The organism is Pseudarthrobacter sp. MDT1-40-2 (assembly GCF_059383595.1).
The window spans coordinates 1-57,671 of sequence record NZ_JBWZCL010000001.1 but is presented as its reverse complement, the minus strand read 5'-3'; the positions used below and the strand labels follow the sequence as shown (position 1 = coordinate 57,671).

The following is a 57,671-nucleotide window of genomic DNA, read 5'->3' as shown; positions in this document are numbered from 1 at the left end:
GAGGTCCGCGGCCTCGTTGCGCGGGGGACCACCATCAGCCCCGACGTGCTGCAGCAACTGGTTGCCCTGCTGAAGTCGCAGTCCACGCAGAACCCCGTGGACGTCCTGACACACGACATCCTTTCAAGCCGCGGCCGCACCATTCGGCCAAAAACTTTGAACCAGAAGAATTACGTGGATTCCATAGATGCCAACACCATCATTTTTGGCATCGGTCCGGCAGGTACGGGCAAGACCTACCTCGCCATGGCCAAAGCGGTGCAGGCGCTGCAGCAAAAGGAAGTCAGCCGTATTATCCTCACCCGGCCTGCAGTCGAGGCCGGCGAGCGGCTTGGCTTCCTGCCAGGTACCTTGAGCGACAAGATCGACCCCTATCTCCGGCCGCTCTACGACGCCCTGCACGACATGATTGATCCGGAATCCATCCCCCGGCTGATGGCCGCAGGCACCATTGAAGTCGCCCCGCTGGCCTATATGCGCGGCCGTACGCTCAATGACGCCTTTATCATCCTCGATGAAGCGCAGAACACCACCCCGGAGCAGATGAAGATGTTCCTTACCCGCCTTGGATTCGGTTCCAAGATGGTGGTAACGGGCGACATTACTCAGGTGGATCTTCCCACCGGTAGCCGGTCCGGGTTGCGGATCGTCCAGGAGATACTCACTGGCATTGACGACGTCAATTTCTCCATCCTTGATGCGGCCGACGTCGTACGCCACCGGCTGGTGGGCAACATCGTCAAGGCGTACAGCGACTGGGATGACGTCCAGGAGCAGAAGGCGGCACGGTCCAGGGAGACCGGAGGAGCCAAAGTATGAGCATCGAAGTCAACAACGAATCCGGGATTCCTGTCGACGAGAACCAGCTTGTGGCCCTGGCGCGCTACATCTTCGAACAGCTATACATCCACCCCCAGGCAGAGCTGTCCGTCCTGCTGGTGGACGAGACCGCCATGGAGAAGCTGCACCTGGAGCTCATGGACGAGCCGGGGCCCACCGACGTGCTGTCCGTCCCCATGGACGAGCTGACGCCTGGTGCTCCCGGGCGGCTGACGCCGCAAGGCATGCTGGGCGACATCGCCATCTGCCCGCAGGTAGCGGAAGACCAGGCGCGCAATGCGGGACACTCCACCCAGGATGAAATGCTGCTCCTGACGACACACGGCATCCTCCACCTGCTTGGCTACGACCATGCCGAGCCGGAGGAGAAGGTTGAAATGTTCGGCCTTCAGCGGGAACTGCTCGCCGGGTTTACGGGCAAGGAAGCGCCGGCAGAGACTACACAATGACCATTTTTTTCCTGGTCGTCATGGCGCTCGTTTTTCTTGGTGCCGCAGCAGTCCTTACCGCGGCAGAGGCGGCCTTCAACTTCCTGCCCCGCCATGATGCCGAGGCGTTCCTGACCAATGGCCGTGGCAAGGCTATGAAACGCATCCTGGCCCAGCCTGTCGCCCACATCCGGGCCCTGCGTTTCTGGCGGATCTGGTTTGAAATGGCCTCCGCTGTCGCAGTCGCGGTGTTGTTGCACAGCATCCTCCATAACGTCTGGCTCGCAGGCCTGGCAGCTACGGGCATCATGGCGCTCCTGGGCTTTGTGATTGTGGGAGTTTCGCCCCGCCAGATCGGCCGCCTGCACGCGGTGGGCGTGGCCCGTTTTACTGCCCCGCTGATCAGCTCGCTGACCATGGTCCTGGGCCCTGTGCCCGGTTGGCTGGTGAGCATTGGCAGTGCTGCCGCGCCGGGCGCACCAGGTGGAGATGAAGCTTTCTTCAGTGAGCAGGAGTTCCGTGAGCTGGTGGACCGGGCCACAGAATCGGACGTCATTGAGGACGACGAAGCGGAGATGATCCAGTCCGTGTTCGACTTCGGCGACACTCTCGTCAGGGCTGTCATGGTGCCGCGCACGGACATCGTGAGTATTGAGGCCGGCGCAGACCTGAAGGATGCAATGTCGCTTTTCCTTCGCTCGGGCTATTCGCGGATACCGGTCATCGGCGAAAACAACGATCACATCCTGGGGATCGTGTATCTCAAGGATGTGGCCGCCGTCCTTCACCACAGCGGTGCAGGGGACGCCATTCCGCCGGTCGAGGCGCTGGCCCGGGAGGTGCGCTACGTGCCGGAATCCAAGCCGGTGAGTGATCTCCTCAAGGAACTCCAGAAGGAATCAACGCACGTCGCCATTGTCATCGACGAGTACGGAGGCACAGCGGGACTGGTAACGCTGGAAGACCTCATCGAGGAAATCGTCGGCGAGATTGTTGACGAGTACGACACCGAGTCTGCCGAGGCCGTGGAACTCGAGGACGGTTCCTACCGGGTCAGCGCCCGCCTGGGCATCGATGACCTCGGTGAACTGTTCGACATCGAGCTTGAGGACGATGAAGTGGATACCGTTGGCGGGCTGCTCGCGAAGTCGCTGGGCCGCGTGCCAATCGTTGGCAGCTCCGTGGAGGTCGGCGGAATCTCCCTGCGGGCCGAGCGGCTGGAAGGCCGCCGTAACCGGGTCAGTCATATAATTGCAGCCCGGGTTCCCGAATCTTATGCCGAATCAACCGAGCACTTTCACAAGACAGCATTAACCCAGCAGGGAGTTCCACATGAGCAAGAAGAATAAGCCCACCGAGCCCGATGATTTCGGTGGCTACCGGGCGGGATTCGCCGTGCTCGTGGGACGCCCGAACGCCGGCAAGTCCACGCTGACCAACGCCTTGGTAGGCAGCAAGGTAGCCATCACCTCGGCCAAGCCGCAGACCACCCGGCACACCATCCGTGGCATCGTCCACCGTGAGGATGCCCAACTCATCCTGGTGGATACGCCGGGACTGCACCGTCCGCGGACATTGCTGGGAAAGCGCCTGAACGATCTCGTGGCGGATACCCTCTCCGAGGTGGATGCCATTGGGTTCTGCCTGCCGGCCAACGAGAAAATCGGGCCCGGCGACAAATACATCGCAGCCCAACTGGCGGCTGTCGGCAACAAACCGATAGTGGCAGTCGTGACCAAGGCAGACACCGTCGACAGGCAGGCGCTTACTGAGCAGTTGCTCGCCGTCGCCGGACTTGGCCGCGACGTCCTGGGCGAAGAGGGCTGGCGGGACATCGTGCCCGTTTCCGCTACCGATGGCTTCCAGGTCTCCACCGTTGCCGACATCCTGATCGGCCACATGCCGCCGTCTCCGCCGTTGTACCCGGACGGTGAATTGACTGATGAGCCTGAGGCCGTGATGGTGGCCGAACTCATCCGTGAGGCAGCACTGGAAGGCGTCCGGGATGAGCTTCCGCACTCTCTGGCCGTGGTGGTGGAGGAGATCCTCCCCAGGGAAGGCCGCACGGAGGACAACCCGCTCCTGGACGTCAGGGTGAACCTGTACGTTGAACGGCCGTCGCAGAAGGCGATCATCATCGGCAAGGGCGGCAGCCGCCTGCGCGAGGTAGGCACCAACGCCAGGAAGGGAATCGAAGCCTTGCTGGGGACCCGAATCTACCTTGATCTTCATGTCAAAGTGGCCAAGGACTGGCAGCGGGACCCGAAACAGCTGGTGAAGCTCGGCTTCTAGAAGGGGGCCGGCGCGGCCGGGCTTCCGGCATTCTCCCAGCCTTGAAGGCTAGGATAAGCCGAATTTGGTTCTGAAGAAAGGGACGTAAACGTGGGGCAAGGCCGCGCAACTGGCGATGACGGTGCTGACATACCGAAGGGCAGCGGACAGTTCTCCAAGCACACGGAAACAACCGCCGTCGGGGCTGCCAGGCATCTCGGGAAGAACCGGGAAATGCCCGGTTGGCTCAAAGTTGTTACTTGGGTGGCGTCCCTTGCCCTGCTGTCAGCTGTTGTGTTCGCCGGGTACTGGTTCATCCGGCTGCAGTCTAATCTCAACACAGCCCCGCTGAACGCTGGAGGTGCGGCAGCGGACAGTATCGATGAGGCCACCGACCGTATGCAGATCCTCATTCTCGGATCGGACACCCGGGACGGCGCCAACGCCCAATACGGCAGCGTTGAGGACTCAACAGGCTACGGCCAGTCCGACGTCATGATGATGATGGACATCTCGGCAGACAATTCCCGCGTCAGCGTCATCAGCTTTCCCCGGGATCTCCTGGTGAACATCCCCGAATGTACTGACCGCAAGACGGGGACTACCTATCCGGCGCGCACCGGGGCGATGATCAACGAGGCCATGGCCCAGGCAGGCATCGGCTGCGCGGTGGACACCGTGAACCAACTCACCGGCCTGGAAGTGGACCACTTCATGATGGCCGACTTCAATGCCGTCACGGAGCTTTCCAACGCGGTGGGCGGCGTCGAGGTCTGCGTCAGCGATCCTGTCTACGATCCGGATTCCAGGCTGCGGCTGCCGGCAGGAACGTCATCGGTCCAAGGCGAGATGGCACTCTCCTGGCTCCGCAGCCGCCATGCCTTTGAAGATGGCGGTGACTTGGGCCGGATCAAGGCCCAGCAGGCCTTCCTGTCGTCCCTGACCCGTAAGGTCAAGGACGACGGCACCTTGTCCGACCCGGCAAAAGTGTTAAACATTGCAGACGTTGTTACGCGGAATCTGACCCTGGACGAAGGCTTTGCTTCTCCGGCAGCCTTGGTCAAGGCCGGCAGCCGCCTCAAGGATATCGACATCAGTAAAGTCGCCTTCGTAGCCGTACCCACTGGCCCAAGTGTCTTGGATCCGAACCGCCTCGATCTGGCTCAGCCGGCGGCGTCGCAGCTGTTTGCAGCTCTGCGTGAGGACGTTGACCTGACCGATCCCACGGGTTCGGAGAGCCCGGCGCCTGCGCCCACCGGTGAACCCACGGCTGGTCCCACTGCAGCCGAGTCGATACCACCGGTCGAACAACCCTCCGAGGCCGTGTACGACAAGGCGCTGCAGCCTGTGTCAGTAGCCAACGGATCCGGGGCTCCCGCGCGATACCAGGAAATCTCCGCAGCGTTGATTACGGGAGGATTTACGCAGCTCACTGAAGCTGCCGCCGCCCCGGTGGAACAAACGGTGATTTATTACAGCGCCGAATTCGCTGATGTTGCAGCGGACGTAGGAGCCCTGTTCGGCATTCCGGACACCCAGCTCATCGCCTCCACCAGCGTCTACGGCGTACAGCTGTATGTTGGCACGGATTTTGCTGCCGGACCGCAGTACGGGGCCGTAGCCCTGCCACCCGACGTCGTTAACCAGACCGCCAGCGATGTGGTCTGCCAGCAGGTTAATCCCTTCCTCATCGACCGGGGCTGACCCCCGTCAATGAGGAAGGGCGGCAGCCGGCTACCAGATGCTGACCCGCTCTTCTAACGGCATCCACATGCCGTCGCCTTCCTTGACGTCGAACGCTTCGTGGAACGGGTCGAGGTTTTTAGCAATGGCGTTGGTGCGGAACTCATTGGGGGAGTGCGGGTCCGTGGCAAGCCGGCGGATGGCTTCCTCGGTCCGGATGACCTGGCGCCAGCCGGCCGCCCATGAAGCGAAGAACCTCTGCTGGCCGGTCAGCCCGTCCAGGACGTCCGGTTCCTTGCCCTGGAGACTGATGAGGTAGGCCTTGTAGGCGATGGTGAGGCCGCCGAGGTCACCAATGTTTTCCCCGAGCGTAAGTTTGCCGTTGACGTGATGGCCGGGCGCCGCGTAGGGGGACAGGGCATCGAACTGGGCAACCAGCCGGGCAGTCAGTTTCTCGAACGCCGCCCGGTCCTGCTCTGTCCACCAGTTGCGCAAGGCCCCGTCGCCGTCGAACTGGGAACCCTGATCGTCAAAGCCATGGCCGATCTCGTGCCCGATGACGGCTCCGATTCCGCCGTAATTGACGGCGTCGTCGGCGTCGGCGGTGAAGAATGGCGGCTGCAGGATGGCGGCCGGGAAGACGATCTCGTTAAGCATCGGGTGGTAGTAGGCGTTGACGGTCTGCGGCGTCATGAGCCACTTGTTCCGGTCCACCGGCTTGCCTACCTCGTCGAGGTGGCGGTCGACGTCGGCATTGTGGGCCCGCTCGACGTTCCCCAGCAGGTCGCCGGGATCGATGTCCACATCGGAATAGTCGATCCATTCGTCCGGGAAGCCAATCTTGGGGCGGAAGGCATCCAGTTTTCGCAGCGCCTCGGCTTTGGTTGCGTCGCCCATCCACGTCAGTCCGGTAATGCTCTCGCGGTAGGCCTCAATGAGGTTGTCCACCAGAGTTTGCATGCGGGCCTTGTGTGTTTCCGGGAAATGCCGTGCCACGTAGATTTGTCCCACGGCCTCACCGAGGGCGGCCTCCACGACGCCGACCCCGCGCTTCCAGCGGTCCTTGTTCCGGGGCGTGCCGCTCAGTGTGGTGCCGTAAAAGGCGAAGTTCTGTTGCACGAATGCCGCCGAAAGATAGGGTGCGGCAGAGCCGATGACCCGCATGGCGAACCACTCCTGCCAAGCCTGAAGGGGCTCGGACTGCAGCAGCGACGCTGCGCCGGAGAAGAAATCGGGAGTGCTGACCACGAGTTCCTGCCGCTTGTCCGGGCCGACGCCGGCGGCGCTGAACCAGGAATCCAGGGGCGGGAAGAGGCCGGCGGCGGCCTCGGCCGTCAGGAGGTTGTAGGTCTTTTGCGGATCGCGAAGCGTCACGTTATCCCAGTGATGTGAAGCCAGCTGCGTTTCCAGCGCGACGATGCGGGCAGCGGCGTCCTCCGGATCCGGGTGGTCGGCGAGCTTGAACATTGCCGCGATGTGCGCCCGGTAGGCAGAAACAACCTCGGCAAACTTCGCTTCCCGGTAATACGATTCGTCGGGCAGGCCCAGTCCGCCCTGCCCGATGTAGAGCAGCACCCGGTCGGGATTCCCGGCGTCGGGGGCGGGATAGAGGTGGAACAGCCCGGAAACGTCCGAACGGAACAGCCTGCCTGCCAGCGAGATGAGTTCACCAATATCGTTCGTTGCGAAGACATCGGCCAGTCGCTGGCTGATGGGAGCTATTCCCTTGGCTTCGATAGTGGCCTCATCCATGAAGCTGTTGTAGAGATCTCCGATTTTGCGCTCAATGCCGGTGGCTTCAGCCGCTTTAGCTGCAGCGTCAAGGATGATTTGCTTCACCGCCAGCTCGGCACCATCACGAAGTGCGGTAAAAGTGCCTTCCAGCGGGCGGTCATCCGGGATGTCAGTGCCTCTCAGCCAGGTCCCGTTTACATGCTGGTAGAGGTCGTCCTGGGGTCTGACGCCATAGTCGATGTTGGCGAGGTCGATTCCCGAAATGGGCACTGAAGCTCCTTGGAGGGACGGGCTGCGGCCGGATCCGGGCCGTGCAGCGTCTGAAGGGTGGACGTTGCGGTGAACCTGCCCCTTCATCTTACGCACGCATGCTACTCTCGAAATGTGCGCGCAGACCTGCTCCTTCTTAGCTGCCGCGGCGAGGCCTCAGAAGCTATCTAGCTCAGGCCCACCCTCGCTGCGGAGTTTGTGTTGCCCGGCCACCCTTTCAAAGTTGAACCAGAGAAAAGGCCACCCATAACCATGCGAAACGCACAAAAGCCCTCAGGAATGCCTGCCCACCGGTACCAGCCGTTCCAGGACCAGATCACTGTCGAACTGCCTGACCGCACCTGGCCGGACAAGCTCATCACCAAAGCCCCGCGCTGGTGCGCGGTGGATCTGCGCGACGGCAACCAGGCACTGATCGATCCCATGAGCCCGGCCCGCAAAATGAAAATGTTCGATTTGCTGGTGCGCATGGGCTACAAGGAGATTGAGGTCGGGTTCCCGTCCGCGTCCCAGACCGACTTCGACTTTGTCCGGCAGCTGATCGAGGGCAACCACATCCCCGACGACGTCACCATCCAGGTGCTGACGCAGGCCCGGGAGCATCTCATCGAGCGGACGTACGAGTCCCTGGTGGGTGCCAAGCAAGCCATCGTCCACCTCTACAACTCCACCTCGGTGCTGCAGCGCCGCGTGGTCTTCAACCAGGACGAGGACGGCATCCTCGACATCGCGCTGCAGGGCGCGCGCCTGTGCAAGAAGTATGAAGAGACACTGGTGGACACCCATATCACCTACGAGTACTCGCCGGAGTCCTTCACGGGCACCGAACTGGACTATGCGGTCAGGGTCTGCAATGCAGTAGCGGATGTCTTCGAAGCGTCTGCTGACCGGCAGGTCATCATCAACCTTCCCGCCACAGTGGAAATGGCCACGCCCAACGTCTACGCGGATTCCATCGAGTGGATGAGCCGCCACCTACACCCCCGGGAGGGCATCATCCTCTCGCTGCACCCGCACAACGACCGTGGAACCGGCGTGGCGGCAGCCGAACTTGGCTACCTGGCCGGCGCGGACCGCATCGAGGGCTGCCTGTTCGGCAACGGCGAACGCACCGGCAACGTCGACCTGGTTACCCTGGGCCTGAACATGTTCGTCCAGGGCATTGACCCCATGATTGATTTCTCCGACATCGATGACATCCGCCGAACGGTGGAATACTGCAACCAGCTGCCAGTCCCGGAACGTGCTCCTTATGGCGGGGACCTGGTGTTCACCGCCTTCTCCGGTTCGCACCAGGATGCCATCAAAAAGGGGTTTGAGGCGCTGGAGAAGGAGGCGGCGGCAGCAGGAAAGGACGTCGCCGACTTCACTTGGGCCGTACCGTACCTCCCCGTTGACCCCAAGGACCTGGGCCGGAGCTACGAGGCCGTGATCCGGGTGAATTCGCAGTCCGGCAAGGGCGGGGTGGCGTACCTGCTCAAAAACGAGCACAGCCTGGACCTGCCCCGCCGCGCGCAGATCGAGTTCTCCGGTGTGATCCAGAAGCGTACGGATACCGTTGGCGGCGAGGTCAGCGGTGCACAGCTGTGGCAGCACTTCCAGGATGAGTACCTGCCGTCCAGCGACCCGGATACCCAGTGGGGACGCTACTCGCTGGGAGCCATCAGCACCGAAACGGATGAGGACGGCGGCCTGACCCTGAGCACCAACCTGGGCGTGGATGGCGCGCAGGTCCGGCGCACCGGAAAGGGAACCGGCCCCATCGCCGCACTGCTGGACATCCTCGGCCAGGACGGCGTGGACGTCAGAGTCCTCGATTACAGCGAGCACGCACTGTCCGAAGGCGGCAACGCGTTGGCTGCGGCCTACGTTGAATGTGCCGTGGGGGAACGGGTTCTTTGGGGTGTGGGCATCGATGCCAACACCACCACGGCTTCGCTGAAGGCAGTAATCTCGGCAGTCAACCGCGCCGTCCGTGACGCCCAGTCCGGTTAGCCCCTGACATCTGCGGAAGTCGGGAACAGAAGACCGAATACAGCCGCAAGCATCAGCGTGCCGTCGGAGCCATCCGGCGGCACGCTGCCGTCGGGGCGGGCTTTGGTCCCTGAGAGTGGGAAGATTAAGCGTGGCCCAACAATCCTTCGCTTCCCGCGCCTACCGTGACGACGGCGTGGTGCTGCGTACCCATAAGCTGGGCGAAGCTGACCGGATCATTACACTGCTCACCAAGCACCACGGCCAGGTCCGGGCGGTAGCCAAAGGCGTGCGACGGACCAGCAGCCGGTTCGGCGCCCGGCTGGAACCGTTCATGGTGGTGGACCTCCAACTGGTTTCCGGCCGTTCCCTGGATATAGTGACGCAGGCCGAGGCAAAGGGCGCCTACGGCGGGCCCATCGCGGCCGATTACAGCCGGTACACAGTGGCCGCGGCCATGACGGAAACCGCGGAGAAACTGACAGACGTTGATGGTGAGGCCGGGACCGCGCAGTACAACCTGCTGGTGGGCGCATTGGCGACTTTGAGCCGCGGGGAACATACCCCCGGGCTGATTCTTGATTCCTACCTCCTCCGCGCTTTGGCGACCGGCGGCTGGGCACCCAGCTTCACCGACTGTGCACGGTGCGGGCTGCCCGGCCCGCACACCGCCTTTGCCGCGCCGCTGGGAGGAATGGTCTGCCACGACTGCCGCCCCCCGGGATCGCCCTCGCCGGCTCCGGAAACGGTCCGCCTGCTCGGTGCCCTGCTGACGGGGGACTGGGCGACGGCCGATTCTTCCGAGGCAATCAACCGAAGGGAATCGGCAGGTATTGTGGCCGCGTACCTGCAGTGGCACCTGGAACGGGTGCTCAAATCCCTCAAACATGTGGAGCGTAACTGAAAGTGGCGTTAGGAAAGAATAAAAACGTACGACGCCGGGACACGCCAGTGGTGGCTCCGTATCCGCATCCTTCCGGTACCGTCGCACCGGCCATCCCCGCAGAGTTCATTCCCCGGCACGTGGCCATCGTGATGGATGGCAACGGGCGTTGGGCGAACCAGCGCGGCCTGCCCCGCGTGGAAGGCCACAAGGCGGGGGAGCCGGCGCTGCTGGACGTCGTTGCCGGTGCTATTGAGCTCGGCATTGAGTACGTGACGGTCTACGCCTTTTCCACCGAAAACTGGCGCCGTTCCCCCGAAGAGGTCCGCTTCCTGATGGGATTTAACAAGGACGTGTTACGACGCCAGCGGAACCAGTTGGACGAATGGGGTGTCCGGGTCAGGTGGTCCGGACGCCGCCCCAAGCTTTGGGGATCCGTCATCAGGGAGCTTGAGGAAGCCGAGGAATACACGGCGGGCAACAGCACCTGCACGTTAACCATGTGTGTTAACTACGGCGGCCGGGCCGAAATAACCGATGCCGTAGCCGCCATCGCCGGAGAGGTGGCCGCGGGCCGGTTGAAGCCCGGGGCCATCAGCGAGCGCACCATCCAGAAGTACCTGGATGAGCCGGACCTGCCTGATGTTGACCTTTTCCTGCGGAGCAGCGGCGAGCAGCGCCTTTCAAACTTCATGCTGTGGCAGTCGGCCTATGCCGAGTTTGTCTTCATGGACGTTCTCTGGCCTGATGTTGACCGCCGGACACTTTGGGACGCCGTCGAGATTTACGCCCAGCGCGACCGCCGTTACGGCGGGGCGGTGGATGCTGCCGCACCAGGGGTGGAATAGGCACTGGGCCTAGTACGCCCGCAACCACCGGGCAACACGGTCGAAAGCATCAGCCCGCACTGCGGGTGCGGACAGGAAGACGTCGTGCAGGGCGCCTTCCACCCGTTCCAGGGTCACGGAGTCGCCCAGGTTTGCTGCCCGTAGGGCAATGGCATGGACATCCAGCACTGCATCGGTACGCAGCATCTGCTCGCTCCATACCATCCCGTTCCGGCTTGCCGCGGACAGGAGTACCAGCACAGGGACCGGAAGCCGCAGTCCGCGTGCCACCTGGGACTGCCCTGCGAGAACGGCCTTAAGCCAGGCCGCGCGGACCGGGAAAGCCTGCGGCGGCCGGTACCGCCGGTCCAGGGTCCACTCACCATCCGCATCTGAGCTGATGCTGCGCCAATAGAACTGGCGTTCCGGGAGCCGCAGCACGGCATCCGGGCGGAACCTGGCCATCGGGCCCACCATGGTGTTTACCACCCGACGTGTCCACGGTCCGCGGTGCATTTCCAGCCACGGGCTGTTCAGGACCAGCCGGTTCACCCGTCCCGGATTGCGTTGGACCCAAAGAACGGCTACCAGCCCGCCCAGCGAATGACCCATCAACGTCACGTCTGCTCCGGGTGCACCGCCAGTGACGATCTCCAATGCGGCGTCGATCTCGGCGTCGTAATCCCTCAGGTCTGCAACGAATCCCGGAGGAACGCCGTCCTGGAGGCTGCGCCCATGGTTGTGCATGTCGAGGGCATAGAAGTCCCGGCCGGACTCAGCCCAGAAGCCGGCCATGTCTGTATTGAAGAAGTAGTCGCTCCAGCCATGGAGGAAAAGCACTGCTTGACGGCCTGAGCTCCCCGCGGTTCCGGCACTACCGCCGGAAGGACTTGTTGCGGGGGTTTCCGGCACGTAACGGATCAGGGTTGCTGTCCTGGTGACGCCGTCCGGACCGGTAGCACTGAGAGGGCGTGCTTCAAAACCGGTACCGAGGATGTCCTCTGTCCACTCCATGGCACCAGCCTAGCCATTTGGTTTGTGACCCCAGAGGCGGAAAACTTGAGCCATGCGCATTTATCCCACCTTCTTCCGGCTTGCCTTCTCCTGGATGGACGCCGAACGTGCCCACAAAATCGGGTTCCGTGGCATCCGGCTCGCCCACGCCAGCGGCGTGGGCAGAATCCTGGAAAAGTTCGCGGCGCCGGATCCGTCGTTGCAGACGACGGCATTCGGGCTGACCTTCCCGTCCCCTTTCGGCCTCGCTGCCGGCTTTGACAAGGAAGGCCACGGCATTGAGGCCCTGACAAAGCTTGGTTTCGGCCATGTGGAGGTTGGAACCATTACCGGCCTGGCACAGCCGGGCAACCCACAGCCACGACTGTTCCGCCTGATCGAAGACCGGGCCGTGATCAACAGGATGGGCTTCAATAATGACGGCGCCACCGCTGTGGAGCCCCGGTTGAAGGCCGCCAGGGCAGCCCTGCAGCGCAGCCACCCTGGCGCCCGCCCGATCATCGGCGTCAACATCGGCAAGAGCAAAGTGGTGGAACTCGATGACGCCGTGTCCGACTACCTGCTGAGTGCGCGGAGCCTTGCCCCCGCGGCGGACTACCTGGTGGTGAATGTGAGCTCGCCGAATACTCCCGGACTCCGCCTGCTGCAGGACGTGCAGTCCCTTCGGCCGTTGCTGGAAGCTGTGGGCCGCGAAGCGGATGCGTCTGCCGGACGCCACGTGCCGCTGCTGGTCAAAATTGCGCCTGACCTCAGTGATGAAGACATCGACGACGTCGCGAACCTCGCGCTGGACCTGGGCCTTGACGGCATCATCGCCACCAACACCACCATCAGCCGCGAAGGCCTGCTGGCCGCTCCGGAAAAGGTCGCGGCCTGCGGTGCAGGCGGCTTGTCCGGTGCTCCGGTGAAACAGCGCTCCTTGGCCGTGCTTCGTCGCTTGAAGTCGATCGTGGGGGACAAACTGGTTCTGATCGCCGTAGGCGGCGTGGAAACTGCCGACGACGTACTGGAACGGTTGGACGCCGGCGCCACCCTGGTTCAGGGCTACACGGCCTTCCTGTATGAGGGACCATTCTGGGCCGCCAGGATTAACCGCGAGCTGGCCCGGAAGAGGAAGTCCGCCAGATGATCCGCTGGAACTAAAGCGAAACCCCCGGCTGCCTTAGGGCGACCGGGGGTTTCGTGTACAGCAGGAAAAATCAGGAAGGGTACTGGCCCCGGGAGACCAGGGGCTTGGGCAGCCGCAGCTTGCGGAACTGCAGGGACCGCATGGCGCCGTACCAGACAGTGCCGCGCTCCACATCGCCGAACTTGGCGGTCAGCCGTTTGCGCAACTGGCGCGAAATAATGAAGACATCCACGAATACCGCCAGGAACATCACCCAAAACCCGCCCAGCACATAAATCATCTGTTCGCTGGTTGAAGGCACGAGCAGGGAAATGATCACGAAGACCAGTGCGCCGAACATCAGGAATTCGCCAAGGCTGAACCGGGCGTCCACGTAGTCGCGGGCGTAACGCTTCTGCGGTCCCTTGTCCCGCAGCGGCAGGAACCTCTCGTCACCGGTATCCAGCGCGCGGCGCATTTTCAGCCGCTGCTCCTGGATGGCAGCCCGTTCAGCAGCTTTGGAGGCCTTCCGGTCCTCCGGCACCAGGGGACGCTTGCGGGCGGCTTCCTGGGTTTTGCGCTTGGGCGTTGGCGCGCCTTTGCCCAGCTGGGTCTCGGCCGCCGTCATTGCCTCAGCCTGCTGGTCTATGATTTCCTGCGCCGTCGGCGCTTCCTTTTTACGTCCAAACACCAGTACAGAATACCCTGCGGTCAGGGCCTTTCCTTGTTCGCTTGCCTGTATGGTTTTGGCCATGACTTCACCAGTAGCGGATACCCCGCGCACTCCTGGGCTGCCTCTCCGGCCCGTCGACCTGCAAGAACTGCGCGACACCGTCGGTACAGCTTTTCCCACCACTGTCGAACGGCTGAAAGAGCTCGTGGCCATCCCGGGAATCGCGTGGCCAAGCTTTGACCCGGCGCAACTTGACCGCAGCGCCGAGGCGGTAGCGGAACTCGTCAGGGCGGCTGGCCTGGAGGAGGTCCGTATTCTTCGGAGCCCCAAAGAAAACGGCACCCCCGGCGGACCTGCAGTGGTGGCCCGGCGCGAGGCTGCGCCGGGAAAGCCCACCATCCTCCTTTACGCCCACCACGACGTCCAGCCGCCCGGCGATCCGGCGTTGTGGGAATCAGAGCCCTTTACCGCCGTCGAACGCGATGGCCGCCTCTACGGGCGCGGTGCGGCTGATGACAAAGCCGGAATCATGGCCCACCTTGGCGCCTACACGGCCGTCACCGAAGTGCTCGGCGAGAATTTCGGTGTGGGCGTCACCTTCTTCTTCGAGGGGGAGGAAGAAGCGGGTTCGCCCACCTTCCGGCCTTTCCTGGAAGCACACCGCGACCTGTTGCAGGCCGATGTCATTGTTGTCGCCGACTCCAGCAACTGGCAGGTCGGCGTGCCGGCGCTGACCACCAGCCTGCGCGGCCTGGTGGACGGAACGATTGAAGTCAGGGTCCTTGAGCATGCTGTCCACTCAGGGATGTTCGGCGGGCCGGTACTGGATGCACCCATCTGCCTGGCCCGTCTCATTGCAACCTTCCATGACGCCCGCGGCGAGGTTGCCATCCCCGGCCTGGTGAGCCGGGATGAAGCCATGGTGGACATGACGGAAGGGGACTTCCGCAGGGACGCCTCCGTCCTGGACGGCGTCCGGCTTGCCGGCACCGGCAGCATCGCCTCCCGGCTTTGGACCAAGCCCGCGCTGTCCATTATCGGAATCGATGCCCCCGCCGTGGATGTTGCGTCCAATACGCTCATTCCCACCGCCAGGTCCAAGTTCAGCCTGCGGCTCGCGCCAGGCCAGAATCCGGAAGCGGCAATGGAGGCCGTGAGGCAGCACGTGATGGACAACGCACCTTTCGGTGCCAGCGTCGTCTTCACTCCCGGTGAAACCGGTGAACCGTTCAGCACCGACACGGGATCTTCCGCGGCCGGGGCCGCCATGTGGGCCTTGGGCGAGGCCTGGGGAGTGCCGGCCGTGGAGACCGGAATTGGTGGTTCCATTCCCTTCATCGCGGACCTCCTGCAGGTGTACCCGCAGGCCCAGATCCTGGTGACGGGCGTCGAGGATCCGGATTCGAGGGCGCACAGCGCCAACGAGTCCCTGCACCTGGAGGATTTCCGGAAGGCCATCGTGGCAGAAGCGTTCATGCTGGCCAAGCTGAACGAGTCCGGCCTTAACTGAACCGGGAACAAGCAACGAGCCGTATCAGTTACGTCTGGAGTTAGAGCAATACCTCTGACCGACGTAGCATAGAGCTATAGCCCATACCGTATCCGCAGGGTCAGGCACCGCATTGGCGGCGCCGCCGGGACCATCCTAAGAAGGTAGGCCAATGAGCACCACCACCAACGAGAACAGCACCGCTACCACCGAGGTCAGTGGCGAGCTGCCCACGCATGAGGTCGCTCTGACCGACATTGCCGCCGGAAAGGTCCGCAGCCTGCTTGAGCAGGAGGGGCGCACAGACCTTCGTCTCCGTGTGGCAGTCCAGCCGGGCGGCTGCTCGGGCCTCATCTACCAGCTGTACTTTGATGAGCGGATCCTCGACGGCGACGCCGTCCGCGACTACGACGGCGTCGAAGTTGTGGTTGACAAGATGAGTGTGCCGTACCTTAGCGGCGCCAGCATCGATTTCGAAGACACCATCTCAAAGCAGGGCTTTACCATCGACAACCCCAATGCGGGCGGCTCCTGCGCCTGCGGCGATTCGTTCCACTAACGCGGACGCTTCGCCCGGTGCCGGCATGTGGGCGAAATGCCCGGGGGAGTTGTAAGCTCTACACCGAGTAGTAAAACTTTTTAGTGTGTCCCGGGAGCCATCGGCCGACGGGTGACAGCAACAAGTAGGAAGGGCCGTCTGTGAGTTCGCAGAACCGAACCGGCAGCCGACGCAAAACGATCACTACGATCACTGGACTGGCAATGGCCGGCGCGTTGGTTTTGACTGGATGTTCGCCAGAGGTAGAGAAGGGGTGGCTGCCTACCGAACGGGGCACCACCAGCAACACTGACCGGATCATGGACCTCTGGGTCAACTCATGGATCGCAGCCCTGGCAGTTGGCATCATCACCTGGGGCCTGATGGTCTGGTGCATAGTTGCCTACCGGCGGCGCAAGGGAACTGTCGGGTTCCCCAAGCAGATCAGCTACAACCTGCCGATCGAAGTTTTTTACATCGTGATCCCCATTTTCATGGTGCTGGTCTTCTTCTACTTCACAGACCGTGACCAGCAAGCGATCGATGACCGCTCCCAGCCTGCGGAGGTCGTCGTCGACGTCCGCGGCAAGCAATGGGCATGGGACTTCAATTACAAGTCCGGCGACGTTATCTCCGAAGATGTCTACGAGTCAGGTGTCCAGGCACACCTGACCGGTGACGTCATCGACAAGGAAGAGCTGCCTACCCTCTACCTGCCGGTCAACCGGTCCGTAGAGCTGGAGCTCAACGCCCGGGACGTCATCCACTCCTTCTGGGTCCCTGCCTTCCTCCAGAAGCGCGACATGATTCCCGGCAAGACCAACTATCTCCGGTTCACTCCCACAGCTGAGGGAACCTTTGACGGTAAATGCGCAGAACTTTGCGGCGAATACCACTCCGAAATGCTGTTCCGCGTGAAGGTTGTCTCTGAGGCAGAATTTGATGCCCACATCGAGGAACTTCGCGAGGCAGGCAACACCGGAGCCCTCGGCGCGGAGTACGACCGCAACCCGAACCAGATCGAAACGGAGTAAGGGCAGCGACGTGGCAACTTACACAGCATCCCCGGGTGTCCTTGAGACTCCCGTAGTACCAAAATCCAAGGGGCGCGTTGTCGTCAACTGGATTACCTCCACAGACCACAAGACCATCGGGTACATGTACCTGATCGCGTCCTTTGTGTTCTTCTGCTTCGGCGGCGTCATGGCCCTGCTGATCCGCGCCGAGCTCTTCGAGCCCGGCATGCAGATCCTGCAGACCAAGGAACAGTACAACCAGCTCTTCACCATGCATGGCACCATCATGCTGCTGATGTTCGCTACGCCGCTGTTCGCTGGCTTCGCCAACGTCATCATGCCGCTGCAGATCGGCGCCCCGGACGTCGCTTTCCCTCGCCTGAATGCACTGGCTTTCTGGTTCTTCCTCTTTGGTTCAACCATCGCGGTCTCCGGCTTCATCACCCCGCAGGGTGCCGCCTCGTTCGGCTGGTTCGCCTATGCGCCGTTGTCCAACACCACGTTCAGCCCGGGCGTGGGCGGTGACCTCTGGGTCTTCGGCCTGGCACTGTCCGGCTTCGGAACCATCCTTGGTGCGGTCAACTTCATTACCACCATCATCTGCATGCGTGCCCCGGGCATGACCATGTGGCGGATGCCGATCTTCACCTGGAACACGCTGGTCACCGCCATCCTGGTCCTGATGGCTTTCCCGCCGCTGGCTGCTGCACTCTTCGCCCTTGGCGCTGACCGCCGCTTTGGTGCCCACATCTTCGATCCCGAGAATGGTGGGGCCATCCTATGGCAGCACCTGTTCTGGTTCTTCGGCCACCCTGAGGTCTACATCATCGCCCTGCCGTTCTTCGGCATCGTGTCGGAGATCTTCCCCGTTTTCAGCCGCAAGCCGATCTTCGGCTACAAGGGCCTCGTCTACGCGACCATCGCCATTGCCGCGCTTTCCGTCACCGTTTGGGCACACCACATGTACGTGACGGGATCGGTACTGCTTCCGTTCTTCGCGTTTATGACAATGCTGATCGCCGTTCCCACGGGTCTGAAGTTCTTCAACTGGATCGGCACCATGTGGCGGGGCTCCCTGACGTTCGAAACACCCATGCTGTGGAGCATCGGCTTCCTGGTGACGTTCCTCTTCGGCGGCCTGACCGGCATCATTTTGGCCTCCCCGCCGCTGGACTTCCACGTCTCGGACTCCTACTTCGTGGTGGCTCACTTCCACTACGTGGTGTTTGGCACGGTTGTCTTCGCCATGTTCGCCGGCTTTTACTTCTGGTGGCCGAAATGGACTGGCAAGATGCTCAACGAACGCCTGGGCAAGATCCACTTCTGGATGCTCTTCCTCGGATTCCATGGAACGTTCCTCATCCAGCACTGGCTGGGTGTCGAGGGTATGCCGCGCCGTTATGCCGACTATCTTGTGGAGGACAACTTCACCTGGATGAACCAGTTCTCTACGGTGTCATCCTTTGTCCTGGGTGCCTCGTTGATCCCGTTCTTCTGGAACGTCTTCGTCACCGCACGGTCGGCACAAAAGGTCGAGGTTGATGATCCCTGGGGCTTCGGTGCTTCTCTCGAATGGGCTACCTCCTGCCCGCCGCCGCGGCACAACTTCAAGTCGCTGCCCCGTATCCGGTCGGAACGTCCTGCGCTGGACCTGCACCACCCGGAACTTTCCCAACGGCAAACTGCCGAATCGCCCGAGCCTGTTGCCAATGTGCTGGGTAACGCGGACCAGAAGGACGAAAAGTGAAAATTGAGACTTGGCTCTTTGGCACCGGGGTTTTCTTCTTCTTTCCCGTTGCGGCAATCTACGGCTTTCTGACCCACTGGAACGAATGGGTTGGCTTCCTTGGAATCATGCTTGTGGGCGGTCTTGCAGGAATGATCGGCGCCTATCTCGGCTTCACAGGGAAGCGGATCGGGCTGCGTCCCGAAGACCGTAACGACGCCGAGATCCATGAAGGTTCCGGCGAGCAGGGCCACTTCAGCCCCTGGAGCTGGTGGCCGCTGGTTCTGGGCCTGGCCTGTGCAGGCGGGTTCCTGGGCATGGCTGCGGGCTTCTGGATCACGTTTATCAGTGCCGGCCTTGCAGTTATTGCCCTTGTTGGCTGGGTTTACGAATACAGCCGCGGAGATCACGCGCACTAGGTTCGCCACATCAAGAACAAAGCGGGCCCCACCAATTGGTGGGGCCCGCTTTCTCGTGAAGGCCCGGGCTTCCCGGCCGCATAGACGCTACGTAAGGCCGCTAGCTGCCGGTGTGGGACTCCAGAAGTTCAACGAGCCCCTCCAGTGCCGCTAGGGCCTGTTGGGCCGCCAGCTCGTCGGCCAGGGCTGTATCGTCTACCGCCAGCTCCACCCTGCAGCCATAACCGAAATCCGCTGTCATTACCTCGAGAAGAGAGCGGGCGTTGACATCCTCGGTAGACCCCAACTTCCGGATCACGACAGGCAGGCCTGTCTCGATGACGGCACGGACGAACAGGGCAGCCAGACGGGCGTGCAGCCCAATATGGGCGGCCACGGTGCCACTGCGGACTGGCAAGGGAAGCATCCTCCTGGATTGATGAAGCGGACTGAAAAAACCCTGTCCAGAATACCGGCCAGCGGGCGGGGCTTTTTAGCGGGAGCGGGAGCGGACCGCGGCTGTCCGGTTGGTCTAGACCAAACCCAATAAGATTGAACTGTGGAATCTACAGCAGAAGTTCGCCACCGTGCCCACTGACGCCTACAAGGTGGCCGGTGCGATTGACCGGGACAGCGGCGTGGCCATTTATGTCCAGCTGCGTGAAATTCTCCGTGCGTACATCGTCGCCGCGTGCCCTCCCGGGGCGGCGTTGCCTTCGGAACGCGACCTCGCGGAGCGTTTTGGCCTGGCGCGGATGACAGTGCGTCAAGCTATCGACGCACTGGTGGGTGAAGAAGTTGTAGAGCGTGTGGTGGGCCTGGGTACGTTCGTCCGCAAACCCAAGCTCGACCTTCAGGTGAAGCTCACTTCCTATAGTGAGGAGATGCAACGCCGGGGGATGGTGCCGGCTGCCAGGGTCCTGAGCTTTGAGCAGACCGCCGCCAGTGCCTTTTTGGCGCGCGAACTGCAGCTCGAGGAGGGGACGCCGCTGGTCCGGTTCAGGCGCTTGCTTCTGGCTGACGGGGAGCCCATGAGTGTGGATGAGAACTTTATTCCGGCGCACCGTGTCCCTGGATTGCTGGACGGCGAGCCGCCTACATCGCTGTACAACGTGCTGAGTGAGCAATACGGGCTGGTGATGGAGTGGGGCGAGGACATGATTGAGGCAACGGCAGCTTCTCCGTCCACAGCCCGTCTCCTCAACGTTGACGTGGGCGCACCGCTGCTCAAGATCCAACGCCACGCCTTCGTTGCCAGGGCTATGGTGGACTACTCGGTGTCCTACTACCGGGCTGACCGTTACAAACTGTGGGTCCCGCTGCAGCGGCCCGGCGCGCGTACGGCCCGGAATTACGGCGGTAACCGCGAGCGTTGAGAACGGGGATGCAAAAGGCGGGTGCCGGTCCTGAAGGACCGGCACCCACCCTTGTGTTTTCTGTTGTTTAGTGACTAAGGCTCTTGGCTTGCTTGGCGGAATCCCCCTCATGGTGGCCGTGGCTGTGGGTGGCCGCCAGTTCAGCGGGGGTCACGGGTGCAACCCGATCCTCGAAGAACCACCTGGACAGGAGGGCGCGGCGCTTTTCCTTTTTGGTAACAATGCCGTGGTCGTTAGGTACGGCCGGCAAGGGTGCGGGGGACTCGAAGCCCACCAGCTTGTACAGCTTGTAGTCATCAAGCGGAGCGTGAATTTCTTCAAACTCACCGTGCGGCAGGCGCACAATGCGTCCGGTTTCCCGGCCATGCAAGGCGATTTCGCGGTCCTTGAGTTGCAGCGCCAGGGCTACGCGCTTAGCGACGATGAAGCCGATAACCGGGCCAATGAAGAAGAGCACCCGGAGCCAGTACGTGACATCGTTCAGTGACACCGAGAAGTGCGTGGCAATGAGGTCAGAACCTGCCGCTGCCCACATAACGCAGTACCAGATGAAGCCGGCAACACCGATGGCAGTACGCGTTGGTACGTTGCGGGGACGATCAAGTACGTGGTGTTCGCGGTCATCCTTGGTCACCCAGCGTTCAATCCACGGATACATGAACATCACAGTGAACAGAATACCTGCGGGTACCAGTGCCGGAAGCAGAACGTTAAGCGTGAGCGTGTAGCCAAAGATGACGTATTCGAAGTGGAAGTCACCGATAACGCCCGGCATCAGGCGCAGGGCGCCGTCAACGAAGCCGATGTACCAGTCAGGCTGCGTACCCGCAGATACCGGGGAAGGATCGTACGGGCCGTAGTTCCAGATCGGGTTGATCGTGAAGAAGGCTGCCATCAGGGCAATAACGCCGAAGACGATGAAGAAGAATCCACCCGCCTTGGCTGCATAAACGGGACCAAGGGGGTAGCCGACGACGTTGCCGTCATTACGTCCGGGGCCGGGGTACTGGGTGTGCTTGTGTACAACCACCATGAAGAGGTGCAGAACGATCATCAGCAGAATCAGCGCAGGTACCAGGAGGATGTGCAGTACGTACAGACGGCCGATGACGGCTGTGCCCGGGAACTCACCGCCAAAGAGGAAGAACGAGATCCAGGTTCCGACTACCGGAATGGACTTGATGACGCCGTCGATGATGCGCAGGCCGTTGCCGGAGAGCAGGTCATCCGGGAGCGAGTATCCCGTAAAGCCGGCTGCCATGGCGAGGATCAGCAGTACGCCGCCCACCACCCAGTTCATCTCACGGGGCTTGCGGAAGGCGCCCGTGAAGAACACCCGCAACATGTGCACGGCAATGGAGGCCACGAACAGCAGCGCCGCCCAGTGGTGTACCTGCCGCATGAACAGGCCGCCGCGGACATCGAACGAGATGTTCAGCGAGGAACTGTAGGCTACCGACATTTCGACGTTGCGCAGTTCCATGTAGGAACCCGTGTAGTGCGTTTCCGCCATGGACGGATCGAAGAAGAACGTCAGGAAGGTGCCGGACAGCAGGAGGATGACGAATGAGTAGAGTGCTACTTCACCGAACATAAAGGACCAGTGGTCAGGGAATACCTTACGGCCAAACTCCCGCAGGATGCCTGATCCGCCGACGCGTTCGTCAACGAAGTTGGTGACGCGCCCGGCTTTAGTCGTGGCGACGAATGCCGGTTCAGCTGTTGATTGCGCGCTCATGCTCATCACGCTCCCAGTAACTTGGTCCTACGGGTTCTTTGAAGTCGCTCGTGGCAACCAGGTAACCTTCGTCGTCAACTGCGATGGGCAGCTGGGGGAGAGGGCGGCTGGCGGGCCCGAAGATGACCTTGCATTCCTGCGTGAGGTCGAAGGTGGACTGATGGCACGGGCACAGCAGGTGGTGCGTCTGCTGTTCGTAGAGTGCCACCGGGCAACCAACATGGGTGCAAATTTTGGAGTAGGCAACAATGCCGTTGTAACCCCAGTCTTCACGGCCGGCGGAGGGGTTAAGCGAAGCGGGATCAAGGCGCATGAGCAACACTACTGCCTTGGCTTTCTCGTTCAGCTTGCCCTCATGGAGGTCGTTGAGGCCTTCCGGAATCACGTGGAAGGCAGAGCCAATGGTGACGTCCGAGGCCTTGATGGGGGTGCCATCAGGGTCGCGGGCAAGGCGCTTGAGGTTGCCGCCTTCCGGCGCCCACATGGTATGTGCCAGCTTGTTGTCGGGCCGGGGGCCGAGATCCCCGAAAATAGCCAGGGCAGGCAGCGGGGCCAGGGCAACAGCACCTAAAAGGGTGTTGCGGATGAGGGGGCGTCGCTTGATGCCGGTTTCCTCGGCGATGTCGTCGACGATCCGGACTGCGGCCTGGCGGTCATCCTCAGTGCGGATGGCGTGGCGCTCTTCCGATACTTCGTGGTCCGGCATCAGGGCCTTGGCCCAGTGGACAATACCGGTTCCGATGCCAAGCATCGCAAATGCAGTACCCAGACCCAGCAGCATGTTCTGGAGGCGGAGGGCTTCGAGGTTCGACTCTTCGCCTGCCCCGAGATCAATGGCGAAGTACGCCACCAGGAACACCAGGGTGCCAAGAACAGAGGCACCGAAAAGGAGGGCCACCTGCCGTTCCGCCCGCTTTGCCGCTTTCGGGTCCGTGTCGGCCAGGCGCAGACGATGCGGAGGAAGCCCAGGATCCTGGATCTTCGCCACCTCATCCTGACCAGCCGTAGCTACGGTGCCCGAGTGGATCGGACTGCCGTCACTATGGTTGCCCATAATTCGCCTCATCCTTCTCTCGTCCCGGCTTGTGCCGGGTTAGTTTCTAATTCCAATACTGCTGGCATGCAGCAGAAGTTCTTGTTGGTAACGCGCACTAGGAGGTGCGGGACGTCAGCCAGATGGTAAAGCCAATGATGACGCCGAGGGCGGCAGTCCAGACGAACAGACCTTCAGCAACCGGACCCAGCGATCCGAGGGCCAGGCCGCCCGGAGTGGGGTTGGTTTCGATGTTCTTAAGGAACGTGATGATGTCCCGCTTGCCCTCAGGGCTGATATTCGAGTCGCTGAAGACGGGCATGTTCTGGGGGCCGGTAACCATGGCCTCGTAGATGTGCTTTTCGGAAACCCCTGCAAGGGGCGGGGCGTACTTGCCGCGGGTCAGCGCTCCGCCGGCAGCGGCAGCGTTGTGGCACATGGCGCAGTTGACGCGGAACAGCTCGCCGCCGGCGGCCGCATCACCTTCGCCATCGAGAAGAGCTTCTTCGGGGACGGCCGGGCCGGCACCCAGCGAAGCCACATAGGCGGCAAGCTGCCGGGTCTGTTCGTCATTGAACTGCACCGGCTTCTGCTGTGCCTGTGGACCGTTCATCTGCATGGGCATACGTCCGGTGCCAACCTGGAAGTCGACCGAGGCCGCGCCGACACCAACCAGGGACGGGCCGTCCTGTGTGCCGCTGGCGCCCATACCGTGGCAGGTAGCGCAATTGGCTTCGAAAAGCTTTCCGCCTTCTTCGGTATCGCTGGCGCTGTAGGTGGTGGTTTCCGCCTTGGCCTCGTTAGCTGTGGTGGCTGCAGCATAAAGCCCACCCGTGACGAGGAGTCCCAATAAGAGCAACGCGATCGCTGCCAGAGGGTGACGTCGCTTCTGCGAAAGTGCCTTCACGTGGTGGTTCCTTTTTTCGATCCTGCGTCGGCCTGTGAAGCCGCTTCTTGAAATTCTACCTCTTGTAGAAAACGAATCATAGCCTGTCTACTTCAGTACGTAGATGACCAGGAAGAGGCCAATCCACACTACGTCCACGAAGTGCCAGTAGTACGACGTGACGATTGCCGAGGTGGCCTCGAAGTGCCCGAACTTCTTTGCTGCGAACGAGCGTCCGATGATGAACAGGAACGCGATGAGGCCGCCAATGACGTGCAGGCCGTGGAAGCCGGTGGTCATGTAGAAGGCCGAGCCGTAGGCGTTGGAAGACAGCGACACGTGCTCCGAGACGAGCATGGCGTATTCCATTGTCTGGCCCGCCACGAAGAAGGCGCCCATGAGGAACGTCAGGGTGAACCACTCGTTCATGCCCCACCGGGCGAGCTGGAAGACTCCGCCCGTTTTGCGCGGCTGCAGGCGTTCGGCGGCGAAGACACCCATCTGGCAGGTGAAGGAGCTCGCCACGAGGACGATGGTGTTCACCAAGGCAAAGGGGAAGTTGAGCTTCGCTGTCTCATCAGCCCACATCTCGCCCGAAGTGGAGCGGAGGGTGAAATACATGGCAAAGAGGCCGGCGAAGAACATCAACTCGCTGGACAGCCACACTACGGTTCCAACAGAAACCATATTGGGGCGGTTCAGCGTGGGGTGCGCCGGGGTACTGGGGGCATGGGTCGCAGATGTCACATAGACATTATGTCTATAAAAGTCCGTCCTGCCCAATGCGAACCGCCTTTTCGGGGGACTTTTTCTACAAAGACGCGAAATCGCGCGGAAAAGAGCCGAAGGGGGTGTGCATTGGTCAGGCATGCCTGACCGTAGATAGCATCAGACTGTGATCTCACAGGCATCTGCATCTATGACGGACAACACATGGCCGCGCCTTATTTCGGCGCTGATCGGTGGAAGCGACCTCACGTCGGATAACACTGCCTGGGCCATGGACAAGATCATGTCCGGCGAGGCCAGCCCGGCGCAGATTGCCGGTTTCCTGGTGGCATTGAGCGCCAAGGGCGAGACAGTCAACGAGATTTCAGGGCTGGCGGAGGCCATGCTGCTGCATGCCAACAAGCTGGAGATCGCAGGCGAGAAGCTGGACATCGTTGGTACCGGCGGCGACCAGCAGAACACCGTCAATATTTCGACCATGGCCGCACTTGTCGCGGCCGGCGCCGGCGCCCGGGTGGTCAAGCACGGAAACCGTGCGGCATCCTCGTCGTCAGGGTCCGCCGACGTGCTGGAGGCGTTGGGCGTCAGGCTGGACCTGCCAATTGACCGAGTTGCCCGGAATGCGGAGGAAGCGGGTATCACCTTCTGCTTCGCGCAGGTATTCCATCCCTCCTTCCGGCACACCGCAGTGCCACGCAAGGAACTTGCCATTCCCACCGCTTTCAACTTCCTTGGGCCACTGACCAACCCGGCGCGGGTGCAGGCCTCGGCTGTCGGCGTCGCGAATTCCAGGATGGCCCCGCTGGTAGCCGGCGTCCTGGCCCAGCGCGGCAGCAGGGGACTTGTGTTCCGGGGTGACGACGGCCTGGACGAGCTCACCACCACCGGTCCGTCCACCGTGTGGGAGATTCGCGGCGGCCAGGTGACTGAATTGGCTTTCTCACCTGCCGACGTCGGAATTCCGCTGGTGCGCCTGGCAGACCTTCGAGGGGGGGACGCCGCGGCGAACGCCGCCGTGGTCCGGGACGTCCTGGCCGGAAAGCCGGGCGCAGCCAGGGACGCGGTGATCCTGAATGCGGCGGCAGGTTTGATTGCCTATGATCTTGACGCCGGAGGGTCCTTCATTGACCGCATGAGGAACGCCCTCGCCCGGGCAGCGGAATCCATTGATTCCGGTGCCGCGGAGGGTGTCCTCCAACAGTGGGTTGAGCTCAGCAGGGGCTAGTGCGGGAAGCTCACTGTGGCTCGAACCGTCCTACTGTTCTAAGCCCAGTGCGAAGGCGGCATCCAGATCGTGCTGTGAATATGCCCGGAACGCAATGTGCGTACTGGTGTGCACCACTGCCTCAACTTTCGACAACCTGTCCGCGATGACATCCGCGAGGTCCTCGTGCCGGGCCACCCGCGCTACCGCAATCAGGTCCCACTCCCCGGTGACGGAGTACACCTCGCTGATCCCCTGAAGGGCGGAGATCTCCTCTGCCGTCTCCGGAATGCGCGAGGCGTCAGTCTTGATCAGGACAAAGGCGGTGATCACAAATAATCCCTTCGGATCAGTTTGCCGGCGGCTGCCGGTGGGGGTGCTTCCTGCAGCCAGCCTATTACATCAGGCCCTCACACGGCGGTTGGCAAATCGGGCCAGCCCGGCCAGCAATAAGCGGTAGCCGACAAGCAGGAGTCCGAGGGAAACCAAAGCAACGATGACGAATGCCGGAACGACGCTCTGGCCCGTCACGACGCGCAGCACCATGCCGATGATGACGCTGCCCAGCCAGACCGGAATGCCCGCAGCCACCACGCCGAAAGGGCGGTGCCACAGCCGCAAGGCCAACCAGCCGGCCGCCGCACCAGCCAGGAACGGCCAGGCTGTGAGGAACACACCGGTCACCACTTCACCGCGTTCATGCGCGTCACGTCCGATCGCTGCGAACACCAGGATCAGGACAAAATCCACGACGGCGGCAATTGCAACGGGAGCGCGGCCGGTGGTTTTGGTGGCGGCTGGTGTTGGCGTGGTCATGGCCTTGAGTTTAATGCCCGTCGTCCGAGCCGCAGTTACCGTTGTGTGGTCCGTCACTGCGGGATAGTCTCAAGCCGGGAGGAGCCGACCATGGAAAAGATCACCACATGTCTCTGGTTTCAGCATGAGGCAGAGGAAGCAGCCACTTTTTATACATCGATCTTCGACGACTCGGAGGTCCGCCATGTGGCGCGCCAGCCGGACGGCGGGGTCCTGACTGTAGATTTCGAGCTTGCCGGCCGGAGTATCCTGGCGCTGAACGGGTCACGCGGGGCGGACTTCACCGAAGCGTTCTCCCTGGTGGTCCACTGCGAATCCCAGGAGGAACTGGACCACTACTGGGCCTCGTTGCTGGCGGACGGGGGTCAGGAGAGCATGTGCGGCTGGCTCAAGGACAGGTTCGGCTTATCATGGCAGATTGTTCCTGCCGCCCTGGGGTCGCTGATCGGTGGGCCTGATCCTGAAGGCGCGCAGCGAGCGGTGCAGGCAATGCTCGGGATGCGGAAGCTGGACATCGCAGCCCTCCAGAAGGCGTACGACGGCAGTCGGGATTGACGCCCCACGTGGACGAGGGGGAGAGCATGACCCGGATCGGGATAGTGGCCGAGGGCGGCGGAGAGGCCAGGGTTGCGGCCACCCCCGCCACCGTCAGGCAGCTGGCCAAACTTGGTTACGACGTGGTGGTTGAGGAGGGTGCCGGTGCTCGGGCGTCTTTTCCGGACAACGCCTACGCGGAGGCAGGGGCGCTGATAGTCGGTGGTGCAGAGGCATGGGCGAGCGGAATAGTACTCAAGATCAACCCGCCCACCACGGCAGAAATCGACCGGCTCGCGGCGGGGGCAACCCTTATCGGGCTGCTGAGTCCGTCGCTTCGCCCTGATCTTGTGGATGAACTGGCGGCGCGCCCCATCACTGCACTGGCGCTGGATGCCGTACCGCGCATTTCCCGGGCCCAGTCGATGGATGTCCTGAGCTCCATGGCGAATATCGCCGGTTACCGGGCGGTTATTGAAGCTGCCCATGAATTCGGCCGGTTCTTCACGGGCCAGGTCACCGCGGCAGGCAAAGTGCCACCGGCGAAAGTCCTGGTTGCCGGGGCCGGAGTCGCAGGCCTCGCAGCTATCGGCGCCGCAAGCAGCCTCGGTGCGATCGTGCGGGCAACTGATCCCCGGCCGGAGGTTGCGGACCAGGTGAAGTCCATTGGCGGCGTCTATCTCAAGGTTGAGGTGGATGAGGTGATGACGTCCTCGGATGGCTACGCCAGGGCCACCAGCGGCGATTATGACCGGCGCGCTGCTGAGATTTACTCGGAGCAGGCCCTCGATGTGGACATCATTATTACCACCGCGCTGATTCCAGGTCGTCCGGCTCCTAAGCTGCTGACCGCTGCAGACGTGGCAAGAATGAAGCCGGGCAGTGTCATCGTGGATATGGCCGCGGGTCAGGGCGGAAACGTGGAAGGTTCAGTGGCCGGTGAGCGCGTGGTTACCGCGAACGGCGTCGTTATTCTCGGTTATACCGATCTTCCTGGCCGGTTGCCGGCCCAGGCCTCGCAGTTGTACGGCACCAACTTACTGAACTTGCTGAAACTCCTGACCAAAAACAAGGACGGGAAGCTGGCCATTGACTTCGACGACGTTGTCCAGCGTTCGGTCACCGTTGTCCGGAACGGGGAAAAGACCTGGCCGCCCCCGCCGGTCCAGGTTTCCGCCGCGCCTGCGCAGGCATCACGGCCGGTCAAATCCGGAACGGCGGCTGTGAAAAAACACAGCCTTGGGCCTGTGGGAAAGGGCGTCCTTGTGGCCGCAGGGGCAGCCGGGCTTTTCGGAGTCAACGTTGTGGCGCCGCCGCCGCTGCCGCAGCATTTCACGGTCCTCGTACTGTCCGTTGTTGTCGGTTTCTACGTCATTGGCAAGGTCCACCATGCCCTGCACACGCCGCTGATGTCCGTCACCAACGCCATTTCAGGAATTATCGTGGTCGGAGCATTGCTGCAAGTGACATCCGGCACCCCTGCTGTCCAGGTCCTGGCCGCCGTGGCAGTCCTCCTGGCCAGCATCAACATCTTCGGCGGCTTCGCCGTTACCAGGCGCATGCTCGCCATGTTCTCCAAGGCTGAGAAATGATCAACGCCGGCTCCATTGCAGGTGCCTCCTATATTGTGGCCGCCGTCCTTTTCATTTTCAGCCTTGCCGGCCTGAGCAGGCATGAGACCGCCCGCGGGGGAGTCACCTACGGCATCTCAGGCATGGCAATCGCGCTGGCCGCCACCATTTGGCTGGCTCTCGAAGGTGCCTGGGGCTCAGAAGGCGGGCGGACCGGGGTAGGTCTACTTGCCGGCGCCGTGCTGGTAGGCGCTGCCATCGGGTTGTGGCGGGCCCGAAAGGTTGAGATGACCGGCATGCCGGAGCTGATTGCGCTCCTTCACAGCTTTGTAGGCCTTGCAGCCGTCATCGTGGGCTGGAACGGCCACCTTGAGGCCCCGAAGCTGTCTGCGGAACTGGCCGCCGTCCACCATGCCGAGGTGTTTATCGGTGTTTTCATCGGTGCTGTGACTTTTACGGGCTCGATTGTGGCGTTCTTAAAGCTGTCCGCGCGGATGAAGTCAGCGCCTTTGATGCTGCCGGGGAAGAACGCCATCAACCTCGGCGTGCTCGTGGCGTTCGTGGTGCTTACCGTCTGGTACGTCAATGACTCGCAGCTGTGGCTCCTAATACTTGTCACACTTCTGGCGCTGGGTCTGGGTTGGCATCTGGTTGCTTCCATCGGCGGTGGTGACATGCCCGTTGTCGTCTCCATGCTCAACAGTTACTCGGGCTGGGCCGCAGCTGCTGCCGGCTTCCTGCTCAACAACGACCTGCTGATAGTTACCGGAGCCCTTGTTGGTTCCTCCGGCGCCTATCTTTCCTACATCATGTGCAGGGCAATGAACCGCTCCTTCCTGTCGGTCATTGCCGGCGGCTTTGGGATTGCGGCTCCGAAGAGCGGCGAATCCGATTTTGGAGAGTACCGTGAGATCTCGGTGCAGGACGCGGCCGATATGCTCTCCGGTGCGTCCAGCGTGGTAATCACCCCTGGTTATGGCATGGCTGTAGCGCAGGCGCAGTACCCGGTGGCGGAATTGACCCAGAAGCTCCGTGAGCGCGGCATCGACGTTCGCTTTGGTATCCACCCGGTGGCCGGACGCCTGCCCGGACATATGAACGTGCTCCTGGCCGAGGCCAAGGTTCCCTACGACATCGTTCTGGAGATGGACGAAATCAATGATGACCTCAAGGGGACTTCGGTGGTGCTGGTCATCGGAGCCAACGACACCGTGAACCCTGCTGCGGCCGAGGACCCGGGCAGTCCCATTGCCGGCATGCCGGTGTTGCACGTGTGGGAGGCAGAGAACGTCATCGTGTTCAAGCGCTCGATGGCTGCCGGATACGCCGGCGTACAGAACCCGCTGTTCTTCCGCGAAAATTCGCACATGCTCTTCGGCGATGCCAAGCAGCGGGTCGAGGACATCCTGCGGGAGCTCTGAGCTATCCGGCAGGCGGGCGGGCAAACGAAACGGCGGGCCGCCGGCACAGTGGCCGGCAGTCCGCCGTCGTTAGTCCTCCCTGGTAGGCGATCCTTCGCCCTCTTGGTTATGCCTTAGTACTGGTTCTGCCTGTCTCAAGGTCTTCAAGCGAAGTGCCTTTGGTGTCTGAAGACAGGAAGGTGGCAAGCGCCGCGACAAGGCAGATTCCGAAGGTGATCGACCCGATGACGAACGGAACGTTTGAAGTCCCGGGAGGAGCCACCAGCGTAAAGATGCTCGGGAAGAACGAGGCGATCATGAGTCCGATGTTCTGGGACACCGCAAACCCCGTGACGCGGATCCGGGTGGGGAACTGTTCCTGGAAGAACGTGGCGAACGTGGCGTTCCACATCTGGAAGAAGATGCCCTGGACGATGACGACGCAGACGAAAACAAGAACAAGGCTTCTCTGGTCGATGGCCCAGAGATAACCGCACGTCAACAGCCCGCCGCCGAGCCCGCCGGCCACCATGAGGGTCCGTCGGCCGATCTTGTCAGACAGGGCTCCAAACATGGGGATCGTTGCAACTGCAGCCAGGTTTGCCACGAGCGTCACCCATAGGAAGTCGCTGCTGGTGAAACCGATGCCATAGCCCTCCTGTGTGGCGTAGGAAACGCCGAAGATGAGGGTTGCCATGCCGATGACGTTGGTGAAGGTCATCGTGACGCAGCGGACCAGGACCCAGGGGTGGGAGCGCAGGAGTTCAACGAGAGGGAAGCGGCGCTTGGGGGCGTCTGCTCCGGACTGCGCCAGGTACGCCGGGGGTTCCTGGACGCGACGACGGATGATGTAGCCGGCCAGGATGACGAAGGCGCTGAGCAGGAACGGGATGCGCCAGCCCCAGGACTGGAAATCTTCCTCGGGAAGGAGTGCCGCCAGCGGCAGCAGAACGGCGGTGGCCAGAATCGAGCCAACCTGTGTGCCTTGCAGGCTGAAGCTGGCAAAAAAGCCGCGCCGGGCATCGGGGGAGTGCTCAACAATCATCGCGCTGGCGCCGCCGAGCTCGCCGGCAACGGCAAAGCCCTGGATCAGGCGGAGGATCACCAGCAGGATGGGCGCCAGGATTCCGACCTGTCCATAAGTAGGCAGGAGCCCCACAGCGAAGGTTGCGAAACCCATGAGCAGCATGGCGGCGACGAGGACCTGCTTGCGGCCGTGCTTGTCACCGTATGCGCCCAGGACAACGGCACCAAGCGGGCGTGACACATACCCGACGGCATAGGTGGCCAGCGAGGCGATGATCGCGACGGTGGTGTTCTGGCTGGGAAAGAAAATGGCCGGAAAAACGAGGGTTGCGGCGAGTCCGTACAAAGCGAAGTCGTAGTACTCGAGGGCTCCTCCGATCCAGCCGCTCATGGCGGCCTTCTTCGGGTCCCTGCCTCCTGCACCGGTTTCGAGGTTGGAGAGCTCATGCCCTTGGGTCGTGCTGGTCATTCGCTGATTTCCTTCGTCATCATTGGCAAGGAGCCGGAATCATTTATACCGAACGGTCTTCGTGGTTGTGGCTGGTTGACCCAGCCGACACACGGAGTTTGAATCGATTCACAAGCATAGGGAGTGATGCGGCTTACGTCAAAAGCGCCGGGAAACCAGCGCCACGGCGCCCGAGCTGTGAGAGCTTACGGGATGGCATCCATCCAGCGCATCCGTCCCGAAGGACTTGTCTCGAGCCCCGCCTTCAGCCACGTCGCCATTGTGCCGCCCGGCGCCACCACCATCTACATAGGTGGCCAGAACGCCGTTGACGCCGATGGTTCTTTGATAGGGGAGGGGGACGTTGGGGTTCAATCAGCCAGGGCACTGGAGAACGTCAAGACTGCACTGGCTGCTGCCGGTGCCTCCCTGAATGATGTTGTGCGGTGGAATGTGCTTTTCGTGGACGGCGTTGACGTTGGTTCCGGGTACGGTGCAATCTCGTCCGAATTGGCGTCTGATGAACCAGCCTTGGTGACGGCGGCGCGGGTGGCTGGACTGGGAGTACCCGGCGCCCTCGTCGAGATCAGTGCAGTCGCTGCCGTCCTGCAGCAACTTCACAGTCAAAGGCCTCAGGATTCAGCCGCAGTTATCGCGCCGGCGGAATAGCGCATTGACGGCAGCGTACGTCGGGGAGTGGCCGGGAGGATGCCTATGCCTAGACTCGGCTCATGACTAATGAGCCGTTGGCGATCGAATGGCACTCTGCCCGTTCCAGCAACCGTGACAACTGGGAAGACCGGGTTCCATTGCACGAAGCGGCCTACCCGCTCAGCGATCTGGACGATCCCGGTTATCTGACCGGAGTGGTCCGTACAGACCTGTCGGCTCTGGCCCCATTTCTCCCTGAGCGCACCATTTCGGGTTTGGATGTTTGCCATCTGCAGTGCCACATCGGTACCGATACGTTGTCCTTGGCGCGAGCCGGGGCCAGGGTCACCGGTGTTGATTTCTCTCCGGCAGCCCTTGCATCCGCGGCTCGGCTTGCAGTGCGGCTGGGTATCCAAGCGAAGTGGGTAGAGACCGACGTACTCGAAGCCCGTGCCGCGGTGGATGGCGATTTCGACCTTGTTTACACCAGCATCGGCACGATCACCTGGCTTCCGGACCTGGAACGCTGGGCCGCGCAGGTGGCGGCGCTGTTAAGAACGGGCGGCACGTTCTACATTCGGGATGGGCATCCTTCCCTCTACACCATTGATGAGAACGCGGAGAGCCTGCAGGTCCGCTACCCATACTTCGGCGACGGTCGGGCGATGGTTTGGGACGACGATTCCACTTATGCCGGAGACGGCAAGGTGGAACACGCCAGGACTTATGAATGGGCGCATCCGATCTCCGAGATTCTCAACTCGTTAATCGGGGCCGGACTGCAGATTCTGCACGTTGACGAGGGCAAGACGTTGCCGTGGAAGTTTAGTTCGCGGATGGTTGAAGTCCCTGACGGGTTTGCCTGGCCCGAAGACGAGCGCGCGCTCGTGCCCTGTACCTACACGATTGTGGCTAGGAAGCCGCAGAAACAGGCATAGGTGGTCCGGGAGACTCTGAGGTGGGAGACAGCGATGCCTTGTCCAGACGCGGGGATGGCCTCGCTGCAATTCTGGTCTTACTTTACATAATGTAGATTATCGGCGTGCTGGGCGGGCGGGAGTGCCCGCTTGCATGCGCCTGATGCCTAGCCTAATTGCGTGTTCCTATCCGCCCATCGGGTTTCGGTAGAGCAGGCCGCTGTCGGTGGGCATGTGCTCTTCAAGCCGGGCGCGGCCGAACGTACCTGTCCCCGGACGGATTGAAACGGAGATGTGGGGCTAGTCAGGCGGTTTCATCGATAATGATCGCGGCGCGGGTGACTTCGCGGGCCAGCGACTTCTCCAAGGCTTCTTCGACGCCGTCCAAGGTGAATGTCGCTTCCACGAGGGCATCAAAGGAATACTTGCCTTGGTGCTCGGCCAGGAAGGTCAGGGATTTGTAAAGGTAGCGGCCTTCGTAACGGTCCACGTGCCTTATTGTGAGTGCCTTGCGAGTCACGTATCCCGGGTCGAACGGGACGGTGACGCCGGGTGAGAGGTTGCCCATGACGACGTAACGCCCTCCGCGCCGGATCTGCCGGAGTCCTTCGGAGAAGGCGCTGGGGGCGCCGGTGACTTCCATGGCCACGTCGGGGCCTTGCCCTGCTGTGAGTTCCTGGATGGCTTTGATTCTGTCTTCCAGCTCCGGGATGTCCGTCATGTTGATGGTGCGGTCCGCCCCGAAGCGCTGGGCCTGGGTGAGGCGCGTTTCGGAGCGGTCGATAACAATGACGGTGGCGCCGCGTTCCTTGGCGACCGCGACGGCGTTAAGGCCTAGTCCCCCGGCGCCTTGGATGAGCAGGGTTTCGCCGTACTGGAGTCCGATTTGATCGATGCCGAAGGTGACTTGGGAGAGGGCGCAATTGGCGCTTGCGGCCACGGAATCGGGGACTTCATCGGGGACTTTGTAGACGTGCTGGCGTGGGTGGATGTAATAGTGCGTGCCGAATGCTGCGTGGAAGTGGGGGGCTTCGGCGGGCTGCCTGCCGAAGAATTCGTAGGCATTGTCGCAGAGGTTCGGCTGTCCCCCGAGGCACCGGGCACAGCGGTCGCAGGTCTGGAAGTACGTGGCGACGATGCGGTCTCCGGGGCTGAGTGGCTGGCCGGCGTTGTCGGTGGGGCGGCCTTCGCCGATGGCAGCAACGGTGCCGACCATTTCGTGGCCGAGGCCGCCGCTTTTCTTGACCGGGTGTTTGCCGTTCCAGATGTGCAGTTCAGAGCCGCAGACGTTGGCGCGGGTCACTTTCATCAGGATCGCCTCGGGCTCCGGGACGGGGAGCGGGTACTCGGCATAACCGAGCTCCCGGGGGCTGGTCATGACAGCGATGCGGCCGTACTCGGTTTCAGACATCAGAGCTACTTTCGCGGAATGTTGGAAAGCAGCTGCCGGGGCCTGTTGCAGGCCCCGGCAGCTGCCGGTCGGATTGGTTAGCGGGCTGTTTCGTCGGCCGGGGCTCCCCCGGCGACAGCCGGAATGTGTACCGGGTCCGCGACGTGCTGGTGCTTGCGGGAGAACAGGACCGCTAGACCGGACAGGACGCAGGGGATGGCCCCGAAGAGGAACGCTGCGGTGGCCCAGTTGCCGCCGTTGGACAGCAGGGTGGCGGCCAAGGCGCTGGAGAGGATGGCGCCGATGGGGCCGACGGCGGCGACGAACGTTGCTCCCCGGCCGCGGATACGGGTGTCGTAGCTTTCGCCGACAAAGAACAGCACGCAGGAGTACGGGCCGATGAGGAAGAACGTTCCGAGGCTGTAGAGAGCGACGACGGTCCAGAAGTCGCTGGGGCCAAAGATCATGGCGGTGAAAACGATGCCGCCGGTGATCCAGCCGAAGGCGATGACGTTGCGCCGTCCGAACTTGTCGCCGAGTAAGCCGTGGGTGAGGTAGCCCAGGTAGGCGATCACGTTGGACATCAGGAGGATGGCCAGAGAGTTGGTGAAGGAGACGTTGTGGACGCTGACCAGGACGGTGGTACCGAGCACGCTGAAGACCTGAACAGGAAAGTAGTTCAGGATGTGGCCCAATCCCAGGGCCAGGGTGGTACGCAGGCTCCGGCCGCGGAAAACGTCAGCGAGGGTGCTGCGGGTGTCGTGCTCTTCGATCCCGAGTGCGGCGGAAAGGTTTTCCGCGTCGGCCTTGTTGCCGGCCTTTTGAAGGCGGCGGATTTTCTGGATGGACTCGAACTGCGGGGATTCACGGAGTTTGCGGGCCAGGGCCGCGACGATCAGGGAGGGGATGGCTGCGAAGACGAAGCAGCCGGCCCAGCCGATGACCGGAAGCAAAACGGCGGTCAGCGCCGCGGCGAGAATGGCACCGATCGGCCAGCCACCCTGAACCAGGGAGTAGATGAATCCTTGGCGCTTCTTGATCCGCGGGTCATCGGAGGCGCCGTAGAGCTCGCTGAGGTAGGCGCCGTTGACGCCCTGTTCGGACAAGCCCAAACCGCTGAGGGACCGAATGGCGACTAGGACGGCGACCGGAACGATTCCGCCGAGGGCGGTCAGTGCGGAGGCGATGCCTGCTCCCGCAGTAGTGAAGGCAAGGCCGGCTTTACGGCCGAACTTGTCGACGACGGGTCCTGCAATGAGGCCCATGCCGACGGCGCCGACGGACATCCAGGTCACCATGGTGGCCTGTTCGGCTTCGTTCATGCCGAGGTCTTTGCCGAGTTCGGGCAGGAGTGTGCCGAAGAGGATGAAGTCATAGACGGCGAACGCCCACGCCAGGAAGCAAAGGATGGTCGCGAACTTGATCTGTCGATTGGTGACGTGCGCTGGCCGCCAAGCCGTGGTGTTTGTTGAGGACATGATCCAACTCCATTGATGGGTACTGACGAATGTGACGGGGATTACACATGATTTTGGGTGTGACTGCCTAAGGACTTGGCGGCAGCAGGGCCCTGCAGTGCGGTGGTTGCGCCTGGATAGCGGGCGTTATGCGCGGTGGGCCGGTCAGTGCCGGCCCCGCCGCAAAGTGAGTCCTAGGCGGACTTACCTTCAATCTCCTCGAGGATCGGCAGGAGGAACTTCCTGAACTCGTCGTAATTCTCGGTGACCGGGAAGTGGCCGAGCTTGGGCATCTCCCAGAACTTGGAGCCCTTGACCAGGTTGGCGGCTTCCTTAGTGTCGGCCGGGGAGGTGTTGGGGTCGTATTCGCCGGTCAGGAAGTACAGCATGCACTTGCTTGTGTCGATTGCTGCTGCTTCTTCGGGGCTGACGTTGTGGTCGTAGTAGTAGTAGTAGAGGTCGCCGGCGAAGACACCGGGTCCGCCGGACTGGTATTCCCACTGGATCTCGCGGACGTTCTCTTCCGGCGAGTACGGGGAGATGTTCAGCATCATGGCTGCGCCGATGGAGTTGCGAGAGACGTTGGGGTTGTCGAATTCGCGGCGGATCCCGTCCATGCCGACCTCCACGTACTCCGCCGCGGAGCGCAGTGCGCCTTCGACGGAGATCGTGGCGCGGTAGCGGTCGTTGAAGTTGGAGGCCAGGTCAATGGCCAGGTGCCCGCCCATGGAGCTGCCCAGGTATACCGGCCGGTCCAGTTCCAGTGCTGTGGAGAGGGCGTTGGGGAAGGCCATCATGCGGGACTTGGTCATGTTGTATTCGCGGGTCCACCATTTGTCCCCGTGCGGGGGCAGTGACTTGCCGTGGAAGGGCAGGTCGAAGGCGATGACGCGGTAGCGGGAGGTGACTTCTTCGTCGTTAAGCAGGTGCCGGTACTGGCGGCCGTCGGAGCCTGCGGTGTGCCCGACGATCAGCGGGATGCCCTGGCCGGCTTCTTCGTAGTAGACCCGATATTCGATGTCCTCGACGGTGAGGTAGACGTAGCCACCCTTGATGGGTTCGAACTTTGCCATGGCTTTACGCTCCTTCGCGGTTGAGCTGGCGGAAGATTTGCATGAGCCGGTTCAGGGCCGGTAGGTAGGCGTAGAGCTGGTGGGTGTTACTCAGCAGCACGCCGTGCTTAGCCGAAGAGCTCTGCAGGGATTGGAAGAAGGGCCGCGGATACTCGGCGGTCATGTCGTTCCACTGCTCCTCGGTGCCCTTGATCCAGATCGCCGCGCCCTGGGGGTCGGTGTCGGAGGGTTTCACGGAGAGGAAATTACCGTCGTCGTAGGCGGCCAGCCAGGCCTTGTCACCGATGGCGACGTGCAGGTTGCCGGTGTAGTAACGCATCTCGCGGTTAAACTCGAAGTCCTTGGTCGCGGTCTGCAGGACCTGTGCGAAGTCACGCATGGATTTGCCTTTCATCATTGAAAGCAGAGGTGGGGGTGGCGAGGTATTCATACATCCTCGTGTGGTCCTCTGCGCCGTGTCCGGCGTCAAGGACGGACTGCCAGATGGCCTCGCAGTCGTGGCTGAAGCGGGCATCAATGCCCAGGGAATCGGCGAGGGCCGTGGCGATCTTGATGTCCTTGGTCATCAGACCGATCGGGAAACCGGAGCCGAACGTGCCGGAGAGCATGAACTGTGCGACCTTGTTCTCCGACGTGTTGCTCCGCCCCGAGGAGGCGTTCAGGACCTGGGTCAGGGTTGCCGGGTTGATGCCGAAGCGCTCACCGACGCGCAGGGCTTCAACGGTCGCTGCAACCGAAGCCGCGGAGACCAGGTTGTTCAGGGCCTTGGCCGCGTGTCCGGAGCCGGCGTCACCTACATGGATGACGGACTTGCCCAGCACGTCGAAGAGTTCGGTGGCCTGGTCCAGATCGTGCCAGCGGCCTCCGACCATGATCGCAAGCTGCCCGTTTTGCGCGCCGCGGACACCGCCGGAGACCGGGGCGTCCAGGTACCGCATCCCTTGTCCTTCGAGCCGGGCACCCAGGTCACGGGAGCGGATGGGCTCGGAGGAGGACATGTCAATGAACAGGGTGTTCAAGGAGGCGGCCGCGGCCACTCCCCCGGTCAGGACGGCTTCGACGATGTCGGAGTTGGGCAGCATCGTGATGATGATGTCCGCACCCTGCCAGGCCTTGGCGTCCGTGGCCGAACGGGCTGTGGGGTGCTGGTCCTGGAACCGCTGCACAGCGCCCTTGTCGCGGTCGTCCACGATGAGGGTGTGGTTCGTGTCCGCGAGCCGCGAGGCCATGGGGAAGCCCATGTTGCCCAGGCCGATGAAGCCAATGATGCTCATGCTTCGGCCTCCATTTCTTTGAAGACTTCACGGGCGAGTCGAAAGCTTTCCAGGGCAGCGGGGGCGCCGCAGTAGATGGCGACCTGGAGGAAGACTTCCTTAATCTGTTCCTTGCTTACGCCGTTTCGAACAGCGCCGCGGACGTGGACCTTTAGTTCGTGGGGCCGGTTCAGGGCGCTGATCATTGCCAGGTTGATCAAGCTGCGCTGCGCGCGCTCAAGGCCTGGGCGATTCCAGACGTCGCCCCAACAGTACTGGGTGACGAGTTCCTGCATCGGCATGGAGAACTCGTCCGCGCCGTCCAGGCTGCGCTGGACGTACTCGTCCCCGAGGACTTCCCTGCGGGTGGCGAGGCCTTTGTCGAATAGCTCCTGGTTGATGGTGCTGGTGCTCATTGTGCTACTCCTTGTGCTGCTTCCTCGGCGGCGTTAAGCGGGGTCTGATCCCACACCGCCTGTATGTTGGTGAATTCGTGGACGCCCAAGTAGGAAAGCTCCCGGCCGAAACCGCTCTTCTTTACCCCGCCGATCGGGATCCGGGGGTCCGAGACGGAGAGTCCGTTGATGAAGACCCCTCCGGCATCGATCTTCCGGGCCATGGCGCGAGCTTTCGCACTATCGGCAGTCCAGATAGCGGCGCTGAGTCCGAACTCCGAGTTGTTGGCCTTGGCCAGGGCGTCCTCTGCGTCTTCGGCGGCGATGACGGTTGCCACCGGGCCGAAGATCTCCTCTTTAAAGGCGGTCATGGCTTCGGTAACGCCCGCCAGGACGGTCGGGGCGTAGAACGAGCCTGGGCCCGGGATGCGGTGGCCACCGGTTAGAAGTTCCGCCCCTTCGGCTACGGACCGCATGACCTGGTCATCCACATCCAGCAGGCCTTCTTCCTTGGCCATCGGGCCGACGAAGGTTTCCGGGTCGGTTGGGTCCCCAACCTTGAAGCTTTCAACCCGGCGGGCGAGCTTGGCGGTGAACTCCGCATAAACCTGGCGCTCGACGATAATCCGCTTCGCCGAGATGCACACCTGGCCCGCATTCACCATCCGCCCTGTGGCCGCAGCGTCAACGGCCTTGTCCAGGTCGGCGTCGGCCAGGACGATGAACGGGTCCGATCCCCCAAGTTCCAGGATGACTTTCTTCAGAGCACGCCCGGCCTCCGCGGCGACACTCTGCCCGGCGACGGTTCCGCCAGTCACGGCGACGCCCGTAATGGCAGGATTGTGGATGATCGCTGGGACGTGGTCGCGGTCGCAGTTCACAACCGCGAAAGTGCCCTTCGGAAGCCCTGCTTCCTCCCACAACGACTCCAGCGCCAGTGCGCAGCCCACGACGTTCGACGCAGGCTTTAGGAGGTAGCCGTTGCCACCGAGGATGATGGGAGCGGCGCCCCGGAAAATCTGCCAGACCGGGAAGTTCCACGGCATGATCGCCAGCACCGTGCCGGTGGGCAGGTAGGAGATGTAAGCTTCCGGGCCGATAGTCGTCGCCGTGTCCTCAAGCATGGCCGGCCCGTTTTCGGCGTACCAGTCGAGCATTTTCGCGCACTTGGTCACCTCCGCTTGGGCTTGCGTGACTGGCTTGCCCATTTCGGCTGTGATCACGCTGGCAACCGCGGCCGTATCCCGGCGTAGCAGTTCCGCAAGTCGGCGGAATACCTCGGCCCTTGCTGCAGGTGTGGTGTCGCGCCAGACGGCGAAACCTTCCGCGGCGTTCTGGACAATGCCCAGTACGCCCCGCTCATTCAGGTAGGGGTAGGCTGCGACCTCTTCGCCTGTAGCCGGGTTCGTCGACTTCGCGACGGCAACTTCTATGGTGCCCATAATTGTGTTCCTTCAAGTCGTGTGATTGGTCTAACACCGACTCTAGAAGCAATCGACACTTTGATAAATATGAAGTTTCCGAAGTTTCACTTCTCGCAGAGAGAACAGTCACACCGCCGCGGACTGCTACGCGGGGACTCTTGATATCCGTGCGCTACCCTGTCATCCTTCTCTTAGCGTGATGCTTCAGGCGCATCACTTCTGTAGAAGAGAACGAGGACAATGGAGATCTCGCAGCTGGAAATCTTTCTCGCGGTAGCCGAGACGGGCAGCATCACCAGAGCCGCATCCAAGCTGCTCCGGGCACCGTCTAACGTTTCCACCCGTATACAGCAACTGGAACGCGAACTGGGTGTCAAATTGCTGGTACGGGACAAGCGGCAGAGTTCTCTCTCGGCCGACGGCGAACTCTTTCGGGACCATGCGCAGAAAATCATTGATCTGGTCAACGATGCCAAAGCCTTCACTGCCCATGGTGAACCTCGGGGCAGATTTCGTATCGGCGCCCTTGAGAGCACTGCGGCAGTTCGTATTCCGCCGATTCTCGCCAGTTTCCATCTCCATTACCCTGGTGTCGGCGTCGAACTGGAAGCAGCGTCCTCAGGGGTGCTTTTCGATCATCTCCTTAACGGGCAGCTTACGGCGGCGTTTTCCGACGGTAAGCCGGCCGTGCCCGCACTCACCGGCATCAAGGCCTTCACCGAGGATCTGGTGATCCTTACCCCGCAAACGATGGGTGAGATCAGCGACGACTTCAAGAGGTCCCATCCCACGGTGTTCATGTTCGGCACCATCTGCTCCTACCGCCAACGCTTTGAAGACTGGCTTGATTCTCAGGGAATCGTCCCCGGGCGGATTGTCGAAATATCGTCCTACTACAGCATGCTGGCATGCGTTGCAGCCGGAGGCGGTATCTGCATGATGCCCAGATCCCTCCTCGAGACACTGCCCGGCGCGATAAGGGTCCAGGCGCACGAGATCCACGGTGCTTTAGGGAAAGCGGAAACCTGGCTGATGTGGCGCCGTGACTGCCGATCCGCGAACCTGAAAGCATTCATTACCGAGCTCAAAGGGCACTTGAACCCTGAGGAACAAGAAACGCAAGCAGTTGCCTAATGAGCAAAAGGCGCCGCTGTGTTGTGAGCATCAGCGGAAGTATTCCCTACATGCGCGGGGCTCTGGGGCTTGTCCCGGAGCGGTTGTTCAGTCAGTGGGCGCGTCCTTGGTCTGGTGGGTGAGTTCAACATCTTCCCGGTGCTGAAATGCGTGCCTGACCTCATAACTGCCGATCACCCAAATGAGTGCAAGGGAGAGGTCCGAATCTGGATAGGTTGACAGGTCAAATCCGGGGCGCCTCCGGGAGGATAGATGGCAGTGTCAGTTGTCATACCCGAGGACTTGGGTCTGGAGTACCCGTCGAGTGGCGAAGAACAAACTCAGTACGAAGGGTTTCGCCGGCTGCGATGACGTCTGTTGCATCTACTGAGGTCAATCGCCGAACTGCTTCCTCCCCTGCTGACGCGAGAGGTGAACGTATCGTTGTGAGCGGTGGAGAAGTAAAACGTGAAATGAATATGTCGTCAAAACCTATTATGCTCAGTCTGCCGGGGACCGACACCTTTTCCTCACTGCAAGCAAGAAGCAGACCAACAGCCATCATGTCGTTGTAGGCGACAACGGCGGTTGCGCCCGCGTTCAGGATGTCGCGCAGTCCCTTACGGCCTCCTTCCACCGTAGGTTCTGCAGGGCTTGTTGCCACCACAGACATCCCCACCTGCAAAGCTTCCTCCTGCAGCAGCCTTAGGCGCTGGCGACTCATCCAGAGGGTGTCGGGTCCCGCAAGGAAGACCGCGGAAGTGTGACCGAGCCCTACGAGGTGGTTCACGGCGTCCCGAATGCCCGGCTGCAATTGTGGGACGACCGAAGGAACACCTTCCACGGCCCGGTTTACAAGGACGACATCCTTAAGTCGACTAAAGGCACGGATCTGATCCTGCCCTAGCCTGGGGGAAGCAAGGATAATGCCATCCACAGTAGGCAGTAATCTCTCAACCGCTTCTGCCTCGCTGGTGCTTGACCCGTGCGTTTCAGCGATCACTAGTGTTTGCCCTTCCAGGGCAGCTGTCCGCTCCGCTCCGCGAACAAGGTCAAAAAACACCGGGTTTGTGATGTCAGACAGGACCAGAGCGAGAGTGTCGGTTCGCCCGGTCGTGACGAAGCGCGCCATAGGGTTGATGCGATAACCCAAGGATTCCGCAGCAGCGCGGATGGTCTTTTCAGTAGCCGGATTCACGCGCCCGGGTTTATGAAGGGCACGTGAAACAGTTGACGGGTTGAACCCGGTTGTCCGGGCGATGTCGTAAATTGTCACGGCTGGTTTCCTGCCAGTGACTGGTGGAGGCTCTTGTCCCGGGGTCACGAGATCACCAATCCGAACTGTGAACGTAAAACATGTTGCCCATGATTCCACAGGCCGCGTCCATACACCCACGTCGACTGGCAGAAGCCGGCCTGCTATTAGTTTTGAACTACGGCGGTCAAATCAGCCGGCTCTGAAAGCCGGTCCACAGGCTCACCTCGTCAGTCCCTCCAATAGCTAGCCAGCGCAGCCGGTAATCTTGAAATCGCAATCAATGGAATTACTGCTGCCCTGCCCCCGCGCTTAACCGGGCCAAGGGATGAATGAAGGGGAAAAGTGAGCGAAGAGGACGCGGACTTACACGTCCCACCGCCCAGTAACCGCAAGCAGCCGGTAACAATATATGACATAGCCAAAGAGGCCGGTGTCAGCCCCTCGACTGTCTCCAGGGCGTTCAGCACGCCTGGGCGAGTCAGCGCAAAAACGGAGAAACTCATCCGTGATGCAGCTGCGGCCTTAGATTACCGAATCAATCCACTAGCAAGGGCCCTACCGACCGGGCGGACAAGTACGCTGGGCCTCCTCCTGTCCGATATTACAAATCCGGCTTACTTTGATTTGGTTCGCGGAGCAGGCCATCTTGCTTCAATTGAGGGTTATACGCTTGTCCTAGCCGAGTCTCAGGAAGTACAGGGTTTAGAAGCTCAGACCGCCGAGAGGCTTTTGGCTTTTGTTGACGGTCTTGTGCTGGTGGGAACACGACTAACTGAGGAGGACATCCTCCGCCTCGCTGAGCGCAAACCCGTATTGCTCGTCAACGCGAAAGTCCCCTCCCTTCCGCACGTGATACCCGACATAACCCCTGGCGTCAAGGATGCGATAGCGCACCTTGCCACGTACGGCCACCGGTCAGTTGCTTTTCTTTCGGGGCCAGCAACTTCATGGATGAGTACATGTAGATGGGAGACGGTGATAACCGAAGCTCTGCAATGCGGCATGAACGTCGTTGAGATTGGACCCGGCAACCCCACCCTCGAGGGTGGCGCGGAAGGACTCAGACGAGTACTAGCATCAGGCGTGACTGCAGTGCTTACCTACAACGACTTAATGGCGATTGGGCTACTGACGGCATGTCACGAGGCCGGCGTCAGGGTGCCTGAGGACTTGAGCATCGTCGGCTTTGACGACATCTTTGGATCTGATTTCACTTCGCCACCACTGACGACCATTCGAAGTCCCCTGGGACGGGCAGGGGAGGATGCTTTCCGTCAGCTCATAGCTACCGTCAAGGGGGTGGAGGAGCAAGGGCCGTCGGTCCTCATAACGGAGCTCGTTATTCGCCGCTCCACTGGCCCACGTAGCCAGAATTGAGGAAAATCTGCCCTTTTACGGGGTAAACGATGACCGGCGGGGAGCGGTGCCTCAGCTAATGTCCCGCCTTATGCGAGTCCTGCGTTACAGAACTTGCATGGCCAGACCGAATCTGTGGATGTATGTATCCGCTGCTCCTGGGTCCTTCGCGCTGCTGACTTGACCGGCTCGTGTGGCGTGTTCCGAAACCAACATTGCGCCGCCGATCAAAGTGAATTCGGCCAACAGCTTCAGCAGCTCCGGCTCCACCCAAACACCTTGCATTCTTGGTTAGCGGACCGAGTGCCGGATTTCCCGATGGCGGATACTGCAGTTGCGCCTCCGTTCCAGCGAGAGCGAGCCCGCCCCGTAGTCTGCGTTCTACATTCAGACGCCTGTAGACGTGTCATATTGGCAATCGCTTGGCAGGCAGAATTTACGCACGGATGGGAGTACATGCCACCCAATAGCAAATTATTGGCAACCGGTTGATCTTTATAGCACCCCCAGTTACGCTTACTCGGAAAGCAGGGATGAGGCACTAACGATCGACGAGGGAGTCGCGCCAATGAGCAACCAGAATCTTCAGGGTCTTCAGCTAAGGGTGCGGAACACCCTAGTCGGCTTTGCCGCGGCGACTGCTTTAGCGGTCAGCGGATGCGCGAGCCCCAACCCAGCCAGCACCGAGAACGACGAGAACGCAACATTGAAGATTGCGGTTAATGCCGCACCTCGCTCGCTGGACCCGGCGCAACTGGATGGCGGGGTACAGGCATACATCTGGGGATCGGTTTACGACACCCTTCTTCACTACGACAACGCCGGCAAATTGCAGCCCAATGCAGCGGAAAGCTGGGAACTAAGTGAGGACGCCCTCAGGTTGACTTTCAACTTGCGGGAAGGGATGACCTTCAGCAACGGAAATGCCGTCACGGCTGAGGCTGTGGCGGCCAATCTGGAGAGGAACAAACAGACACCTGGTCAGCAGCAGACGAAGATGGCAGCTGTGAAATCAGTGGAAGTTCCGGATGAAGATACCGTCACCGTACATTTTTCCACCCCTGATCCGTCATTCCTCTATAACATGGCGCTTGACGCTGGGGTTATTGCAGATCCCACTGTAGTGAATGAAGAACAATCCGCTACCGTCCCAGTAGGCTCTGGCCCGTACAAGCTGGATACGTCGGCCAGCGTGACCGGATCCTCGTACGTACTCCAAAAGCGAGAGGACTACTGGAACGCTGGTGCGTACCCGTTCGATTCCATCACGGTACGTATCCTGCCAGATCAGACAGCTGCTCTAAACGCGCTCCGCTCGGGCGAAGTGGACGTTTCAACTGTCCCCAAAAATCAGCTTAACTCCTTCAACCAGAATGATTACAACATCGTCCACACCCCTTCATCATCGGTGGGTTATCTCAACTTGGCAGACCGCGACGGCAAGGTTCTGGCACCGCTGGGCGATGTCCGGGTGCGGCAGGCAATCAACCTCGCCATCGATCGCAAGGAGATCGTGGACAAACTGCTCTTTGGCGGCGGGGTGCCGAGCAATCAGCAGTTCAACCTCAAGGGCGAAGCTTATGACCTTCAGCTCGAAGACGTCTACGCCTATGACCCCGGGCGGGCGAGGAAGCTTCTGGCCGAGGCAGGCTACGCCGATGGATTCGACGTCAGCATGCCGAGCACACCTCTTTCCACGACCTTTGAGCCGACAATTAGCCAAGCCTTAAGCGATGTAGGAATTCGAGTAACTTGGGTTCCAGTGCCGCCGCAGAACGCAACGAGGGCAGTAGCCGCAGGCGAGTACCCCATGTACTTTTTTGTCACGGGCACCGACGTGACGCCGCGCGAGGTGCAGCGGCAGCTCCACAGTGGCTCCCAAAATCCCTTCGACTGGTCCTCGCCCGAGCTTGAGCGGCTTGAAGCCGCAGCCAGCAAGGAACTCGATCCGGATGAACGAACGAAACGGTACCAAGAATTGAACCGCTATGTGGTTGAACATGCGCTGTTCGCCCCTATCTTCTTCCTGGGAAAAGATGTCGTCACCACCAAGGACGTCAAGTACCTCGGCGACGGGTCCAACAACTTCAGCAGTATCCGCACCTTCGACGTCAATAAATAACCACCGCCGAATCACCTCACCGTGACCCCGCCACTGTTTGGCGGGCGCCTTACAGTCCGACAGAAAGCAAATGCCGTCATGCCCCATGACCACTTCCCTCTCAACGTGGACAGCGCTGACCCTCAGATATTGGACCTGCCCCCAGTTCAATGGGCTCTGCAGCAGTTGCACGAGGCCGTGCGTGTGAAGTCCGGTGCTGTAACGGGTCCTCTACGGCTGACCGTCGTGTTGGTGCCAGTCCACGACACCCTAAGACTGGAGGCGGAGGGGCTGACGGAGACCCCAAACGAGCCCGAATCATTCGCCTTACGTCTTAGTGCGGAGCCTGTCGGAGACGTTCGGGTCGTAGTATCCGCAACTGACGCCCGAGGATACGCATACGCGCTGACCGAGGTCGCCGAGCGTATCAAAGTTGACGACGCAGGCGGCCTGTCGACTGACTGGGTTCAGTATGAACGAGCCGCGGTGCCTGTACGCGGCATCCAGCGCTCATTCTCAAGTGCGGATGAAGATACTCCATGGTTCCACGACCGTTCGTTTTGGACGGAGTATCTGGACCACCTCGCTATGCAACGGTTCAACAGGTTTCAACTCGCACTCGGAATGCAATACAACTATGGCGCCGGCATGGAAAGCCGGACCGCCAGCGACAATTACCTTTGCTTCGCCTACCCATTCCTGCTCGATGTACCTGATTTTGAGGTCCGGGCACAAGGAGTCACCGCTGTCGATCGGGACCGGAACCTGGAGTCACTGGCGTATATCGCTAAAGAGACGCGCCGCCGCGGGATGAGCTTTCACCTCGGCCTATGGAATCACGCCTACGACTTCGGGCACGACTCAATGCACTGGTACCCCATTCTGGGAATCAGCCGGGAGACGCACGCGCCGTACTCCGCGGCAGCGCTGGGACGGCTGTTGCAACTGGTTCCGGAAATCGACGGGTTGGTGTTCCGCGTGCATCATGAGGGCGGAATACATGAGGAGGGTCACGAGCTTTTTTGGGACCAGGTATTCGACGCCGCGTCCAACGCCGGGCGGCCAATAGAGGTTGACATGCACGCCAAGGGCGTCGACGAGGCTCTGATGCGGGCGGTCGATAAACCCAACATCCATGCAACGATCTCAGCAAAGTACTGGGCTGAGCACATGGGACTCCCCTATCACCAGGCCTCCATCCGCGAAAAGGAACTCAAGCAGTTCAACTGGCCCGGCAAGGATCCCTCTATAACCGGTGTAACCGACGGCGAACGTCGATTCACCCGATACGGATATGCAGATTTCCTGTCTGAGGACCGCTCCATAGATGTCATTTTCCGTATGTGGCCAGGGACGCAGAAACTCCTGTTGTGGGGAGACCCGGATATGGCTGCCGGCTTCGGCAGGTATGCGACGCTTGGCGGCTCCCGTGGGCTGGAGATCTGTGAACCTCTTTACTTCAAGGGCCGAAAAGGGACAGGGCAGCCAGGCACACGGGATCCCTACCTTCGCCCCGACCTGCAGTTGGGCGTGAATGACTGGCGCAAATATCGGTACACATACCTACTTTGGGGCCGCCTGCTGTACAACCCCGATGCCACACCAGACACCTGGCAGCGGTTCCTCCAGGCAGAGTTTGGTACTGCTGCGAAAGGAATCGAGACCGCCCTTACAGCACTAAGCAAAGTGCTGCCCCTCGTCACCGTCGCCCACGGTGTCTCAGGAGCCAACAACTTCTACTGGCCCGAAATGTACGTCGATCTTGCTATCTCTTATTGGAAGCAAAGCTTGCATTATGCCTTTGACACGCCAGAGCCACGAACCTGGGACGGTGTAAGCCCGTTTGATCCAACAATGTTCTACGGTGTAGGAGAATACGCCGATGACCTAATCGCGGGACAACTCAGCGGGAAATACACACCCCTGGAAGTGGCCACGTGGATCGAAACGCTGCTGGGAGAGGGCGAACGAGGCATCGCAGAGGCAATATCACTTTGTGACGAGAGCGATCCGCAAACACAGCGAACGCTGATCGATCTTAGAGTGCTTGCAGAACTGGCACGTTTCTTCGGCCGTAAGTTCCGGGCTGCCGTCGAGTACGCAGTCTTCCGCCGTATGGATGACACCAAGGCACTCGAGCGTGCCATCGACTTCCTTAGTGACGCTCATGCCGCTTATGCGAAAATCCCATCCATTGTCAGTGGCGTATACCGCACGGACCTGCCATTCGGGGGCGGAGTGTCAGAACGCGGGCATTGGTCGGATCGCCAGATGGCCATGCGCGAAGACCTTCACCTTCTTAAACTCGAACTCGGCCAGGCCCGGCAGCACACTACCGGGACTGAATTCGTGCCTGTGCACCGCTCAACCCGCCGTCCATCGCCGGGAACGTTAGAAAATGCGCAGCGCTTTGAACGGGGAAGACCATTCGCTGTCCACCTGCGCAGCGCAGAACCCTCTGCTGCCAGTGCCACCTTGCACTACCGGCACCTAAATCAGGGTGAGCGCTTCCTGACCATGGAGATGGAACCAGACATCAGTGGCTTCACCGCTTCAATCCCGTCTGAGTACACGGCAAGTTCCTACCCACTAATGTTCTTCGTGGAATTGAGGATCCATGACGCGGCGCCCTTGATCGTTCCAGGGTTCGCTCCTGATCTGTCGAATCAGCCCTACGTGGTGGTGCACAGCACTGCATGGGACGACGAATAACGAACAGTTAGGGCCGTCGTCAGGCCCTGCCGCCTCCGAACCGCGAGGGCAACTCATTCATCGACCAAAGGAGTTCCTGTGAAAATCCGTGCGACCCGACCGCGATTCCGTTTTAGGGTCGCTACTGCAGTCACAGCAGTTGTTTTGCTGGCAATGACTGCCTGCTCCGGCAGTTCGGACCAGGAAGAATCCGGCTCTGGCTCGACCGACTCTGTCATTCGCCTGGCAGTCAATGCAGCTCCGGCCTCCCTTGATCCCGCCCAATTACAGGAAGGTCAGCAGGCCTATATCTGGGCATCTGTCTATGACACGCTCCTTTTAATAGATAACTCAGGCAGGCTTCAGCCGAACGCGGCGGAAAGCTGGACGGTATCGGACGATGGCCTGACCTTGTCCCTGACCTTGCGGGACGGGTTGAAGTTCAGCACCGGGGATACAGTGACGGCGGAAGACGTCGCGGCAACGCTCGAACGGACCCGGACCACCCCTGGCCAGCAGCAGGGCAAACTAGCTTCAGTCCAGTCCATCGAGGGCACTGATAAGAAGACGGTCGTCCTTAAATTGAAGCAGCGCGACCCAGCGCTCCTCAGCAGCTTGGCGCTGGCGGCAGGCGTCATAGGTGACCCCGACAGCCTCAACGAAAAGACGTCTGCCTTGAATCCTGTGGGTTCAGGTCCCTACACACTTGATCAAAGCGCAACAGTGCCGAATACCACCTACGTTCTAAAACGCCGCGAAGACTACTGGAATGTACAGGCATACCCCTTCAAGACTCTGACTGTCCGGGTGATTCAAGACCGGACCGCCGTTTTCAATGCACTGCAGACCGGGGAACTTGATGCCGGCCTTGTTGAGGCCCCGCAGGTCCCGCAGATCGAGGCTGCGGGCTTCAAAACCAAAAAGGTGAACGCCACGACCGTAGCTAACCTCGTACTTGCTGACCGCGAGGGCACGATCCTGAAACCCTTGGGCGACGAACGAGTACGTAAAGCCATCAACATGGCTTTTGATCGGGAAAAAATGGTTCAGCAGATCCTGAAGGGATCCGGAACGGCAACCTCGCAGGTTTTCAATCCCAAGGGGGCAGCCTACGACCCCTCGTTGAATGACACCTACAAGTTCGACCCTGCCGGTGCGAGAAAACTGCTTGCTGAGGCAGGATACGCGGACGGGTTGAGTGTCACCATGCCGAGCACCGTCGTTTCGAGGACCTTTGAACCCGTTATTACTCAGCCGTTGGCTGACATAGGGATAAAAGTGACCTGGGAACCCGTTCCACCACAAAACACTGCAGCGGCTGTTGCCTCCCGGAAGTACCCCATGGTGTTTTTTCTTGAGGGACTTAACGTGACACCTCGGGAAGTGCAGAACAACTTCGACGAGACGGGGTTCCTCAACCCCTTCAAGACCAAGGACCCCGAACTCACGGAGCTCACCTCCCAGGTCGCCCTTGAGCCCAACGAAACCAAGGCGTCAGAGCTATACAAGAAGATCAACGCACACATCGTCGAGAACGCCCTCACCGCACCCTTGTTCTACATCGGCACCATCTGGGCGACCAAGGATGGCATCGAGTACAACAGCGACGGTTCAAATACCGCGAGCAATATCCGGCAGTTCAGCGTCGCAAAATGAAAACGGGGGCCCCAGGCAAGGTTTGTCTGGGGGGTCTCCTGCGCGTGATTTCTTAAAGACTCTCGATCACCTATATTTTCCCTGTCGGCTTTAGGTTCCCAGTCGACTTTAGGTCAGACCCCGTTTCAAAACCGGCTCGTTCAGGCGGCCACCCCAGCGCTTTTGGTCGCGGCTCCTGATGTCGGCATGCAAGCAGGACTTCTTAGGTCGAGTGAGGTATGGGTGAGTTGACCGCCGGCCAGGGCCCGGCACCCCGGGATGACCAAGTCGGCGGCCTTCTCGTTTCCGACATCACCGGCCCTCCCTCCTTCAACCTCATAAGGGCGCGCGGCACGGGCGCCAAAAGCCGAAGGTTACATTTGATCCTTGCCGGGTCGTAGGAGTCCGGCAAAATGTCCAGCGCCTTCTGGCCCCCTGACGGGCTCGTTTTGTGGGGTCCGGTTGACAGCGATATCCCACTGGAGCCTCGTCATGAACCTGACCATCGCTCTGTCGTCTTACTGTTGGGCTGGCCCAGCCAAACCCGCGCCGTGCCACCTCACCCCTGGAGGATACACACAGGAACTGCATCGTATCCCGCTGGGGGCGCTCAGTGCCCTTGCTACGACCGCCCTTATGGCCAGCGATCCAATCACAGCCCGCCAGGAAGCGAACATCTCTGTACTCGAAGAACTAAGAATTGTCAGTCTCGGTGACATCTTCAGCTCCGCGAACACTCCTCCCTCAATGACCTCTATCCTGCTGGGCCGCCACTGCCGTCAGCTGGTTTCGCGAACGCTGAGCACCGTTATCAGGCCGCCGACAAGGGCAAGGGCACCGGCCGCTAGGAACAGTGCCGTGTAATTCTTGTCGGTACCGATCGCCCCGATGGAGAGCAGGACGGGGGCTAGTCCAGGGGCCAGCGTGGCTGGAATTTTCTGTGAGAAGCTCGTTATCGCCATGAACTTTCCTGCTTGTGTTTCCCGGTGTGGGAGGACATCGAGGACGAGTGCCTGTCCTACCGAGATAACGACCGCGATTCCCAGGGACGAGATTAAGGATCCTGCCATAAGGGTGGTGAAATCATGAGAGAAAGCCGACACTGTCGTGCCTGCCGCGTAAATAACGGCACCCAACAGAATGAAAGGTTGACGGCTGTTGGCGCGGTCGGAGAGCCAACCGGCACCCAAAGCACCGGCTGTGGAGCTGAGGATGCTTGCACCGGAGATCACGGCAATGACGGTGGACACCTCATCGACGTCGATATCCAGCCGTTGGGCATAGAAAAATGTGGCGTAGCTGGTAGTGAAGGACAGCCCGAGGAAGAACACGAAACGCCCGGCCCAGGTCCAAGCGAACGCTGGATGTTGTCTGGGGTTGAAAACGAAACTTCTGAACACGCTTACGACCGACAGCGGGCTCGACAACGTTGCACACCGGGTATCCTCTTCCGGGGCAAGGAGGACGAAGGCACCGATCAAAAGGGTTCCCACGGCCGCCGGCAGCAGGAACACCAATAGCGGGTCAGGAGTGACCTTCCCGACGAGGATAATCCCAATGACAGGGGAGATTTGCATGGTCAGGCCCGTCATGCCGGACACCTTGCCGCGCTGGAACCCAGGCAGGCTGTCAGCCTGGTAGTTACCGATGGAACGAACAGCCGTACCCCATCCGACCGTGGACAAGACCCAGCCGGCCCCAAGCAGGACAACGTTTGGCGCGAAGGCCATGACCGGGATGGCAGCCAGCCCAATGACAGTACCAATGACGGTAAACGGTCGTCGCCTGCCCCACCGGGACCGCATTCTGTCGCTGAGGATGCCGGTCAGCGGTGCGGTGATCAGGGAGCACAGAGCACCGGTTCCGAGCATGTACCCCAGAAATTCTTCCTGCCCAGGGGCAAGTTGGTTGAGCCTGAAGGCCAGGGAAAACGCCATCGGCACGATCATCGCCATGCCACCACCGAAGGTGGCCATGACGAGTAAGCTCACCGTCGCCCGGCCGACGGGCTGCTGTTGATTTACGGCAGTGTCAGGCGGCCGTGAATCGGGATCGGGAGGAGATGGCAAGGCAACGTTCGACTTTGGAATCCGCCTGATCTCGGCCTCGAACGGCTCCGAACCCTTTGCCACTTCCTCGTTAGGAACGGACCGCTTCATGATGATGAAATTTTCTCTTTTGGCCCCTGGGCCGATTTTCTAAGGGATTCAGTAAGCTGCTGCAGTGTTTTGGCTGCCTGGACGGCGTCGTCCTCGCTCCATTCCTGAAGATACTTCTGGAAGACGGCTGACCGCTGTCCTTCCATGCTCCGGAGCTCGTCTGCGCCCGACGACGTAAGAGCAATAATTTGCGCTCGGGCGTCTTCCGGATCCTTACTGCGGACTACCAGACCCCGTTCTTCCAATTCCCCGATCTGTCTGCTGAGGGCCGGAGCGCCAACACCAACTCGTTCGGCGAGCCGCGTGGCCCGACACTCCCCTTCAGCGACGAGCCGAAGCACGAAATACAGTGCAGCACTGGTTCCTTCACGCAGCGAACTGGCGGCGGCGCAACGCACTGCGCGCTGGAGGTTGAATATCTCGTACACCAGGTTCGCTGCAGTATCTGGGGCTAGTGCCATATCAGTGTTCCTAGTTTTTGCCGGGAATGCCCTTAGGGGACTCAAGGGGCGGATATTGTCGGGACCCGGAACCGGGATTTCGACAGGCTCAATCACCGGTGGTCGAGCTTGGGCCCACGACCGCCGGGTTCCCTGGCCGAGCTTGCGAGGCCAGGGGGCGGTTGGGGAGCGAGACCTACTCGCGGCCGCTGAGGTGGAGGGTCTGCTTGAAGAGTCCCGAGTGGTCGAGGCCGCCGTCGCCCTGGTTGACGGTTGCGGCGACGAGCTGTGCGACGACGGCGCCGAGGGGGACGGTGACGTTAGCTTCGCGTGCTGCGGAGGTGACGATGCCCAGGTCCTTGTGGTGCAGGGCCAGGCGGAAGCCGGGATCGAAGTTGCGGTCCAGCATCTTCTGGCCCTTCTGGTCCAGGACCTTGGAGCCGGCCAGGCCGCCGCCCAGGACCTTGAGGGCTGCGTCGGTGTCCACGCCGTAGGCCTCGAGGAAGGCGATTGCCTCGCCGAGGACCTGGATGTTGACGGCCACGATCAGCTGGTTAGCTGCCTTGACGGTTTGGCCGGAGCCGGACGGGCCAACGTGGACGATGGTTTTGCCCACTGCGTTCAGGACGTCCTGTGCGGCGTCGAAGTCTTCCTTCTCGCCGCCCACCATGATGGAGAGGACGGCGTCGATGGCGCCTTGCTCGCCACCGGAAACGGGAGCGTCGAGCGGGCGGATACCTGCTGTGATTGCGTCTTCGGAAAGGCGCTTGGCGACATCGGGGCGGATGCTGGAAGCGTCGATCCAGAGGGTGCCCTTCTTTGCGTTGGCGAAGACGCCGTCCCGGCCGCTGACTACGCCCTCAACATCGGGGGAATCCGGCACCATGGTGATGACGACGTCGGCCTCTTTCACGGCGTCCGCGATGCTGGTGGCGCCCTTGCCGCCTTCGGAGACCAGCTTGTCGATCTTGTCCTGGCTGCGGTTGAAGCCGGTGACCGTGTGGCCGGCCTTGACGAGGTTGATGGCCATGGGAAGGCCCATGATTCCGAGTCCAATAACTGCAACGTTGCTCATGAGAAACTCCTAGGAGGATAAGTGGATCTTTGCGGTTCTCCCCACCAGCGCAGGCGGGGCGGGTCAGACTTCTGGGCGGCTCGAGTTGGAGGGCAACTGAACAGCGCTATCGGAGGTTCTGTCAGGATGAAGGACTTTTGCCTCTCCCCCGGCAATGTCCACTGCAATTTCGGCCTCCGTTTCCGCGAGTTGTTCAAGGCCCGTCTGTCGCTTCAAGGGCACATTGGGGAGGAAGACGATGGCCACGACACTAATGAGTGCAAGCGGCGTGGAGAGTAAAAATACCTCGGCCACTCCCTGGGCGTAGGCTTCCTCGACCACGGCACGGAGTGGATCGGTTAGGGAGCCCATGTCTGGCAGGCGTTCGGTGCTGATGACCGATGGGTCAATTCCCTGTGCCCTCAAGGATTCGGAGTTTTCCGTGATGACGTGTGCTGCCCTTGAGGAAAGAGCTGCGCCAAGCACCGTGACGCCGATAGTTCCGCCCAGAGTCCGGAAGAAGGCTACTCCGGCGCTTGCTACGCCCAATTGCGCCACGTCGGCTGTGTTCTGAGTGACGAGGACAAGGTTTTGCATAACCATTCCGATGCCCAGTCCAACGAACGCCATATACAGCCACAAGAGTGGCATCGGGGTATCAACGCCGATAGTTGCCAAGCATCCTAACCCTAGGGTGAGGAGACTGGATCCCAGAACCATCCAAAATTTCCACTTGCCCGAGCGGCTGATGAGAGCACCAACCATCGTTGACGCCACAACCACTGCAACGACCTGAGGCATGGCAATGAGGCCAGAGTCCGTGGCAGTTGCCGCTCGGCTGAGCTGCAGGTACTGGCTCATGAACACAGCAGTACCGTAGACCGCCACGCCCACCGAGATGCTGGCGATAACTGTGAGGGAGAAAGAAAGATTCCGGAACAGCGACAGGGGGATGATCGGTTCTACGGCCTTCCACTCTATGAGAACGGCCATGATGAGCAGCACGAGGGATATAGCCAGCAAAATCAGAGATTGCAGGGAGAACCAGTCAAACTGCGAGCCGCCCAAAGATACCCAAACCAGCAGACTCGACACGCCTGCGGTTATGAAGACGGCCCCGGCATAGTCAATGGTCACGGCTCGGCGTTTTCGGGGCAAGTGAAGCGTAAATTGAATCAGCACGAGGGAGGCCAAGGCGACAGGAGCTGAAGCGAAGAAGATCCATCGCCATCCGGCGAAATCCGTGATGATTCCACCCAGTAGAGGTCCTCCCACGGACCCCGCCGTCATAACTGCGCCCGTCAAACCCATATATTTCCCACGGTCTCGCGGGCTGATGATATCGGCCATGATGACCTGCACCAGAGTCAGCAAGCCGCCGGCGCCCAGTCCTTGGATGACGCGGCCCGCGATCAAAGTGCCTGGTTCCGGTGCAGCCCCAGCCAGTAGGGAGCCCGCGATGAAAATCACCAGGGCTGCCTGCACCAGCGCCTTCCGATTAAGTAAGTCGGCCAACTTGCCCCAGATGGGTGTGCTGACAGTGATCGCCAGCAAGGTGGCCGTTACGATCCAGGTGAAGGTGGCTTGGGACCCCGCCAGGTCGTTAACAATGCGAGGAATTGATGTGGAAACAATTGAGCTCGCAAGGAGCGCCACAAGGAGTCCCGTTAGCAGGCCGGTCAATTTCTTGAGGACCGAGCCGCCGGTGGAAGTCTTCTTGAGCTTCCTCCCATGCACCACTCTTCTTGCAGGCCTGCTCGTACTTACCTTGAGATTAGCGGGTTTCAATGACTTGTCCTGAAATGTCCAAGTCACTCAGAAGAGTTTCGACTCTTGCCCTCGCGCGGGAAGGAACGTCATGCCCGGGGGCCGAATGCACCCTGTCTTCCTCCACGGCGGCTATCGCTGCCGCCGCTACTTCCAGGGGCGTGAGGATGCCTCCGGAAGCGGCAGCTATGCTGCGCATGGCGCCCTCGGCACCGGGTGGAAGTTTGAGTGCGCCGAGCGCTGCCGAATTTTGGCCGAGAGCTGTGTCTACGAGGCCTGGACATAGAACTGTTGCACCCAGGGCTGGCGACTCGGCTTTGAGCTCGACAGCGAGTGTCTCAGTCAGGCCCACAACGGCGTGCATGGTAGTGGTGTAAGGGGTGCGGGTTGGCAAGGGAGCAAGCCCGCCCGATGATGCCGTATTAAGAAAATGCCCATGGCCTTGTCTAATCATGACGGGGGCGAAGGCCTGGACCCCATGCACGACTCCCATAATTTTGACAGCGATCATCCGGTCCCAAGTTTGGGTGCTCTGCTCCCAAAGGGGTGCACCTGGGCATATGAGTCCAGCATTGTTGCAGACGAGATCAACCCTCCCGAATAGATCCAAGGTCCGGGCGGCAAGCTCAGCTACCGAATCATGGTCGCTAACGTCGGTGCGCACGGTCGCAACCTCTGCACCCTTTGCCCGCAGCGCGTCAGCGGCCGGTTCAAGGGCTTCCTCACGGACATCGGCCAAAACCAGGTGGACACCTCTTGCGGCGAGGGCTTCGGCAAGGCCGAAACCAATACCGCTTGCGCCTCCAGTAATAACGGCAACTTGGCCGGCAGCTATCTTCATGGTTTTCTCTTTCTTTTGGACACAGGGGTCAGGTCGCCCGTGGGGTGCCCACGGTCATTATCTGGCGGAGGGTTCAGCCTGGGCTTCCCCATTGATAGCCAGAGCCGTGGACAAGACCTGCTGAACAGGAGCCGCGATGTCCACTAAAATTCCGGCTTCATCGGCGTCGAGCGGCTCCAGGGTGGCGAGCTGTGACGCAAGCAGCGCTGGCGGCATGAAGTGCCCTGAGCGCCCTTCAAGGCGCTGGCTGAGGACCTCTTCGCTGCCGTGGAGGTGCAGGAAAACAGTGTCCGGAGCCTGTTGCCGGATGGCGTCACGGTAGCTGCGGCGAAGTGCGGAGCAGGCCAGGACCAGGCCGCCGTCGCCCGCGCTTGCCAGCTTGGCGCCCACGGTGGCGAGCCAGGGCCAGCGGTCCTCGTCCGTCAGCGGCGTGCCGGCGGCCATTTTGGCGATGTTCTCCACCGGGTGGAGCGAGTCGCCGTCGAGGAACGGGACGCCAAGTTCCCGTGCGATGAGGTCGCCGATGGTGGTCTTTCCGCAGCCGGAGACTCCCATGACGACAATGCGGTGTCTTTTGCCTTTGCCCATCAGGAATTCCTCTTTACCAGTCGTGGACGGTGCCGTCGATGAGGCGGTTGTAGGGCAGGTAGGCCTGCTGGTAGGGGTAGGCGGTGGCGGCTTCTTCGTTGAATTCGACGCCGATGCCGGGTTTGTCGCCGGGGTGCAGGTAACCGTCCACGAAGGTCATGGACTGTTCGAAGACCTCGTTGGTCTTGTTCGAGTGCTGCATGTATTCCTGGATGCCGTAGTTGTGGATGGCCAGGCCCACGTGCAGCTGCGCGGCGAAACCCACCGGGGAGATGTCGGTGGGGCCGTGGAAGCCGGATTTGATCTGGTATTGCGCGGCGAAATCCATCACCTTCTTCAATGGGCTGATTCCGCCGAAGTGCGTTGACGCCGCCCGGACATAGTCGATCAGCTGTTCCTTGATCAGGGTCTGGTAGTCCCATACGGTGTTGAAGATTTCACCGATCGCCAGCGGGGTGGTGGTGTGCTGGCGGAC

Annotated in this window: 52 protein-coding genes (1 of these 52 running past the window's edge); 26 read left to right on the top strand and 26 right to left on the bottom strand. The window is 61.1% G+C overall.

The window, feature by feature from the left end; all coding sequences use genetic code 11:
- The 5 genes from AC50X5_RS00260 to AC50X5_RS00240 all read left to right on the top strand — a co-directional run.
- Positions 1–819 carry the 3' portion of a PhoH family protein gene (locus AC50X5_RS00260; protein WP_494974220.1) on the top strand. Its footprint begins 267 nt before the window's first position, so only the last 819 of its 1,086 coding nucleotides appear in the window; its start codon lies beyond the left edge, outside the window; it ends in the stop codon at positions 817–819.
- Positions 816–1,289 (top strand): rRNA maturation RNase YbeY, encoded by a 474-nt coding sequence (ybeY, locus tag AC50X5_RS00255; protein ID WP_494974219.1) that lies wholly within the window; start codon positions 816–818, stop codon positions 1,287–1,289. Before AC50X5_RS00260 ends, ybeY begins: the two co-directional genes overlap by 4 nt.
- Positions 1,286–2,617 carry a hemolysin family protein gene (locus tag AC50X5_RS00250; RefSeq protein ID WP_494974218.1) on the top strand — a complete coding sequence of 444 codons (1,332 nt, stop codon included), beginning with the start codon at positions 1,286–1,288 and terminating at the stop codon, positions 2,615–2,617. The genes ybeY and AC50X5_RS00250 overlap by 4 nt, the downstream gene beginning before the upstream one ends.
- The gene (era, locus tag AC50X5_RS00245; protein WP_494974217.1) at positions 2,601–3,560 is read left to right on the top strand and encodes a GTPase Era; all 960 of its coding nucleotides are present in this window, start codon (positions 2,601–2,603) and stop codon (positions 3,558–3,560) included. Before AC50X5_RS00250 ends, era begins: the two co-directional genes overlap by 17 nt.
- Positions 3,561–3,650: 90 nt before the next feature.
- Entirely contained in the window at positions 3,651–5,243 is a 1,593-nt protein-coding gene (locus AC50X5_RS00240; protein WP_494974216.1) for an LCP family glycopolymer transferase, read from the top strand.
- A 30-nt stretch (positions 5,244–5,273) separates the two neighbouring features.
- Here the strand turns inward: AC50X5_RS00240 and AC50X5_RS00235 are convergent, their stop codons facing one another.
- The gene (locus AC50X5_RS00235; RefSeq protein ID WP_494974215.1) at positions 5,274–7,226 is read right to left on the bottom strand and encodes a M13 family metallopeptidase; all 1,953 of its coding nucleotides are present in this window, start codon (positions 7,224–7,226) and stop codon (positions 5,274–5,276) included.
- 252 nt (positions 7,227–7,478) lie between these two features.
- On the opposite strand from AC50X5_RS00235, the gene leuA reads away from it, so the two are divergent.
- The 3 genes from leuA (at position 7,479) to AC50X5_RS00220 (ending at position 10,931) form a co-directional block, all read left to right on the top strand.
- Positions 7,479–9,221, top strand: coding sequence for a 2-isopropylmalate synthase (gene leuA, locus AC50X5_RS00230; protein ID WP_494974214.1), 1,743 nt, complete (start codon positions 7,479–7,481; stop codon positions 9,219–9,221).
- 130 nt (positions 9,222–9,351) lie between these two features.
- Positions 9,352–10,104 (top strand): DNA repair protein RecO, encoded by a 753-nt coding sequence (recO, locus tag AC50X5_RS00225; protein WP_494974213.1) that lies wholly within the window; start codon positions 9,352–9,354, stop codon positions 10,102–10,104.
- Between the two features lie 2 nt (positions 10,105–10,106).
- Complete coding sequence (locus tag AC50X5_RS00220) at positions 10,107–10,931, top strand: isoprenyl transferase (protein ID WP_494974212.1); 825 nt, start codon at positions 10,107–10,109, stop codon at positions 10,929–10,931.
- A 9-nt stretch (positions 10,932–10,940) separates the two neighbouring features.
- On the opposite strand, the gene AC50X5_RS00215 is transcribed toward AC50X5_RS00220, so the two are convergent.
- Positions 10,941–11,924, bottom strand: coding sequence for an alpha/beta hydrolase (locus tag AC50X5_RS00215; RefSeq protein WP_494974211.1), 984 nt, complete (start codon positions 11,922–11,924; stop codon positions 10,941–10,943).
- Between the two features lie 52 nt (positions 11,925–11,976).
- Between AC50X5_RS00215 and AC50X5_RS00210 the strand changes: the two genes are divergently transcribed.
- Positions 11,977–13,053 (top strand): quinone-dependent dihydroorotate dehydrogenase, encoded by a 1,077-nt coding sequence (locus AC50X5_RS00210; RefSeq protein ID WP_494974210.1) that lies wholly within the window; start codon positions 11,977–11,979, stop codon positions 13,051–13,053.
- A 70-nt stretch (positions 13,054–13,123) separates the two neighbouring features.
- Here AC50X5_RS00210 and AC50X5_RS00205 read toward each other — a convergent pair whose 3' ends face one another.
- Positions 13,124–13,723, bottom strand: a complete 600-nt coding sequence (locus AC50X5_RS00205) for a DUF3043 domain-containing protein (protein ID WP_494975184.1) — start codon at positions 13,721–13,723, stop codon at positions 13,124–13,126.
- A 61-nt stretch (positions 13,724–13,784) separates the two neighbouring features.
- Between AC50X5_RS00205 and AC50X5_RS00200 the strand changes: the two genes are divergently transcribed.
- The 5 genes from AC50X5_RS00200 (at position 13,785) to AC50X5_RS00180 (ending at position 18,893) form a co-directional block, all read left to right on the top strand.
- Entirely contained in the window at positions 13,785–15,215 is a 1,431-nt protein-coding gene (locus AC50X5_RS00200; protein WP_494974209.1) for a dipeptidase, read from the top strand.
- 151 nt (positions 15,216–15,366) lie between these two features.
- Entirely contained in the window at positions 15,367–15,753 is a 387-nt protein-coding gene (locus AC50X5_RS00195) for a HesB/IscA family protein (protein WP_494974208.1), read from the top strand.
- A gap of 140 nt (positions 15,754–15,893) precedes the next feature.
- Positions 15,894–16,766 (top strand): aa3-type cytochrome oxidase subunit II, encoded by an 873-nt coding sequence (ctaC, locus tag AC50X5_RS00190; protein ID WP_494974207.1) that lies wholly within the window; start codon positions 15,894–15,896, stop codon positions 16,764–16,766.
- 10 nt (positions 16,767–16,776) lie between these two features.
- A complete protein-coding gene (ctaD, locus tag AC50X5_RS00185) occupies positions 16,777–18,495 on the top strand; it encodes an aa3-type cytochrome oxidase subunit I (RefSeq protein WP_494974206.1) in 1,719 nt (572 codons plus the stop codon).
- Positions 18,492–18,893: a cytochrome c oxidase subunit 4 gene (locus AC50X5_RS00180; RefSeq protein ID WP_494974205.1), complete on the top strand. Its 402-nt coding sequence runs from the start codon at positions 18,492–18,494 to the stop codon at positions 18,891–18,893. The genes ctaD and AC50X5_RS00180 overlap by 4 nt, the downstream gene beginning before the upstream one ends.
- A gap of 100 nt (positions 18,894–18,993) precedes the next feature.
- On the opposite strand, the gene AC50X5_RS00175 is transcribed toward AC50X5_RS00180, so the two are convergent.
- Positions 18,994–19,299: an HPr family phosphocarrier protein gene (locus AC50X5_RS00175; RefSeq protein ID WP_494974204.1), complete on the bottom strand. Its 306-nt coding sequence runs from the start codon at positions 19,297–19,299 to the stop codon at positions 18,994–18,996.
- A gap of 160 nt (positions 19,300–19,459) precedes the next feature.
- On the opposite strand from AC50X5_RS00175, the gene AC50X5_RS00170 reads away from it, so the two are divergent.
- The gene (locus tag AC50X5_RS00170; protein ID WP_494974203.1) at positions 19,460–20,248 is read left to right on the top strand and encodes a GntR family transcriptional regulator; all 789 of its coding nucleotides are present in this window, start codon (positions 19,460–19,462) and stop codon (positions 20,246–20,248) included.
- A gap of 67 nt (positions 20,249–20,315) precedes the next feature.
- Here the strand turns inward: AC50X5_RS00170 and qcrB are convergent, their stop codons facing one another.
- From qcrB to ctaE, 4 genes are all read right to left on the bottom strand, one after another.
- Complete coding sequence (gene qcrB / locus AC50X5_RS00165; RefSeq protein WP_494974202.1) at positions 20,316–21,986, bottom strand: cytochrome bc1 complex cytochrome b subunit; 1,671 nt, start codon at positions 21,984–21,986, stop codon at positions 20,316–20,318.
- On the bottom strand, positions 21,964–23,040 hold the full coding sequence (gene qcrA, locus AC50X5_RS00160) for a cytochrome bc1 complex Rieske iron-sulfur subunit (RefSeq protein WP_494974201.1): 1,077 nt from the start codon (positions 23,038–23,040) through the stop codon (positions 21,964–21,966). Before qcrA ends, qcrB begins: the two co-directional genes overlap by 23 nt.
- A 97-nt stretch (positions 23,041–23,137) precedes the next feature.
- Positions 23,138–23,926 carry a cytochrome bc1 complex diheme cytochrome c subunit gene (gene qcrC, locus AC50X5_RS00155; RefSeq protein WP_494974200.1) on the bottom strand — a complete coding sequence of 263 codons (789 nt, stop codon included), beginning with the start codon at positions 23,924–23,926 and terminating at the stop codon, positions 23,138–23,140.
- 87 nt (positions 23,927–24,013) lie between these two features.
- Complete coding sequence (ctaE, locus tag AC50X5_RS00150; RefSeq protein WP_463933479.1) at positions 24,014–24,652, bottom strand: aa3-type cytochrome oxidase subunit III; 639 nt, start codon at positions 24,650–24,652, stop codon at positions 24,014–24,016.
- A gap of 148 nt (positions 24,653–24,800) precedes the next feature.
- Here ctaE and trpD point away from each other — a divergent pair, with 148 nt between their 5' ends.
- Entirely contained in the window at positions 24,801–25,859 is a 1,059-nt protein-coding gene (trpD, locus tag AC50X5_RS00145; RefSeq protein ID WP_494974199.1) for an anthranilate phosphoribosyltransferase, read from the top strand.
- Positions 25,860–25,889: 30 nt separating this feature from the next.
- On the opposite strand, the gene AC50X5_RS00140 is transcribed toward trpD, so the two are convergent.
- Positions 25,890–26,171: an Lrp/AsnC family transcriptional regulator gene (locus tag AC50X5_RS00140; protein WP_494974198.1), complete on the bottom strand. Its 282-nt coding sequence runs from the start codon at positions 26,169–26,171 to the stop codon at positions 25,890–25,892.
- 69 nt (positions 26,172–26,240) lie between these two features.
- Positions 26,241–26,654 (bottom strand): DUF3054 domain-containing protein, encoded by a 414-nt coding sequence (locus tag AC50X5_RS00135; RefSeq protein ID WP_494974197.1) that lies wholly within the window; start codon positions 26,652–26,654, stop codon positions 26,241–26,243.
- A 90-nt stretch (positions 26,655–26,744) separates the two neighbouring features.
- Here AC50X5_RS00135 and AC50X5_RS00130 point away from each other — a divergent pair, with 90 nt between their 5' ends.
- The 3 genes from AC50X5_RS00130 to pntB are packed head-to-tail and all read left to right on the top strand — an operon-like array spanning position 26,745 to position 30,180.
- Entirely contained in the window at positions 26,745–27,209 is a 465-nt protein-coding gene (locus AC50X5_RS00130) for a VOC family protein (RefSeq protein ID WP_494974196.1), read from the top strand.
- 26 nt (positions 27,210–27,235) lie between these two features.
- On the top strand, positions 27,236–28,780 hold the full coding sequence (locus AC50X5_RS00125) for a Re/Si-specific NAD(P)(+) transhydrogenase subunit alpha (protein ID WP_494974195.1): 1,545 nt from the start codon (positions 27,236–27,238) through the stop codon (positions 28,778–28,780).
- The gene (pntB, locus tag AC50X5_RS00120) at positions 28,777–30,180 is read left to right on the top strand and encodes a Re/Si-specific NAD(P)(+) transhydrogenase subunit beta (RefSeq protein WP_494974194.1); all 1,404 of its coding nucleotides are present in this window, start codon (positions 28,777–28,779) and stop codon (positions 30,178–30,180) included. The genes AC50X5_RS00125 and pntB overlap by 4 nt, the downstream gene beginning before the upstream one ends.
- Positions 30,181–30,286: 106 nt before the next feature.
- On the opposite strand, the gene AC50X5_RS00115 is transcribed toward pntB, so the two are convergent.
- A complete protein-coding gene (locus tag AC50X5_RS00115; RefSeq protein ID WP_494974193.1) occupies positions 30,287–31,654 on the bottom strand; it encodes an MFS transporter in 1,368 nt (455 codons plus the stop codon).
- Between the two features lie 192 nt (positions 31,655–31,846).
- On the opposite strand from AC50X5_RS00115, the gene AC50X5_RS00110 reads away from it, so the two are divergent.
- Both AC50X5_RS00110 and AC50X5_RS00105 read left to right on the top strand, forming a co-directional pair.
- Positions 31,847–32,302: a RidA family protein gene (locus AC50X5_RS00110; protein ID WP_494974192.1), complete on the top strand. Its 456-nt coding sequence runs from the start codon at positions 31,847–31,849 to the stop codon at positions 32,300–32,302.
- A 62-nt stretch (positions 32,303–32,364) separates the two neighbouring features.
- Positions 32,365–33,222, top strand: a complete 858-nt coding sequence (locus tag AC50X5_RS00105; protein ID WP_494974191.1) for a class I SAM-dependent methyltransferase — start codon at positions 32,365–32,367, stop codon at positions 33,220–33,222.
- A 283-nt stretch (positions 33,223–33,505) separates the two neighbouring features.
- Here AC50X5_RS00105 and AC50X5_RS00100 read toward each other — a convergent pair whose 3' ends face one another.
- The 7 genes from AC50X5_RS00100 to AC50X5_RS00070 form a co-directional block, all read right to left on the bottom strand.
- A complete protein-coding gene (locus AC50X5_RS00100) occupies positions 33,506–34,612 on the bottom strand; it encodes a zinc-binding dehydrogenase (RefSeq protein WP_494974190.1) in 1,107 nt (368 codons plus the stop codon).
- A 77-nt stretch (positions 34,613–34,689) separates the two neighbouring features.
- On the bottom strand, positions 34,690–36,069 hold the full coding sequence (locus AC50X5_RS00095) for an MFS transporter (RefSeq protein ID WP_494974189.1): 1,380 nt from the start codon (positions 36,067–36,069) through the stop codon (positions 34,690–34,692).
- 173 nt (positions 36,070–36,242) lie between these two features.
- Positions 36,243–37,121 (bottom strand): alpha/beta fold hydrolase, encoded by an 879-nt coding sequence (locus AC50X5_RS00090; RefSeq protein WP_494974188.1) that lies wholly within the window; start codon positions 37,119–37,121, stop codon positions 36,243–36,245.
- Positions 37,122–37,125: 4 nt separating this feature from the next.
- Positions 37,126–37,500, bottom strand: coding sequence for a hypothetical protein (locus AC50X5_RS00085; protein ID WP_494974187.1), 375 nt, complete (start codon positions 37,498–37,500; stop codon positions 37,126–37,128).
- Positions 37,493–38,395 carry an NAD(P)-dependent oxidoreductase gene (locus AC50X5_RS00080; RefSeq protein WP_494974186.1) on the bottom strand — a complete coding sequence of 301 codons (903 nt, stop codon included), beginning with the start codon at positions 38,393–38,395 and terminating at the stop codon, positions 37,493–37,495. Before AC50X5_RS00080 ends, AC50X5_RS00085 begins: the two co-directional genes overlap by 8 nt.
- The gene (gene pcaC, locus AC50X5_RS00075; RefSeq protein ID WP_494974185.1) at positions 38,392–38,790 is read right to left on the bottom strand and encodes a 4-carboxymuconolactone decarboxylase; all 399 of its coding nucleotides are present in this window, start codon (positions 38,788–38,790) and stop codon (positions 38,392–38,394) included. The genes AC50X5_RS00080 and pcaC overlap by 4 nt, the downstream gene beginning before the upstream one ends.
- On the bottom strand, positions 38,787–40,211 hold the full coding sequence (locus AC50X5_RS00070) for an NAD-dependent succinate-semialdehyde dehydrogenase (protein WP_494974184.1): 1,425 nt from the start codon (positions 40,209–40,211) through the stop codon (positions 38,787–38,789). Before AC50X5_RS00070 ends, pcaC begins: the two co-directional genes overlap by 4 nt.
- Before the next feature lie 222 nt (positions 40,212–40,433).
- Between AC50X5_RS00070 and AC50X5_RS00065 the strand changes: the two genes are divergently transcribed.
- Positions 40,434–41,327, top strand: coding sequence for a LysR family transcriptional regulator (locus tag AC50X5_RS00065; RefSeq protein WP_494974183.1), 894 nt, complete (start codon positions 40,434–40,436; stop codon positions 41,325–41,327).
- 268 nt (positions 41,328–41,595) lie between these two features.
- Here the strand turns inward: AC50X5_RS00065 and AC50X5_RS00060 are convergent, their stop codons facing one another.
- A complete protein-coding gene (locus tag AC50X5_RS00060) occupies positions 41,596–42,582 on the bottom strand; it encodes a LacI family DNA-binding transcriptional regulator (protein WP_494974182.1) in 987 nt (328 codons plus the stop codon).
- A 324-nt stretch (positions 42,583–42,906) separates the two neighbouring features.
- Between AC50X5_RS00060 and AC50X5_RS00055 the strand changes: the two genes are divergently transcribed.
- From AC50X5_RS00055 to AC50X5_RS00040, 4 genes are all read left to right on the top strand, one after another.
- Positions 42,907–43,941 carry a LacI family DNA-binding transcriptional regulator gene (locus tag AC50X5_RS00055; protein WP_494974181.1) on the top strand — a complete coding sequence of 345 codons (1,035 nt, stop codon included), beginning with the start codon at positions 42,907–42,909 and terminating at the stop codon, positions 43,939–43,941.
- 547 nt (positions 43,942–44,488) lie between these two features.
- On the top strand, positions 44,489–46,042 hold the full coding sequence (locus tag AC50X5_RS00050; protein WP_494974180.1) for an ABC transporter substrate-binding protein: 1,554 nt from the start codon (positions 44,489–44,491) through the stop codon (positions 46,040–46,042).
- Positions 46,043–46,171: 129 nt separating this feature from the next.
- Positions 46,172–48,733, top strand: coding sequence for a hypothetical protein (locus AC50X5_RS00045; protein ID WP_494974179.1), 2,562 nt, complete (start codon positions 46,172–46,174; stop codon positions 48,731–48,733).
- A 153-nt stretch (positions 48,734–48,886) separates the two neighbouring features.
- Positions 48,887–50,368 (top strand): ABC transporter substrate-binding protein, encoded by a 1,482-nt coding sequence (locus AC50X5_RS00040; RefSeq protein ID WP_494974178.1) that lies wholly within the window; start codon positions 48,887–48,889, stop codon positions 50,366–50,368.
- 758 nt (positions 50,369–51,126) lie between these two features.
- On the opposite strand, the gene AC50X5_RS00035 is transcribed toward AC50X5_RS00040, so the two are convergent.
- The 7 genes from AC50X5_RS00035 to AC50X5_RS00005 all read right to left on the bottom strand — a co-directional run.
- The gene (locus AC50X5_RS00035; protein WP_494974177.1) at positions 51,127–52,506 is read right to left on the bottom strand and encodes an MFS transporter; all 1,380 of its coding nucleotides are present in this window, start codon (positions 52,504–52,506) and stop codon (positions 51,127–51,129) included.
- Positions 52,503–52,967: a MarR family winged helix-turn-helix transcriptional regulator gene (locus AC50X5_RS00030; protein WP_494974176.1), complete on the bottom strand. Its 465-nt coding sequence runs from the start codon at positions 52,965–52,967 to the stop codon at positions 52,503–52,505. Before AC50X5_RS00030 ends, AC50X5_RS00035 begins: the two co-directional genes overlap by 4 nt.
- Before the next feature lie 175 nt (positions 52,968–53,142).
- Positions 53,143–54,021 carry a 2-hydroxy-3-oxopropionate reductase gene (locus AC50X5_RS00025; protein ID WP_494974175.1) on the bottom strand — a complete coding sequence of 293 codons (879 nt, stop codon included), beginning with the start codon at positions 54,019–54,021 and terminating at the stop codon, positions 53,143–53,145.
- A gap of 63 nt (positions 54,022–54,084) precedes the next feature.
- Entirely contained in the window at positions 54,085–55,815 is a 1,731-nt protein-coding gene (locus tag AC50X5_RS00020) for an MFS transporter (RefSeq protein ID WP_494974174.1), read from the bottom strand.
- The gene (locus AC50X5_RS00015) at positions 55,775–56,608 is read right to left on the bottom strand and encodes an SDR family NAD(P)-dependent oxidoreductase (protein WP_494974173.1); all 834 of its coding nucleotides are present in this window, start codon (positions 56,606–56,608) and stop codon (positions 55,775–55,777) included. The genes AC50X5_RS00020 and AC50X5_RS00015 overlap by 41 nt, the downstream gene beginning before the upstream one ends.
- Positions 56,609–56,665: 57 nt before the next feature.
- Positions 56,666–57,196: a gluconokinase gene (locus AC50X5_RS00010; protein ID WP_494974172.1), complete on the bottom strand. Its 531-nt coding sequence runs from the start codon at positions 57,194–57,196 to the stop codon at positions 56,666–56,668.
- 13 nt (positions 57,197–57,209) lie between these two features.
- Positions 57,210–57,671 (bottom strand): enolase C-terminal domain-like protein (locus AC50X5_RS00005; RefSeq protein ID WP_494974171.1); only part of this gene is annotated, 462 nt, incomplete at its 5' end.

What these genes read in the sequence shown, in the direction of transcription:
- ybeY (WP_494974219.1), top strand. Translation starts at nt 816, where the DNA reads ATGAGCATCGAAGTCAACAACGAATCCGGGATTCCTGTCGACGAGAAC.
- AC50X5_RS00250 (WP_494974218.1), top strand. Translation starts at nt 1,286, where the DNA reads ATGACCATTTTTTTCCTGGTCGTCATGGCGCTCGTTTTTCTTGGTGCC.
- era (WP_494974217.1), top strand. Translation starts at nt 2,601, where the DNA reads ATGAGCAAGAAGAATAAGCCCACCGAGCCCGATGATTTCGGTGGCTAC.
- leuA (WP_494974214.1), top strand. Translation starts at nt 7,479, where the DNA reads ATGCGAAACGCACAAAAGCCCTCAGGAATGCCTGCCCACCGGTACCAG.
- AC50X5_RS00215 (WP_494974211.1), bottom strand. Translation starts at nt 11,924, where the DNA reads ATGGAGTGGACAGAGGACATCCTCGGTACCGGTTTTGAAGCACGCCCT.
- AC50X5_RS00210 (WP_494974210.1), top strand. Translation starts at nt 11,977, where the DNA reads ATGCGCATTTATCCCACCTTCTTCCGGCTTGCCTTCTCCTGGATGGAC.
- AC50X5_RS00200 (WP_494974209.1), top strand. Translation starts at nt 13,785, where the DNA reads ATGACTTCACCAGTAGCGGATACCCCGCGCACTCCTGGGCTGCCTCTC.
- AC50X5_RS00195 (WP_494974208.1), top strand. Translation starts at nt 15,367, where the DNA reads ATGAGCACCACCACCAACGAGAACAGCACCGCTACCACCGAGGTCAGT.
- AC50X5_RS00175 (WP_494974204.1), bottom strand. Translation starts at nt 19,299, where the DNA reads ATGCTTCCCTTGCCAGTCCGCAGTGGCACCGTGGCCGCCCATATTGGG.
- qcrB (WP_494974202.1), bottom strand. Translation starts at nt 21,986, where the DNA reads ATGAGCGCGCAATCAACAGCTGAACCGGCATTCGTCGCCACGACTAAA.
- qcrA (WP_494974201.1), bottom strand. Translation starts at nt 23,040, where the DNA reads ATGGGCAACCATAGTGACGGCAGTCCGATCCACTCGGGCACCGTAGCT.
- AC50X5_RS00135 (WP_494974197.1), bottom strand. Translation starts at nt 26,654, where the DNA reads ATGACCACGCCAACACCAGCCGCCACCAAAACCACCGGCCGCGCTCCC.
- AC50X5_RS00130 (WP_494974196.1), top strand. Translation starts at nt 26,745, where the DNA reads ATGGAAAAGATCACCACATGTCTCTGGTTTCAGCATGAGGCAGAGGAA.
- AC50X5_RS00125 (WP_494974195.1), top strand. Translation starts at nt 27,236, where the DNA reads ATGACCCGGATCGGGATAGTGGCCGAGGGCGGCGGAGAGGCCAGGGTT.
- pntB (WP_494974194.1), top strand. Translation starts at nt 28,777, where the DNA reads ATGATCAACGCCGGCTCCATTGCAGGTGCCTCCTATATTGTGGCCGCC.
- AC50X5_RS00115 (WP_494974193.1), bottom strand. Translation starts at nt 31,654, where the DNA reads ATGACCAGCACGACCCAAGGGCATGAGCTCTCCAACCTCGAAACCGGT.
- AC50X5_RS00110 (WP_494974192.1), top strand. Translation starts at nt 31,847, where the DNA reads ATGGCATCCATCCAGCGCATCCGTCCCGAAGGACTTGTCTCGAGCCCC.
- AC50X5_RS00105 (WP_494974191.1), top strand. Translation starts at nt 32,365, where the DNA reads ATGACTAATGAGCCGTTGGCGATCGAATGGCACTCTGCCCGTTCCAGC.
- AC50X5_RS00100 (WP_494974190.1), bottom strand. Translation starts at nt 34,612, where the DNA reads ATGTCTGAAACCGAGTACGGCCGCATCGCTGTCATGACCAGCCCCCGG.
- AC50X5_RS00095 (WP_494974189.1), bottom strand. Translation starts at nt 36,069, where the DNA reads ATGTCCTCAACAAACACCACGGCTTGGCGGCCAGCGCACGTCACCAAT.
- AC50X5_RS00090 (WP_494974188.1), bottom strand. Translation starts at nt 37,121, where the DNA reads ATGGCAAAGTTCGAACCCATCAAGGGTGGCTACGTCTACCTCACCGTC.
- AC50X5_RS00085 (WP_494974187.1), bottom strand. Translation starts at nt 37,500, where the DNA reads ATGCGTGACTTCGCACAGGTCCTGCAGACCGCGACCAAGGACTTCGAG.
- AC50X5_RS00080 (WP_494974186.1), bottom strand. Translation starts at nt 38,395, where the DNA reads ATGAGCATCATTGGCTTCATCGGCCTGGGCAACATGGGCTTCCCCATG.
- pcaC (WP_494974185.1), bottom strand. Translation starts at nt 38,790, where the DNA reads ATGAGCACCAGCACCATCAACCAGGAGCTATTCGACAAAGGCCTCGCC.
- AC50X5_RS00070 (WP_494974184.1), bottom strand. Translation starts at nt 40,211, where the DNA reads ATGGGCACCATAGAAGTTGCCGTCGCGAAGTCGACGAACCCGGCTACA.
- AC50X5_RS00065 (WP_494974183.1), top strand. Translation starts at nt 40,434, where the DNA reads ATGGAGATCTCGCAGCTGGAAATCTTTCTCGCGGTAGCCGAGACGGGC.
- AC50X5_RS00050 (WP_494974180.1), top strand. Translation starts at nt 44,489, where the DNA reads ATGAGCAACCAGAATCTTCAGGGTCTTCAGCTAAGGGTGCGGAACACC.
- AC50X5_RS00040 (WP_494974178.1), top strand. Translation starts at nt 48,887, where the DNA reads ATGACTGCCTGCTCCGGCAGTTCGGACCAGGAAGAATCCGGCTCTGGC.
- AC50X5_RS00035 (WP_494974177.1), bottom strand. Translation starts at nt 52,506, where the DNA reads ATGAAGCGGTCCGTTCCTAACGAGGAAGTGGCAAAGGGTTCGGAGCCG.
- AC50X5_RS00030 (WP_494974176.1), bottom strand. Translation starts at nt 52,967, where the DNA reads ATGGCACTAGCCCCAGATACTGCAGCGAACCTGGTGTACGAGATATTC.
- AC50X5_RS00025 (WP_494974175.1), bottom strand. Translation starts at nt 54,021, where the DNA reads ATGAGCAACGTTGCAGTTATTGGACTCGGAATCATGGGCCTTCCCATG.
- AC50X5_RS00015 (WP_494974173.1), bottom strand. Translation starts at nt 56,608, where the DNA reads ATGAAGATAGCTGCCGGCCAAGTTGCCGTTATTACTGGAGGCGCAAGC.
- AC50X5_RS00010 (WP_494974172.1), bottom strand. Translation starts at nt 57,196, where the DNA reads ATGGGCAAAGGCAAAAGACACCGCATTGTCGTCATGGGAGTCTCCGGC.